The organism is Salibaculum griseiflavum, from assembly GCF_003129565.1.
Taxonomy (GTDB): Bacteria; Pseudomonadota; Alphaproteobacteria; order Rhodobacterales; family Rhodobacteraceae; genus Salibaculum; species Salibaculum griseiflavum.
This window is the reverse complement of the sequence record NZ_QETF01000019.1, coordinates 1-55385: the sequence shown is the minus strand read 5'-3', so window position 1 is coordinate 55385 and position 55385 is coordinate 1. Positions and strand designations below refer to the sequence as shown.

The window sequence follows — 55385 nt, the reverse complement described above, 5'->3', positions numbered from 1 at the left end:
AGCTCGTCGGCGTGGTCATAGGTGATCCGGCCGGCGGCATAGTCGATGTCCATGACGCTGTCGACGATGGCGCAGCTGTTCGAGGTGGGATCCTTCACGATGTAGGAGATCGTGTTGGTGGCGTCATCGAAGAACGCCTGGACTTCGGGTTTGATGTCCATGTTGACGGGATAGGTGGTCATGTCCTGTTCCTCCTTTTTCGGGTCAGGCTGTCGCGGAATTTGTGCGACGTGCGGTGAGAGTCTGGGCGAACTTGGCGGCGAAGATGCCGGCGATGAGCGCGGCGGTGAATGTCAGAACCGCCGGGTTGAGGGTGCCGATGGCGGGCAGGGCGCCGCCGGGGCAGAACCCCGCGATCCCCCAGCCCACGCCGAAGACGGCGGAACCGGCGATCAGTTTGGCGTCAAGCTTGCGGTTCTGCGGCACGTGGAACTTGGCATCCATCAGCGGCTTGCCCGCAGGGCGCGCAACGACCAGCCAGTAGCCGGGTGCGGCCACAAGGATGGCGCCGCCCATGACGAAGATCAGCGACGGGTCCCAGGTTCCGAAGAAGTCGAAGAAGTTCAGAACCTTGGCGGGGTTGGCCATGCCGGACATCATGATGCCGATGCCGAAGATCAGGCCGATGAGGTATGTCGAGACGATCCGTTTCATGTGCTTAGCCTCCGAAAACGTGACGGACCACGTAAACGGTGATCGCGGTGAAAATCATGAAGGTGATGGTCGCGGCGATCGAACGCGGCGAGAAGCGCGCCATGCCGCAGACGCCGTGGCCGCTGGTGCAGCCCGCGCCGTAGGTGACGCCGACGCCGACGATGAATCCGCCAACGATCATCATCAATGTGTTCACGGGAACCTGGATTTCTGGGGCCTGGCCGGTAACCAGGGTCATCAACGCAGGGGCCGTGACCATGCCGGCCAGCAGCGCCGCGCGCCAGGACCAGTCCGAGGCCGAGGAGGGTTGCATGAACCCGGCGAGAACGCCGGTCGCGCCCATGATGCGGCCCAAGGTGAGCATCAGCAGGACAGTGGAGCTGCCGATGAGCAGTCCACCGAAGAGTGACATGAAAGGTGTGAATTCCGTGATCATTGGTCTTTCGGTTCCCTTGGGTCGGGGCCAATTGCAGCGGTCCCCGTTCCCGGTAAGTGTTGTATTCAGCAAGCGGTTATCGCCGGCTCCGGGAATATATATTTATAAAACCTAATATATGCAAGTATTGTAATGTTAGGTGGTGCCCGAAAGAAAAGGGGCCGTTAAGGCCCCGTTTTTTAATGAGATTATTTCTGGACCGGGTTGCGGTACTGCATCCGTCGCACCGATCCGGTCTTGGACCGCATGAGAATCGTCTCGGTCGTAAGGCTGTCGGGTTCCCGCTTGATTCCCTGCAGAAGCGACCCGTCCGTGACACCCGTGGCCGCGAAAATGACGTCCCCGGTCACCATGTCATCGCGGGTGTAGACCCGGTCGAGATTGGTGATCCCGGCCGATTTCGCGCGGCCGCGCTCGTCCTCGTTGCGGAAGACCAGTTTGCCATACATCTGCCCGCCCATGCATTTGAGTGCGGCGGCGGCCAGAACACCCTCGGGTGCGCCGCCCTGGCCCATGTAGATGTCGATACCGGTCGAGGGTTCGGCGCAATGCATCACCCCGGCCACGTCACCGTCGGTGATCAGCCGCACGGCAGCGCCGGTGCCGCGCAGCTCGGCGATCATTTCCTCGTGGCGGGGGCGTTCCAGAACGCAGACGGTGATGTCCTTCGTCGAGCAGCCCTTGGCCGAGGCCAGGGCCGAGACCCGCTCGGCCGGCGACATGGCCAAAGTCACGACGCCGGGTTTGTAGCCTGGCCCGATGGCCAGCTTGTCCATGTAGGTATCTGGGGCATGCAGCAACGACCCGCGCGAGGCCATGGCGATCACGGTCAGGGCATTGGGCATGTCCTTGGCGGTCAGGGTCGTGCCTTCCAACGGGTCGAGCGCGATATCCACCTGCGGGCCGTTGCCGTTGCCGACCTCTTCACCGATGAACAGCATCGGCGCCTCGTCCCGTTCGCCTTCGCCGATGACCACCGTGCCCTGGATGTCCAGCTGGTTGAGCTGATCGCGCATGGCATTCACCGCGGCCTGGTCGGCGGCCTTCTCATCGCCTCGCCCGATCCAGTCGGCGCTGGCGATGGCCGCCTGTTCGGCAACTCGGGCCAGGCCCAGCGATAGCATGCGGTCGTTGAAATCGGAGGGTGTGGACATGGGGCCGGTCCTTGTTGGAAATTGAATTTGCGCTTTGCCCTAGCGCGCAGGGGACAGGGCGGCAAGCCTGTGCGCGCTAACACGGTGGCTAGAGCGCGTTCAGCGTGTCCTGTATCGCCTCGACCGCCTGTGCCAGATGCGCGCCGTCGGCAATGGCGTGGTGGACCTCGGCAGTGAAAGCACAGGTCGTGCGACCGTTCGCACCGGTGACGAACTTTCCCCAGCTGAGCCGGGGTATGCAGTCTTGCGCGTCGGGCAGGGCGTTGGTCAGCCCTGTGAAGTCCAGCCAAGGCAGGCAGGAAAGATAGAGCAGATCGTCGCGTTCGCCGTTGCTCGGCGCGCGTTCGGCCCCGCCGCGGACGGCGGCGATCTCGGCTTCTGCCGCCGCGTCGAACGCGGGCCAGTCGGGCTGATACGCGACATAGCCGAAGCCGAAGCTGCCGTCAGGCAGGGCGATGGTGGGCGACAGGGTCAGCCGGTCATGTTCGACGACGATGTCTTGGCCGCGAAATCGGGTGCGCAGCTCCGGCACTGCGTGGCACCCGGCTGCAAGGGCATAAAGGCAGGCCCGGAAGGGCGACACCCCGTCGGCCTTGCGCCGCATGAGATGGGTCACGTCCAGCCGCACCGTTACCGCGAAATGCGGCCTCTCGTAGGTCCGGAACAGGCGATAGGCCCCTGCGCGCGGCCATGTATCAAGGTCGATAACCCGTTCCGCCACGTCCTAGACTTCTTCGATGCGGATCGCCACGGGGTCGGCCAGCACCACGTCGGTCTCGCGCACGGCGGCCAAGGCCTCGGACAGGTCGGCACGCGTGGTCTTGTGGGTGACGATCAGAACCGGGGCCGAGGTATCCTGATGGCCATATTGGCGCATACGGTCGATGGACACGCCTGCATCCCCGAGGATCGCGGTGATCTTGGCCAGTGCCCCCGGTTTGTCGATCAATTGCAGTCGCAGGTAATAGGCGGCGGGGACGGTGGAATTGGCGGCCCTGGCGTCGGCTAGCGTTTCGGCCGGTTGGCCGAACACCGGCAAACGCAGGCCGCGCGCGATATCCATCACGTCGCCCATGACCGCACTTGCCGTGGGGCCTTCGCCGGCGCCGGGGCCGCGCAGAACGATCTGTTCAACGGCGTCGCCTTCCAGCACCACCATGTTGGTGCCGCCTTCAAGCTGGCCCAGCGGGCTGCTGGCCGGCACAAGGCAGGGCGACATGCGCTGTTCCAGCCCGCGGCCGGTCATCTGCGCCACCCCCAGCAACTTGATGCGATAGCCCATGTCGGCGGCCTGGGTGATGTCGTCGATGGTGATCGCGCCGATCCCTTCCAGTTCGACCGCGTCGAAATTCGTCCGGGTGCCGAAAGCCAGGGCAGACAGGATCGCCAGCTTGTGGCCCGCATCGATGCCGCCCACGTCAAGGTTCGGATCGGCTTCCAGGTAGCCCAGCCCGTCGGCCTCGGCAAAGGCCTCTTCATAGGTCAGGCCCGCATTCTGCATCCGGGTCAGGATGTAATTGCAGGTGCCGTTCATCACGCCCATGACCCGTGTCATTTCGTTGCCGGCGAGGCCCTCCATCAGCGCCTTGATGACAGGAATGCCGCCAGCGACGGCCGCCTCGTAGCGCAGGTTGCAGCCCTTGGATTCCGCCAGTTCGGCCAGGGCCTGGCCGTGATGGGCCAGCATCGCCTTGTTGGCGGTCACGACATCCTTGCCCGCTGCCAGCGCCGCTTCGGTGGCGGCCTTGGCCGGGCCATCCGACCCGCCCATGAGTTCCACGAAGACATCCACGTCATCCCGCTTGGCCAGGGCCACGGGATCGTCTTCCCAATCGTAATGCGACAGGTTCACGCCCCGATCCTTGTCGCGGGTGCGGGCCGAGACAGCCACGATCTCGATCGGGCGGCCCGCGCGGGTTGTCAGCATCTTTGCCTGCTGGCGCACGATCCGCACCACGCCGACACCCACGGTGCCGAGGCCTGCAATCCCGAGACGGAGGGGGCTGGTCATCTGTCTGGTCCTTCCTGGCTGGTTTGGCGCCTGTTAGCCCGGATATGCCGCTACTGCAACGTAGGCCGCGCGACCCCGCGCAACAGTCGCTGTCGCACCGACGGGTCGAGCACCGGGCCGCGCAGCCGCGCCGCCCGCGCCTCCAGCGCGGCAAGTCGCCCTGCGAGGCCCGAAAGGGTCGCCGGGCCGCTGCGCTCGGACGTGGCCAGCGCATCGGCACGGGCCAGGATGCCGGTCAGCGGCGCAAGGGTCGGATAGGCCCCGCCCGACCGTTCGGCGCCGGCCGGATCGCGCGGCAGGTCGAACTGGGGGAAAGGGCTGCATGCGGTCAAGCCGCCCAGCAGGACAAGGGTCATCAGGCGCATCGGCGAGACAATAGGGCCTGCGCGCGGCCAAGGGCAAGTCGCATAACGGGCTTTTCAAATGAACGGCTGTTCAGTTAAATGCCGCGGACGAGGCGAAGGAGTGCTCATGGCGCGAAAGACAGGTTCTCATTCGGAGATTACCGGCCCGCGCGTGCGTGACGCGGCACTCAAGTTGATTGCGCAGCATGGCTTCGCCGCCGTGTCGATGCGCCGGATCGCCGAGGAGGTGGGCGTTCAGGCCGGGGCGCTCTACAATTACACCCGCGACAAGCAGGCGTTGTTGTTCGACCTGATGCGAAACCACATGGAAGAGCTTCTTGCGGCCCGCCAGGAGGCGGCGGTTTCAGGTGATCCGGTGGCGCGGCTCGATGCCTTCACCCGGTTCCACATCCACTGGCACCTGCCGCGCGGGGACCAGGTATTCATTTCCTATATGGAACTGCGCAACCTGACCCCGGAGAATTTCGCCGAGATCGAACGGTTGCGGAAGGTCTACGAGGACGAGTTGGAGCACATCCTGCAGGACGGCGTCGATGCGGGCCTGTTCCATCTGGACGACACCAAGGTGACGACCCTCGCGATCATCGCCATGTTGACGGGGATGAGCACATGGTACCGGGCCGAGGGCCGGTTGAGCCTGGACAGGATCGAGGGGCTTTATGTGGGCATGGTGCGGCGGCTTGTCGGCATTTGAGACCTTTGCCCGCGCATCCCGCCTGTGCACCTTGCCGCAAGGTGCCTTGAACGACCGATGACCAGCCCATTGCCGAAATGCGTGTCGCCTCCGCTGGCCGGGCAATGACCTGCGGCATGTTGCTGGCGCTGGGCCGGGGTGTCGCCGGTGATGGCCGATCAGATCACGCCAAGGAGTTCCGGTGACCGGTTCAGGCCGTGTCAGAAACAGCCGACCTCGCCCGCGGGATTGCCGGTGGTGCTCCACTTGAGCTGCGGCGTGAAACGCGGGGCGGTGACGATCATGTCCTCGAAGACGATCGTCCAGTCCCGACCGATGGTGAAGATCGGCTCATGGGCGACCTGGGTTTCCACGACGATCAGAGCCTGGCCATCCGGCAGAACAGGGATCTTGTTTTCGGACACATACGTGTCGAGCGTGCCGTCGCTCATCGGGGTCAGTTCACCCTTGGCCTCGGACCAGCAGACGAAATAGTCGTTGTCATCCTCGTCAAAGCTGATGACCGACACGCGCAGGCTGGTGTCGTGGTTCGACGTGGTGATGAAGCGGTGCAGCCGCCACATGCTGTTGAGGTAATCCCCGGTGACATATCCTTCGGTATCGCCGCCGCGGCGGCTCAGCGCGTCGGAAATCGTATAGGCGGCCTTGAGGTTGTTCGATTGCGAGCGGAAAGCTTCGAAGAAGACATAGGTTGCAAGGCAGGCAACGAAGAGGGTCGGAAACATCAGGAATGTCTCGACCACGGCCGTGCCGCCCTCGTCCCGGCGAAACTTGCGATACTGGCTATGGATACGGCGCAACATGGATCAGCTCGGCTCCATCACGAAGGCCGACATGGAGACCAGGCGGTAGTGCCGGTCGCTATGGCTGCGCGACAGCACGTAGCCAAGGCCGAATTCCGGCAGCATCGGCCGGAACAGGCCGCAGGCGCGCAGGACCATGATCTCGTTGTCGGCGCCGTTGTTGAAATTTCGGGCGGGTTCGAAAGGCTCACTGACATTGATGCAGCTTGCCTGGCGCGGAATGTTGGACCAGTTATCCGGATCGATCGGGCGCATCTCCAGCCGCATCGTGGTCGTGCAGTCGGGGATGATCCCGGCGGCATTGCAGATCATCCGGCGCAGGTCCTGTTCATCCAGGTCCGACCCGGTGTTCAGGCGCACTTCGCGCACGGCCATGTCCAACCCGCGCTCCAGCATGACGTGACGGGTCATCATCAGGCCCAGCTCATAGGCGGACACAAGCAGCACCATGAAGGGCAAGAAGACCAGGACGAATTCGATCGTCGGGCCGCCATCGTCACGCCGCCGGAACCGGAAGGGGAAAGACAGGATACGTTTGAACATGAACCGTTTTGCCTACTTGGTCAGTTTCAGGGCTCGGATGTCCGAGGCGATGGCGCTGAATGCTTCCGAAATCTCGACCCCGTCCACGTTGAAGTAGTGGTTCGGGGAGCTGGCGCAGTCGCGCAGGGCGATCTGGCCGCCCGAGGGCGCCTCGAAGGCAACCGTGTAGATCACCACGCCGGCGTCGCGCGCGGTTGCGCAGATCTCTGACAACCTGTTGTCGGCCTGCCAGGAATTCACCAGGCCGGTATCAAGCGCATAATCGGGCGCGCGGTATTCATACCAGGACAGGGCCCCGTCATTATAGGCCCTTGAAAGGTAGATGTTGTTGATGCGGTTGTAGACGTGCTCGGCATACATGTCCTGCCAACTGGCATGATAGACGTTGTCTTCGTAGTGGACCCCTTGGCCGGCGATGCCGGTGGGCGATTCCGGGGTCGCGTTGATGTAGTCCGAGCGGCTGTCGAAGCCATTGGGATAGTCCCTCCAGCGCGATGACCAACTGAACCCGTTCCAGTAAAAGCGGTCGTCCCAGCGATAATCCGGTGTGTCCAGCCCGGCGTATTGGACCGAGAACTCGTTCGAGTCCACTTGACTCAGCGGCTGGCCGGCATAGTCCCGGTCGAACCAGAGCATCGACATACCCGATTTCATGGGCTCTTCGAGGTCGTATTGGCTGGTGTTCTGTCCGTCTGTCATCAGGACGACGATCTTGAGCACCTCGTCGTCGTCAAAGCTCTGTGGGCGGTCGGCGGCGGCGGCGGGCACGGAACTGCCGGTCTGGCCTGCAAGCCCTTGCATGATCGGCCGCGTGCTGGGGTCCAGCAAGCCGACGCCCCATTTCATACCCATGTCGATGGCGGTGTTCCCATAGGGTTGCAGCGCGTCGATCGCGTTATGCAGAAGCCCCTCGTTCGAGGTGGTCAGCACGATCCCGTTGTGGTCGCCCTCGTGGCACCAAGGATACTTGATCGGGTTGTTGTAGCGTGAATCCCAGTACCAATCCGGGTCGAAATGCGAAACGTGGTCGTAGGTCTCCGACAGGTCCAGCTCTGTCGTGTCGAAAACGTCGTCCTCGAAGAGGGGACAGGTTGAATGAGGATGGGTGCGCGAAATGTTCAAAAAAGGCGAGATCTGCGTGCCGGGGTTGACCACGGCGCTGTAGGGGATCATCGAAATGGTGATCAGCCCGTTCGGAGCGTTCGTGTTGTTTGCCAGGACGGTCGACACGAATTCCCGCGCGGCCGGGCGCAGGTTCTGGATCCGGTTGTTGCGATCCATGGACCCCGAGACATCGAGCACAAGCGAGACCTCGACATCCGAGACCCGTTCCTCGGCGGTCGAGGTGCTGCTGACCTTGAGGGTCGACAAGCCCGGCTGGAACGGCTCCATGAAGACACGGGGCAATTCGGTGAAGAACATCGGCATGTTCGCCTCGGCGGAAGCCGATACCACCCGGTAGTTCAGCCCCTCGTCGACCTGGGGGCTGTCGATCAGGTAATCGCGCAGGCCGGCGGTTTCGAAATAGTTCTCGACCACCTCGGCAGGGGGGAGTGTCTGATCCAGGTCCGCGGCGGCCAGAACGGCGCGATCCAGCGTGCCCTGCAACTTGGCACGGGTGGTCTCGAAGCGCATGTAGTCGACTGCCATGCCACCGAACCAGAGGATCAGGACGAACAGGAACAACGAGAAGAAGATGATCATGCCACCTTCTTCGTCTCGCCGGAAACGGTGCAGCCACGGCGCTGGATCGGGCCGCGTCTTTTCTGGTTTCCTCGTGTTGGGCATCGGTCAACCTTTCCCACGTTCACTCTGCGCACCTCGGCCGAGGCGCATTTCCCCGAGGGCAAGACATCAGGTCTAGGTGGCGAAAATGAGGCGAAGGCTGGACGCAAATCGACTAACTGGCGACGGGGGCGAAACGATGCACGGGATTTGTGATGATCTGTTGCCGCTTTCGGGCCAATGGCGCGATGCGGCGGGGCACTTATCCCAAGCTCGGGCGCTGATTGGCACGCCATCCCACTCCAAACCAACGAATTGTTCAAAAACCGGGCGAATCGGCGTTAAGGTCGGGCAAAAGGCGTCGCAAGAACGCCATTTGCCCGAACCGGGCCCCTACAAGGAAGGTCAAAGATCATGAACGTAATGCCCCAGAACGAGCCGACATTCCGCGAGAGCGTGGACATCATGTACAACCGCGCCGTGGCCCTGATGGACCTTCCGCCCGGCTTGGAAGAGAAAATCCGCGTCTGCAATGCCACCTACACGGTGCGGTTCGGCGTGCGGCTACGGGGCAAGGTCGAGACCTTCACGGGCTATCGCTCGGTGCATTCGGAGCACATGGAACCGGTCAAGGGCGGCATTCGCTATGCCCTGGCCGTTGACCAGGACGAGGTCGAGGCGCTGGCGGCGCTGATGACCTACAAGTGCGCCCTTGTCGAAACGCCGTTTGGCGGGTCCAAGGGCGGGCTCTGTGTCGATCCGACCAAGTGGGAAGAACACGAGCTCGAACAGATCACCCGCCGCTTCGCCTATGAACTGGCCAAGCGCGACCTGATCAACCCCTCCCAGAACGTGCCCGCCCCCGACATGGGCACCGGCGAGCGCGAAATGGCCTGGATCGCCGACCAGTATCGCCGCATGAACACCACCGATATCAACGCCGCCGCCTGTGTCACCGGCAAGCCGCCGCACGCGGGTGGCATCCAGGGCCGGGTCGAGGCCACGGGCCGCGGTGTGGAATACGCCCTGCGCGAGTTTTTCCGTGAACCCGAGGACGTCAAGAAGGCGGGCTTGTCGGGTTCGTTGGACGGCAAGCGCGTGATCGTTCAGGGCCTCGGCAATGTCGGGTATCATGCGGCCAAGTTCCTGTCCGAGGAGGACGGCTGCAAGGTCATCGGCATCATCGAACGCGACGGCGCGCTGCTGAACGAAGCGGGTATCGACGTGGAAACCGTGCGTCAGTGGATCATGAAACATGGCGGCGTCTCGAACTACCCCGACGCCACCCATCATGCCGATGGCAACAAGGTGCTAGAGGCGGATTGCGACATCCTGATCCCGGCCGCCCTGGAAGGGGTGATCAACCTGCAGAATGCCCCGCGCATCAAGGCGCCGCTGATCATCGAGGCCGCGAACGGCCCGGTGACCGCAGGGGCCGATGACGTGCTGCGCGAAAAGGGCACCGTGATCATTCCCGACCTCTATGCAAATGCCGGCGGTGTGACCGTGTCCTATTTCGAATGGGTCAAGAACCTGTCCCATATCCGGTTCGGCCGGATGCAGCGCCGCCAGGAAGAGGCGCGCCACGAACTCATTGTTCGTGAACTGGAACGGCTGGACGACAAGATGGGCGATGCCTGGTCCATGTCCCCCGATTTCAAGCGCAAATACATGCGCGGGGCGGACGAATTGGAACTGGTCCGCTCGGGCCTGGACGATACGATGCGCACGGCGTTCCAGGCCATGCGCGAAAAATGGCACGGGCGCAGTGACGTCAATGACCTGCGCACCGCCGGTTTCATCACGGCGATCGAACGCGTCGCCAAGAGCTACGCAGCCAAGGGACTCTAGCGCCCTCCAAAGGCCGGCGCGCGGCATCTGTCGCGGGCTGGCCGGTATTTGTCGAAAAGCACCGTTGCGCGGCCCGCGCCACTTGCTAGGGTCGCCCCAAGCAGGGGAGGCCACGCATCATGGGCTATTCAGGGTTCCGCGTTCTCAAGGAAGGGCTTTTGGGCCACAAGGGCTGGAAACCCGTCTGGCGCGATCCCGACCCCAGGCCGGAATATGACATCGTCATCATCGGTGGCGGCGGACATGGCCTGTCCACCGCCTATTACCTGGCCAAGGAACACGGGCTGACCAACGTGGCCGTCCTGGAGAAAGGCTATATCGGCGGCGGCAATGTGGGGCGGAACACCACGATCGTGCGGGCCAACTACTTCCTGCCCGGCAATTCGGAGTTCTACAGCCATTCGCTCAAGCTGTGGGAAAGCCTTGAGCAAGACCTCAACTACAACGTGATGCATTCGCAGCGCGGCCTGATCAACCTGTTCCATTCCGACGGCCAGCGCGACGCTTTTGCCCGGCGCGGTAACGCCATGGTCAACCAGGGCGACGATGCGATCCTGCTGGATCGCGACGGGGTGCGCGAGCATCTGCCCTACCTCGATTTCGACAATGTGCGCTTTCCCATCTATGGCGGGCTCTATCACCCGCGCGGGGGCACCGCCCGGCATGATGCCGTGGCCTGGGGCTATGCCCGTGGCGCCGACCAGCGCGGCGTCGACCTGATCCAGAATTGCGAGGTCACGGGGATCGACATCCAGAACGGCAAGGTCACCGGCGTTCAGACCACGCGCGGCGCGATCCGGGCCAAGAAGGTTGGGATCGTCGTCGCGGGTCGCTCGGGGCAGGTGGCGGAAATGGCCGGCATGCGCCTGCCCATCGAAAGCCATATCCTGCAGGCCTTCGTGACCGAGGGGCTCAAGCCGATCATCGACCATGTGGTCAGCTTCGGGATGGGCCATTTCTATATCAGCCAGTCCGACAAGGGCGGGCTGGTCTTTGGCGGCGATCTGGACTTCTACAGCTCTTACGCCAGCCGCGGCAACCTGCCCATGGCCGAGCACGTGATGGATGCGGCCATGACCCTGATGCCCGCCATCGGCAAGGCCAAGGTGCTGCGCAGCTGGGGCGGGATCATGGACATGACGCCCGATGGCAGCCCGATCATCGACAAGACCGGGACCGAAGGTCTCTTTATAGATTGCGGCTGGTGCTATGGCGGCTTCAAGGCGGTGCCGGGATCGGGCTTTTCCTTCGCCCATCTGATGGCCACCGGACGCCATCACGAGCCGGCGGCGAAATTCCGGCTGGACCGGTTCCGCACCGGGCGCGGCCTGATGGATGAAGAGGGCACCGGCTCTCAGCACAACCTGCATTAAGGACACGACATGCGCATCCCTTGCCCCATCTGCGGCACCCGTGACCGGCGCGAATTCTATTACCAGGGCGCGGCAGAGCTGTTGCACCGCCCGGCCCCCGATGCGGGCGACGCCGCCTGGGACGACTACCTGCACAATCGCGACAATCCCTGCGGCGAAACCCGCGACCTGTGGTTTCACGAGGCCGGTTGCGGGGCCTGGCTGGTGGTGACGCGCAACACCGCCACGCACGAGGTCATGGGCGCCGAACTGGCCGAGAAGGTGGCATCATGAGGATCGAGGGGCGCGGCCTTTACCAGACGAACACCTCGGTTCCGTTCACCTTTGACGGCGAACGGCTGACCGGGCGCGAGGGCGATACGCTCGCCGCGGCCCTGATCGCCAATGACAAGCGGGTCGTGGCGCGGTCTTTCAAGTATCACCGGCCGCGCGGCATCCTGACCGCCGGGTCCGAGGAACCCAACGCGCTGGTCACCATCGGCCATGGCCCGCAGCAGGATCCGAACGTGCGCGCCACGGTTCAGGAACTGTACGAGGGGCTGGAGGCGCGCAGCCAGAATGCGTTCCCCTCGGTCAATTTCGACCTGATGGCGGTCAATGACCTGATGTCGCCCTTCCTGGGGGCGGGGTTCTATTACAAGACGTTCATGTGGCCCAAGAGTTTTTGGGAAAAGCTTTACGAACCCATCATCCGCCGCGCCGCAGGTCTGGGTGCCCTGTCGGGCCTGACCAACGAAGACAGCTATGAGAAGGCCTATGCCTTCTGCGATGTGCTGGTGATCGGGGCGGGCCCGGCGGGGTTGATGGCGGCGCTGACCGCGGCCCGGGCCGGGGCGGATGTGATCCTTGCCGATGAAGACAGCCAGATGGGCGGCCGCCTTCTGGCCGAAACGCAAGAGGTTGACGGCAAGCCCGGCCCAGTCTGGGCGGCCGAGGTCGCGGCCGAACTCGCGGCCATGGAGAACGTGCGCCTGATGCCGCGGACCGCGGTGACCGGCGCCTATGACCAGGGCACTTACGGCGCGCTGGAACGGGTGGGTCAGCACCATCCGCACCAGCCCGGCAAGCCGCTGGAATGTTTCTGGCGCATCGCCGCCAGCCGCGCGATCCTGTGTGCCGGGGCGCTGGAACGGCCCGTGGCCTTTCCCAACAATGACCGCCCGGGCATCATGACCGCCGGGGCCGTGCGTGCCTATCTCAACCGCTGGGGTGTCGTGGCGGGCCGAAAGGTTGCCCTTTTCGCTAACAATGACGGGGCACACCGGACCGCACTGGACCTGATGGATGCGGGCATCGAGGTGGCGGCGGTGATCGACAGCCGCGCCGGGGCGCAGGCTTTGGGCGATTATCCCTTGCATGCCGGGGCGCAGGTCATCGGAACCAAGGGCCGGAAGGGGCTCGAAAGCCTGACCGTCGACACCGGATCCGGCCGGGTCCGGGTTGCCGCCGATTGCCTTGCCATGTCGGGGGGCTGGAACCCCTCGGTGCACCTGACCTGCCACATGAATGGCCGCCCGGAATGGGATGCCGAAACGCTCAGCTTCCTGCCGCGCGACGGGATGGTGCCGGGCCTCACCGTGGCCGGGGCCGCGCGCGGGCAATTCTCGACCGCGGCCTGCCTCGCCGATGGGGTGCGGGTGGCCGGGGATGTCCTCTCGGAACTGGGGCGGACGCCGGCGGACAATGCCGTGCCCGACGCCGAGGATCGCCCCTATCGCATCGAGGAATTGTGGGCGGTCGAAGGAAAGGGCCGCAAGTGGCTCGACTTCCAGAACGACGTGCATGTGAAGGATGTGCGGCTCGCGGCGCAGGAAAACTTCCGCTCGGTCGAGCATATGAAGCGCTACACGACGCAGGGCATGGCGACCGATCAGGGCAAGAATTCCAACGTGGCCGCCCTGGCCGTGCTGGCCGATGCCACGGGCCGTAGCATTCCCGAAACCGGAACAACCACGTTCCGCCCGCCCTATACGCCGGTTTCCATCGCCGCGATGGGCGCGGGATCGCAGGGCGAGGGATTCGCGCCCAAACGCCTGACGACCAGCCATCATGCCAGTGTCGACCGCGGGGCGCCGATGATCGAGGCGGGTCTGTGGTATCGCCCAAGCTATTTCCCGAAACCCGATGAAAAGACCTGGCTGGAGGCTTGCAACCGAGAGGTCAAGATGGTCCGCAATGCCGTGGGCATCTGCGACGTCTCCACCCTTGGAAAGATCGACATTCAGGGCTCCGATGCAGCGGCCTTCCTCGATTTCGTCTACACCAACACCTTCAGCACGCTGAAGGTGGGCCGGGTGCGCTATGGTCTGATGCTGCGCGAGGACGGCCATGTCATGGATGATGGCACCACCGCGCGAATGGGGGAAAACCACTTCGTGATGACCACGACCACGGCGGCGGCGGGGCTTGTCATGCGGCATCTGGAATGGGTGTCGCAGGCGCTGCGCCCCGATCTCGACGTGGTGTTCACAAGTGCCACCGAACAATGGGCGCAATTCGCCGTGGCCGGGCCGAAATCGCGGGAGCTGCTGGATGCAGTGGTCGATGGGGGCATCGACCCCGAGGCCTGGCCTTTCATGGCCTGTGGCGAGGTCGACGTGATGGGCGTGCATGGGCGGCTGTTCCGTATCTCCTTCTCGGGGGAACATGCCTACGAGATCGCGGTGCCGGCCCGCTATGGCGCGGCGCTCTACCGCGTCTTGCTGGCGCAGGCCGAAACCATGGGCGGCGGCGCCTACGGGATGGAAGCGCTGAACGTCATGCGGATCGAAAAGGGCCATATCACCCATGCCGAGATTCATGGCCGGACCACGGCCTTTGATATCGGGTTCGAGGGGATGGTCAGTAAGAAGAAGGACTGCGTCGGCCAATCCGCCTCGCGCCGTCCGGGCCTTCTGGAGGACAGCCGCGAACAACTTGTGGGGCTGAAACCCGTCGATCCGGCAGGCCAACTGACCGCTGGGGCGCATCTGTTCGAGGAACGTGCCCAGCCCGTACGAACCAACGATCATGGCTATGTCACAAGTGTCTGCCACTCGCCGACACTCGGGCATGACCTGGCGCTGGGCTTCCTGGCAAATGGCCGGGCGCGGTATGGCGAAACGATCAAGCTGGTCGATCACTTGCGCGGGGTCACGACGCTGTGCGAGGTCTGCGATCCGGTGTTCTTTGACAAGGAAGGGGGGCGCGTCCGTGGCTAATCTTGTTGCTCTTTCGCCCTGTGCCGGGCTTCTGCCGCAGACGATCGGTGCGGTCACCATTGCCGAGGTCGAACCCGGACGGATCACGGCAATCCTGCCTTTCAAGGGGCAGCAGAAGGCGGTTGCCGAGACCTTGAAAACGGCCTTGGGCGTGGGATTTCCGGCGCCCGGGCGTAGCGAGGCTAAGGCCGGCGCGCGCATGGTCTGGGTCGGAAAGGGTGAGGCCCTTCTGATGGGCGCCGATTGCCCCGACCTGCCGGGCGCGGCCTTCGTGGATCAATCCGATGCGTGGTGCGTGGTCGAGATCGCCGGTGAGGCCGCCGAGGATGTGCTGGCCCGCCTGGTTCCCGTGGATCTGCGGGCAGCGGTTTTCAAGCGGGGTCACACGGTCAAATCCCTGCTGGGCCACATGACGGCCAGTATAACCCGGACCGGGGCCAACGCGTTCCAGATCATGGTGTTCCGCTCGATGGCGGAAACCCTTGTCGAAGAGCTGACCCATGCCGCCAAGGGCGTGGCCGCGCGCGGCTGACGGGCAAGAATTCTCCAGAAAATTCTTCGCGCCGCCTAGCCGATCCGCGCCAGCACAGAGGCTTGCGTGACCTTGCCGATGGGTTGGCCATGTTCGGTCACGGTCAGGCTTGGCGTGTCTTGCAGACGGGTGATCAGGTCGGCAAGCGGCGCCTCGGCATCCACCTCGGGCCCATCGGTGCCGTCGATCATCACGTCGCGTGCGCGCAGCACGCCCAATGGGTTCATGTTGGCCACGAAATCGGCCACGTAATCATTCGCCGGGTTCGAGAAGATCTCTCGCGGAGTGCCGCATTGCACGATCCGCCCGCCTTCCATGATGGCGATCCGGTTGCCGATCTTGAACGCCTCGTCGAGGTCGTGGCTGACGAAGATGATGGTCTTGCCCAGTCGTTTCTGAAGGTCCAGCAACTCGTCCTGCAACCGGGTGCGGATCAACGGGTCGAGCGCCGAAAACGGTTCGTCCATCAACAGGATCGGCGCATCCGTGGCAAAGGCGCGGGCCAGTCCGACGCGTTGCTGCATGCCGCCGGAAAGCTCACCCACCAGTGCATCGGCCCGGTCGGACAGGCCGACCAGCGCCAGTTGCGCCTCGACTTTTTCCTGTCGCTCGGCCTTTTCCATGCCATCCAGTTCCAGCCCGAAGCCAACATTATCGCGCACGCTGCGCCAGGGCAGCAGGCCGAATTGCTGAAAGACCATGGCGATTTTCTTGCGGCGCAGGCGGCGCAGGGTGGCCGTGTCGGCATGGGTAACGCTCACCTTTTCGCCGTCCTCCTCGACCCGCACTTCTCCGCGCACCACCGGGTTCAGCCCGTTTACCGCGCGCAGCAGGGTGGACTTGCCGGACCCTGACAGGCCCATCAGGACAAGGATCTCGCCCTCTTCCACATCGAGCGAACAGTCGTGCACGCCCAGCACCTGACCAGTGGCTTTCTGGATGTTGTGGCGGTCCTGCCCGTCGTCCATCAGCGGCAGGGCCGCCTCGGGGGACTCTCCGAAAACGATCGAGACATTGTCGAATTCTACAGCGCTCATTTCCGGTCCACCCGTAGCATCCGGTCCAGCATGATCGCGACGATCACGATCACCAGCCCGCTTTCAAACCCCTTGGCCGTGTCGACCGTATTCAATGCCCGCACCACGGGCACGCCCAGCCCGTCGGCGCCCACCAGCGCGGCGATCACCACCATGGACAGCGACAGCATGATCGTCTGGTTCAGCCCGGTCATGATCTGCGGCAGGGCCGAGGGCAGTTCGACCTTCCACAACTTTTGTCGCGGCGTGGCGCCAAACGCGTCCGCCGCCTCCAGTAGTGCCAGCGGGGTCGAGGCGATGCCCAGCTGTGTCAGGCGGATCGGGGCCGGGATCACGAAGATCACCGTGGCGATCAGGCCGGGCACCATGCCGATGCCGAAAAAGACGATGGCCGGGATCAGGTAGACGAAGGTGGGCAAGGTCTGCATCAGGTCCAGCACGGGCCGCATCCAGGCATAAAGGCGCGGCCGGTGGGCAGCGGCGATGCCGATGGGCACGCCGATGGCCATGCAGACGACGCAGGCCGACAGCACCAGCGTCAGGCTTTCGGCTGTTTCTTCCCAATAATCCTGGTTGAGGATGAACAGGAACCCCGCAGCCACGAACAGGCAGGTCTTCCAGTTGCGCTGCAACACCCATGTCAGGGCGACGAAGGCAGCGATGATGAACAAGGGGTGCGGGGTTTGCAGCACCCACAGGATGCCATCGATCAGGCCTTCCATGGCCAGCGACAGGAAATCGAAAAAGACCTGACCCGTCCGTTCGAGCCAGTCAAAGCCGGCCTCGGCCCAGGCGCCGATCGGCAGCTTGTTTTCGGTTAACCAGTTCAGCATGGGCCTCCAATCCGCCCAGCGAGGTCAGGGCGTTGCATCATCGCGTCCCGTCCAAGGAAATCGGGCCGCCCCATCAGGACGGCCCGGTCGCTCTTACATATCCAGCGCGGCCGAAACGGCCTCGGCGGCGTCGCCGCCATCCTTGGTGGTCACGCCGTCAAGCCAGCCCATGACGACATCCGTGTTGCCGGCCATCCAGGCGGTCGCGGCCTCGGCGGGGTCTTCGCCATCGTTCAGGATCGCGCCCATGATCTCGTTTTCCATGGCCAGCGTGAATTCCAGGTTGTTCAGGAATACCCCAAGGTTCGGGCAGGCCTCGGTGTAGCCGGCGGTGGTATTGGTATAGACCGTCGCGCCGCCGAGGTTCGGGCCGAACCAGTCATCGCCACCTTCCAGGTAGGTCATGTCGTAACTTGCGTTCATCGGGTGGGGTTCCCAGCCCAGGAACACGATCGCCTCGTCCCGGTCCGACGCGCGGCCCACCTGGGCCAGCATCCCCGCCTCGGAGCTTTCGACCACCTCGAAATCGGCATCGCCGAGACCAAAGGCGTTGTCGGCGATCATGTCCATGATCAGGCGGTTGCCGTCATTGCCCGGCTCGATGCCGTAGATTTCCGCATCCAGTGCATCGGCATTGGGGGCGATATCGGCGAAAGTGGTGATTCCCAGCGCGGCACCCGCGGCATTGGTGGCCAGCGTGTATTTCGCGCCTTCCAGGTTGGCGCGCACGGTGTCGACGGTGCCGGCCTCGCGGTAGGGGGCGATGTCACCTTCCATGGTGGGCATCCAGTTGCCAAGGAAGACATCGACGTCACCTTCGGCCAGCGAGGTGTATGTCACCGGAACGGACAGAACCTTGATATCGGTGTCGTAGCCCAAGGCTTCGAGCACGACGGTGGTGGCAGCGGTGGTGGCAGTGATGTCGGTCCAGCCCACATCCGAGAAGGTCACGGTTTCGCAATCGGCATGGGCCGCGGTGGCCGCGCAGATGGCGAGGATCGAAAGCGAGGATTTCATAGGTATCTCCCTGTTGTCGGTTTCGGCTTTTTCTTGATTGACGAGTCAATAAAAAACAAACTAGCTTGCACATTGCAAGTCATTTCGGAGACCGCATGCCAAAGCTTGGGGCAGAGCCTATACGCCGCGAGGCACTGGTAAAAGCCACGATCGCCGAGATCGGGGCCACCGGAAGTCTTGACGTGACCGTGGCCCGCATCGCCAAGCGGGCGGGGATGTCCAGTGCGCTGGCGCATCATTATTTCGGCGGCAAGGAGGATATTTTCCTGGCCGCGATGCGCCACACCCTGACCGTCTATGGCGCCGAGGTGCGCGGTGCGCTGGCCATGGCAACCGGACCGCGTGACAGGTTGGAGGCGATCGTGCGGGCCAGCTTCTCGACATCGAATTTTCGCAAGGAGACCATCGCATCCTGGCTGAATTTCTATGTTCTTGCTCAGAAAAGTGACAGCGCGGCCCGGCTCCTGACGATCTATCGGCGGCGGTTGCGGTCCAACCTGCTGCATGAACTGCGGCCGCTTGCCGGCGATGCTGCCGAGGCTATAGCCGAGCGCCTCGCGGCGCTGATCGACGGGCTCTACCTGCGGGTCAGCCTGCGCGACGACCTTGAAAACGGGGACGAGGCGACGGCGCTGGCCCTCGGCCTGATCGAAAGGGAGCTGAGATGACCCGCAATATCCTGATCCTGATGGTGGACCAGTTGAACGGGACGTTGTTCCCCGACGGGCCTGCCGATTGGCTGCATACACCGAATCTGCGCAGATTGGCGGATCGGTCCACACGTTTTGCCAACAGCTATACCGCCAGCCCGCTTTGCGCGCCCGGGCGGGCCAGTTTCATGACCGGCCAATTGCCCAGTCGCACCGGCGTCTATGACAATGCCGCCGAGTTCAGCTCGGCCCTGCCGACCTATGCCCACCATCTGCGCCGGGCGGGCTACCAGACCTGCCTTTCGGGCAAGATGCATTTCGTCGGCCCCGACCAGATGCACGGGTTCGAGGAACGCCTGACCACCGATATCTACCCGGCCGATTTCGGCTGGACGCCGGATTATCGCAAGCCGGGTGAACGGATCGACTGGTGGTATCACAACATGGGATCGGTCACCGGGGCGGGCGTGGCCGAGATCTCCAATCAGATGGAATATGATGACGAGGTCGCCTATCACGCGACCCGCAAGCTTTACGACCTTGCGCGCGGTCAGGATGACCGGCCCTGGTGCCTGACGGTCAGCTTCACCCACCCCCATGACCCCTACGTGGCGCGCAAGAAATACTGGGATCTCTACGAGGATTGCGATCACCTGCTGCCGCAGATGGCAGCGCTGGACTACGACGATCACGATCCCCATTCGCAGCGCATTTTCGACGCCAATGACTGGCGCAGCTACGACATCACCGAGGACCATATCCGCCGCGCCCGCCGCGCCTATTTCGCCAATATCAGCTATCTTGACGACAAGATCGGAGAGATCCTTCAGGTGCTGGAAGACACCCGTCAGGAGGCCACGATCCTCTTCGTGTCGGATCATGGCGACATGCTGGGGGAGCGTGGTCTGTGGTTCAAGATGTCCTTCTTCGAGGGCTCGGCGCGCGTGCCCCTGATGGTCTGCGATCCGGACATGGCGGCAGGTCGCGTGGATACGCCCGTCAGCAATATCGACGTCTGCCCGACCGTCTGTGATCTGGCCGGGGTCAGCATGGACGAGGTCGCGCCCTGGACCGATGGCGAAAGCCTGAAACCCTTGGGGCAGGGCGGCGCACGGACCAGCCCCGTGGCGATGGAATATGCCGCCGAGGCCTCCTATGCGCCGCTCGTGTCGCTGCGGCAGGGCCGTTGGAAATACAATCGTTGCGCGCTCGACCCCGAGCAATTGTTCGACCTGGAGGCCGACCCGCAAGAGCGGATCAATCTTGCCGAGGTTGCAGAACATCAAGGCACCCTGGCGGATTTCCGGGCTCAGGCGGATGCCAGATGGGATCTCGACAAGTTCGATGCCGAGGTGCGCCAAAGCCAGGCGCGGCGCTGGGTGGTCTACGAGGCGCTGCGCAACGGGGCCTATTACCCGTGGGATTACCAGCCGCTTCAGAAGGCATCCGAACGCTATATGCGCAATCACATGGACCTCAATGTTCTTGAGGAAAACCAACGCTTTCCGAGAGGAGAATGAGATGATCGACCCACAGCCAAGGGGCAGCCATTTCGTTGACGGAGAATATGTCGAGGATTCCACCGGGGCCGAGATTCCGGTGATCTATCCGGCCACCGGCGAACAGATCGCGACCGTCTACGCCGCCACTGACGCGGTGGTCGAACAGGCCCTGGCCGCCGCCAAGCGGGCCCAGCCCGAATGGGCGGCCATGACGGGAACCGAGCGGGGCCGTATCCTCCGCCGCGCTGCCGATATCATGCGCGAACGCAACCACGATCTTTCGGTGCTGGAAACCCGCGACACCGGAAAGCCCTTGCAGGAAACGCTTGTCGCCGATGCCACAAGCGGCGCCGATGCGCTGGAATACTTTGGAGGGATCGCGGGCAGCCTGACGGGCGACTACATCCCGCTGGGCGAGGACTTCGTCTATACGCGCCGCGAACCTCTGGGCGTCTGCGTCGGCCTCGGGGCTTGGAACTATCCCACCCAGATTGCCTGCTGGAAGGGTGCCCCGGCGCTGGCCTGCGGTAATGCGATGGTTTTCAAACCCTCGGAAACCACGCCGCTTTCCGCCCTTCAGGTGGCCGAGATCCTGCACGAGGCGGGCCTGCCCAAGGGGCTTTACAACGTGGTGCAGGGCCGGGCGCGGGTCGGCTCGCTTCTGGTCAATGACAAACGGGTGGCCAAGGTGTCGCTGACCGGGTCCGTTCCCACGGGCCGCAAGGTCTATGCAATGGCCGCTGTCGGCATGAAGCACGTGACGATGGAACTGGGCGGCAAGTCGCCGCTCGTGATTTTCGACGATGCCGACCTGGAGAACGCGGTCAGCGGCGCGATCAACGGCAATTTCTATTCCTCGGGGCAGGTCTGTTCCAACGGCACCCGGGTTTTCGTCCAGAAGGGCATCAAGGAGGCCTTTCTGGCGCGGATGACCGAACGGCTGGCAGGCGTGAAGATGGGCGACCCGTTGGATGAAAACACCAATTTCGGTCCGCTGGTCAGCCAATCCCAACTCGAGATCGTTGAGGGCTATGTCGCCAAGGGCCTCGAAGAGGGCGCCCGTCTGGTTCACGGCGGCAATCGGGTTGACCGCGAGGGGTATTATATCGAACCCACCGTCTTCGCCGACGTGACAGACGACATGACCATCGCCCGCGAGGAGATCTTCGGCCCGGTCCTGTCGGTGCTGGATTTCGAGACCGAGGACGAGGTGCTGGCGCGGGCCAACGATACCGAGTTCGGCCTGTCCGCGGGCGTCTTCACGCGCGACCTGACCCGCGCCCACCGCATGGCCGCGGGGTTCGAGGCGGGCACCTGTTACATCAACACCTATAATGATGCGCCCGTCGAGGCCCCGTTCGGTGGCTCCAAGCAATCTGGCGTGGGCCGCGAAAACTCCAGCGCCGCCATCGAGCATTTCAGCGAGAAGAAGTCCGTCTATGTCCGCATGGGCGATGTCGAGGCGCCCTTCTGAGCAGGAGCAAACATGCAGGCTGATTACGTCATCGTCGGGGCCGGTTCGGCGGGCTGTGCCATGGCCTACCGGCTGGCCGAGGCCGGGAAATCCGTGCTGGTGATCGAATATGGCGGCTCCGATCTTGGGCCTTTCATAAACATGCCCGCAGCGCTGTCCTACCCGATGAACATGCGCCGCTATGACTGGGGCTATGAAACCGAACCCGAGCCGCATCTGGGCGGGCGGCGGCTGGCCTGTCCGCGGGGCAAGGTGATCGGGGGATCGTCCTCGATCAACGGCATGATCTACGTGCGGGGCCATGCCCACGACTTTGATTATTGGGCCGAAACCGGGGCCGAGGGCTGGGGCTATGCCGACGTGCTGCCCTATTACCGGCGCATGGAAGACTGGCACGATGGCGGACGTGGCGGCGATCCGGCCTGGCGCGGTCAGGGCGGCCCGCTGCATGTCACGCGCGGGGCGGGCAAGAACCCCCTTGTGCAGGCTTTCATAGAGGCGGGCGGACAGGCCGGGTATGAGCTGACCGACGATTACAACGGTGAAAAGCAAGAAGGCTTCGGCCCCTTTGAGGCGACGATCTGGAAAGGCAAACGCTGGTCGGCCGCGCGGGCCTATCTGCGCCCGGCCCAGGACACCGGCCGCTGTCGTATCGTGCATGGTCTCGCAGCAAGGCTGGTGATCGACGAAGGGCGCGCCAAGGGCGTGGAACTGGCCGATGGACGCGTGATCTCGGCGCGCGCTGAAGTGATCGTTGCCGCCTCGGCCATCAACTCGCCCAAGCTCTTGATGCTGTCGGGGATTGGCCCTGCGGCGCATCTGGCCGAACACGGGATCGAGGTCGTGGCCGATCGCCCCGGCGTCGGGCAGAACCTGCAGGATCACCTCGAACTCTACGTTCAGATGTCGGCGAAGGGCCGCGTGAGCCTCTACAAGTATTGGAGCCTTTTGGGAAAAGCCTGGGTCGGGGCGCAATGGCTGTTCCGCCGGCAGGGCCCCGGCACAAGCAATCAGTTCGAAAGCTGCGGCTTCATCCGCAGCCGGGCGGGTATTGCGTATCCGGACATCCAGTTCCACTTCCTGCCCCTTGCCGTGCGCTATGACGGGAAGGGCGCGCGCGAAGGGTTCCAGGCCCATGTCGGCCCGATGCGGTCGAAATCGCGCGGCGCGGTGACCTTGCGCTCGGCCAATCCCGAGGACGATCCGCGCATTTTCTTCAACTACATGTCCCATCCCGACGACTGGGACGAGTTCCGCACCTGCATCCGCCTGACCCGCGAAATCCTCGGGCAGGAGGCCTTTGCGCCTTGGCGGGGCGAGGAACTGGTGCCGGGGCCGATGGCCCAGAGCGATGCCGATCTGGACGCGGCGATACGCGAGCATGCCGAAAGCGCCTATCACCCCTGTGGCACCTGCCGCATGGGCCGTGCCGATGACCCGGACGCGGTGGTCGATCCGCAGGGTCGGGTGATCGGGGTCCAGGGGTTGCGCGTGGCCGACAGCTCGATCTTTCCGCGCATCACGAACGGGAACCTGAATGCACCCTCGATCATGGTGGGCGAGAAGATCGCCGATCATGTGCTTGGACGCCGTCTGCCCCCGGCCAATGATCGGCCATGGGTTCACCCCGATTGGCAGAATTCTCAAAGATAGGCCGAATCCTTTGATCCCTGTCAAAGTGCAGTGCGGTGCTGGCCTCTAGCGTCGTTTCGTGAAGACGCGAACAGAAAGGGAGAACCATGTCGCATACCCCTCACGAGCTGGCCGAGGAATTTCCGGATCACGTCGACGCGATCCACAAGCTGAAGGTGGAAGACGCCCATTTCGCCAAGCTTTTCGAGGAATACCACGAGATCAACCGCGCGGTGCATCGTGCCGAAACGGACGTGGAACCGACCGATGATCTGCATATGGCCGAGCTGCGCAAGCAACGTCTGGCCCTCAAGGACCAAATCTGGTCCGAGCTGCAAAAAGCCTGAGCCCGGCGGCCCGCCAACTGCGCTACCAGACGTGGATAGCGGGCCCCGTATGCCGCGAAGGATCAATAAGTGGATGGCTGGTCAGGCGTTGTCGCCCGCGCCCTCCACATGGGCTTTGAAATTCTCGAAAAACGCATCCGCCATCTTGCGGGCGAACCCGCCCACGACACGGCTGCCCAACTGAGCCAGCTTGCCGCCAACCTTGGCCTCCACCGCGTAGGTCAGTTCCGTGCCCTCGGAGACCGGCGCGAGCGATACATCGGCTGACCCCTTCGCGAAACCGGCCACGCCGCCCTTGCCTTCGCCAACCAGCGTGTAGCTTTCGGGCGCATTCACGTTTTCCAGCGTCACCTGGCCCTTGAAGGTCGCCTTGACCGGGCCGACCTTCTGTTTGACCACGGCCTCGAACCCCTCCTGCGCATTGCCGGTCAGCTCTTCGCAGCCTGGGATGCAGGCCTTCAGTGTTTCGGCATCGTTCAGATGGGTCCAGACGGTTTCCCTGTCGGCGGCGATCATCTGTGTCCCGCTCAGTTCCATGCTGCGCTCCTCCCGGCATTGGTGTCCGATACTTGTGTCCCGAATGGACCCTGCGCGTCAATCGACCTGGTAGGGCAGCATGCCACGACGATTGGGGTCCACGCGCAGCTGCCGTTCCAATGGCGGGACCGATCGCTGCGGGCAATTGCGCCGTTCGCAGATGCGGCAGGAAATGCCGATCGGTTCGAAGGCCTCGGCATGATCGGTGGGCATGCCGTCGGCATAGGTCAGGGCGCCCGCATGTTTCACCTCGCAGCCCAGCCCGATGGCGTAGCGGCGGGTCGGAATGCCCCAGGCGCCGCCGGGCTTGGACACATCCCGCGCGAGACAGAAATAGCGCACGCCGTCTGGGGTTTCGGCCAGTTGCCGCAACCAGCGGCCGGGGGTCTCGAAGGCCCGGTGGACATTCCACAGCGGGCACGCCCCGCCGAACCGCGCGAATTGCAGCGTTGTGGCCGAGTGGCGCTTGGTGATGGTGCCGGCCTGGTCCACCCTTACGAAAAAGAACGGAATCCCCTTGGCGCCGGGCCTTTGCAGGGTCGACAAGCGATGCGCCACCTGTTCCAGCGAGGCGCTGAAGCGGTCCGCCAGCCGTTCGAGGTCGTGCCGTGTTTCCTGCGCCGCCGCCAGGAAGACGCCGTAAGGCATCAGCGCGGCCCCGGCGAAATAATTGGCAAGGCCGATCTTGGCGATGGATCGGGCCTGATCGCTCTGGAAACGGGCGAAATCGAGCGTCGCCTCCAGCAGCTTGTCCTGTTCCAGTAACGCCAGTTGCAGCAGCATCTGGAAAACCTGCGTCGAGGGCGCAGCGGTGCGCGCGAGCGTCAGGGTCTTGGTTTCGGCGTCGTAGCGCCGGATCTCGGGGTCGCGGCTGCGGGCGATGGTGACGCCGTGCCGTGTCAGCGCGTTTGCCGTCGCGGCCTCGATATCCGGGCCGGCCTTGGCGGCGAAGCTTTCGGCCGCGCGGTCGACGGCGTCGATGTAATTGTCGCAGTAGTGGAAAAAGTCGCGCACCTCTTCCCACGGGCTGGGTTGCAGTCGGCTGTCCTCGCGCCCCAGTGCCTCGTCGAGGCTGGCCAGACGCTCATGGGTCTGGCGATAGGCGGTGTGCAGTTCGAGAAAGGCACGGGCCAGGGCCGGCGCGTTGGAGGCGGCCAGCCGCAGGTCCGATTGCGGCGGGGCGGAGCTGGTAAAGACCGGGTCGGCCAGGGCCTCGCGCATATCCGAGACAAGGCGCGCCTCGTCGCCCGATTGCAACTCGGTCACGTCGAAGCCGAATTCCTGCGCCAGCGCCAGAACCACCGTGGTCGAGACCGGGCGGTTGTTGTTTTCCATCTGGTTGAGATAGGGCAGGGACACGCCCAACTTCTCGGCGAAGGCCTTTTGGGTCAGGCCGATGCGCCCGCGCAATTCGCGCAGCTTGGCGCCGGCATAGAGTTTCTGGGTCGCCATGTCGGCAGGTCCTCGGGGCAGTGGGTGCTTTGCAGGTTAGCCTGGAAAGACGATAGTCTTTGCAAACCCGTCGCGCAATGATCAGCGGCTCAGTTTGGCCGTGCGGCGCATCACCAACAGGATCGAGCCGGTTGCCAGAACCGACGTTACGAACATGATGGCCTGCAGCGGCAAAGCGCCGGTTTGCTCGGTCAGAAGGCTGCCCGCGATAGCCGACAGGAAAGCACCGCCGCCGATCATGATCGCGCCGCCCAGCCCGCTGGCCGTGCCGGCCAGATGCGGGCGCACTGATAGCGACCCGGCGGTGGCATTGGGCAGCATGATTCCGTTGCCCAGCCCAAGCGAGGTGCAGAACCCGAAAAACAGCAGAGGGTGCGAATACCCCAACAGCGAAACGATCAGCGAGGCCCCCATGCCAGCCCCGGCGATCAGGGTGCCGATCAGGATCATCCGGTCGATGCCGATCCGGACAGAGAATCGCCCGGAAATCCCGTTTCCGATCGCATAGCCGATCGCGGGGGATCCAAGCGCGATCCCGGCCCAGAACGGGGATAGTCCGAACACCTCTCCCGCCACGAAGGATGCGCCGCCCAACAGGGCAAAGAAGGCGCCCGATCCGAAGGCGGCGCAGGCGACATAGCCCCAGAAACGCGGCGATGTCAGAAGTTCGGGATAGGTGCGCATCTGCGCCCGGAAATCCATCCCCGACCCGGCCACGGTCTCGCCCAGGTCGTAATAGGCCAGCGCCAGAACCGCCGCTCCGGCGACTGCAAGAAAGACGAAAGAGGCATGCCAATCGAACAGCTGGTCGAGCGCACCCCCGATGGCCGGGCCGATCATCGGCACCAGGGCCATGCCCATGGTGACGTAGCCGATCATCGAGGCCGCCTCGGCGTCAGGGACCATGTCGCGCACGATCGCCCGAGACAAGACCATGGCCGTGGCGACCGCCGCCTGAAGAAGCCGGAATGCCAGGAAGACTTCGACTGTCGGGGACAGGATCGTGCCGATCGTCGCGACCAGGAACAAGCTGAGCGCCCCGAGGATCATCGGCCGGCGCCCGTATCGGTCGGCCAGGGGGCCGATTCCGACCTGGAGGATCGCTGTCGCCGCCAGGTAGCCCGAAACCGCGAGCTGCATCACCGCGTAATCGGCCTGGAAATAGACCGCCATGCCGTTCAGCGACGGCAGGAAGATCGACATGTTGAGCGCGGGAATACCGGCCAACAGGATCAGGGTCAGAAGGTGTGGGGCGGTCCGGCGATCGAGAAACCGGACATCGGGCGAGGTTGTCATGAAACAGGGCTAGGCCCTTTCGACGAGTGTGTCCATGCACATGGTCGGGGCCGTCGACGCACAGGGTCGAGCGTTCGCAGATTTGCTAAATACGAGTGCCGCAAATCCATTTCTTTGCAAATTTGCCAATCGGGACTCGGGTTTTGGCGCATGGCGGTCTAGAACGGAGCCAATCTAGCCAAGGGATCACCGCATGACCGATATTTTGCAGCAACTGGAAGAGCGCCGCGAGGCCGCCCGCCTCGGCGGGGGGCAGAAGCGTATCGACGCCCAGCATTCCAAGGGCAAGCTGACCGCACGCGAACGGATCGAACTGCTGCTCGACGAGGGCAGTTTCGAGGAATACGACATGTTCGTCGCTCACCGCTGCATTGATTTCGGCATGCAGGACAACCGCCCCTATGGCGACGGGGTCGTCACCGGCTGGGGCACGATCAATGGCCGCCAAGTCTATGTCTTTTCACAGGATTTCACCGTTCTGGGCGGATCGGTCAGCGCGACCCATGCCCAGAAGATCTGCAAGATCATGGACATGGCCATGCAGAACGGTGCCCCGGTCATCGGCATCAACGACTCGGGCGGCGCCCGTATCCAGGAGGGCGTCGACAGCCTGGCCGGATATGGCGAGGTCTTCCAGCGCAATATCGAGGCCTCAGGCGTGGTGCCGCAGATTTCCGTTATCATGGGCCCCTGTGCGGGCGGCGCGGTCTATTCCCCGGCCATGACCGACTTCATCTTCATGGTGAAGGACAGCTCTTACATGTTCGTCACCGGCCCCGACGTGGTCAAGACGGTGACCAACGAACAGGTCACCGCAGAGGAATTGGGCGGGGCCAGCACCCATACCAAGAAGTCGAGCGTCGCCGACGCGGCCTTTGAAAACGACGTGGAGGCCCTGGCCGAAGTGCGCCGCCTGGTGGATTTCCTGCCGCTCAACAACCAGCAGAAGCCGCCCGTGCGCCCCTTCTTCGATGATGTGGACCGGGTCGAGGACAGCCTCGACACGCTGGTGCCCGAAAACCCGAATATGCCCTATGACATGAAAGAGCTGATCCACAAGATCGGCGACGAGGGCGACTTCTACGAGATCCAGGAGGATTTCGCCAAGAACATCATCACCGGGTTCATCAGGCTCGAAGGCCAGACCGTGGGTGTGGTCGCCAACCAGCCGATGGTGCTTGCCGGCTGCCTGGATATCGACAGCTCGCGCAAGGCGGCGCGTTTCGTCCGCTTCTGCGATGCTTTTGAAATTCCGCTGCTGACGTTGGTGGACGTGCCGGGCTTCCTGCCGGGCACGGGCCAGGAATATCGCGGCGTCATCAAGCACGGCGCCAAGCTGTTGTTCGCCTATGGCGAGGCAACGGTGCCGAAGGTCACCGTCATCACCCGCAAGGCCTATGGTGGCGCCTACGTGGTCATGAGCTCCAAACACCTGCGCGGGGATATCAACTATGCCTGGCCCACCTCGGAAGTGGCGGTGATGGGCGCAAAGGGCGCGACCGAGATCCTTTATCGCTCCGAACTTGGCGACGAAGAAAAGATCGCGGCCCGCACGGCGGAATACGAAGACCGCTTCGCCAATCCCTTCGTGGCCGCCGAGCGCGGGTTCATCGACGAAGTGATCCAGCCCCGTTCGACGCGCAAGCGGCTGTGCCGGGCCTTTGCCGGGTTGCGCGGCAAGCAGCGCAAGATGCCGTGGAAGAAGCACGACAACATCCCGCTCTAGTCCGGCACGGGGCGGGGGCTCTGCCCCCGTCGGCCCGATGGGCCGACTCCCCCGCGGTATTTTCGACCCAAAGAAGCCAGGTGGCACGCCCTTGTTGATCCGTTCGTTCCTTTCCGTCCTGATGTTGGCCGCCGCTCCCGCGGTGGCTGCTCAGGACGTGACGGTGCCCTCTGGCCAGCCGCTTAGTCTTTTGGAGGTGCGACTGGAGGAGGTGCCGGTGCTGGCACGGTTCCGGTTCCTCGCGCCGGACCTCGATGCACGTGGTTTCGAGGCGGTGGCCGATGACTTCGCCGTGCTGTGTGCGGATTTGGCATTGCCGGCCCTTGCTGCAAGCGATGTCACGGTGGACAAACTGGTGATCTCGATGTCGGCAAAAGATGTGCCCTTCGGAGAGGTCGCCCCCGATGTGACGCAGTTCTTCGAAGTTTTCAGCATCGAGAACGGTGACTGCATATGGGAGGCTTTTTGATGCAGACACAATATCTTGCAAAACGAAGCTCATGTATATGCTGCTTTGTGTCGGGTGCGCCACAGGCCCCGGCGCCGAAAACTGTCCCGTATCAATCGGCCCCTGTTTCGCGTAGTTTTCCACAGGGTTGTTCCCAAGCAGCCTTACCTCGGAAATCGGATCCGAACCGGCGCGAGACCGGCACGATCCGCGTGCAGACAAGAGACAGGAGACAGTCATGTCGAACAAAATCAAGAGCCTCGCGGCCGTGGCCGTGCTGGCCCTGGTTGCGGCTTGCGGCGGCAATGATGCCGGCGAGGTCGAGGAATTCGTGGTCGTTGACCCGGTTCCGGTTACCACCGAGCCCAGCTTTTCCGGCAAGTACAACTAGGCCGGTCTCGGGACAGGCGCGCCAGCCTGTCCCACCGACGCGCCTTCCGATCGGCGAGGGCGCGTGATGGAAAAGCACCGCGGATTCCCCAGTCGCCTGCCCGGCACCGACTACCAGTTCACGCTGCGGCGTCCTGCCAAGGGCACGCCCCCCGCATTGAAGCGCCGCGAGCGTTATGCCGATCGGCGGCCTGCAGATCGCAAGGCGGACGAGGGGTTCCTCTGGGCCTTGATCGACCATTTCGGAGACGAGCCATTCGCACGTGGCAATCTGGATGCCGGGCGGTTGAATTGGTTGTTCGAGCGAGAGGTCGTGCCCGCCGAGGATCCCTTTGATCCGGAAAGCTACGATGCCCTGCTGCGGGTCGATATGAAGGTCGCCCATGCCAGCTTTCCTGAAATCTTCATGCCGGGATGGTCGCCATGATCGGCAGGAATCGGCGCACCAGAATACACTTTTGGCGGGAAATGGCCGAGCTTCGCCCCTGTGCGCAGCTTGCGCGTGACCGGGCAGGCCGGGGGTGGCAACGTGATGGAGCGGGCGGTTCCCAGCCGCGCGCATATTGTCAAAACCGTTACCCTTCCCCTCGTCGGCCTGATCGCTCTGCGGTCGGGCCGGCACCCCTTTTCTCGGTGGGGCAATTCCGCGCAAAACCCTTGCAGCTCAAGTTTTCAGTTGTGTTCAAGCGTGAAAACGCCGATTCTCACTACCATAAGACCAACCAAAACAAGGGCAGTATCCAATGTTCAAAATCCGTCTCGTTCTCGCCTGTGTGGCAGTGGCCGGCCTGTCGGCCTGCCTCGACAACGATCTCGAGCGCGGCCTTGCCGGCGCCGCTGCCGGTGCCGTCGTCACCGATGCGCTTGGCGGCGACCCCGTCACGGGTGCCATCGTCGGTGGCGCGGCCGGTGCGCTGTGCGACGAAGTCACGACCGCTTGCCGCTGATCTGATTGCGCCCCGTCCGGGGCGGCCGAACCTACCCAACCGCCGTTCCGGGATTTCCCCGGCGCGGCGGTTTTTCTTTGAAGGACCCTAGCCCATGTTCAAGAAAATCCTGATCGCCAACCGGGGCGAGATCGCCTGCCGCGTCATCAAGACCGCCCGCAAGATGGGCATCGCGACCGTTGCCATCTACTCGGACGCGGACAAGCACGCTTTGCACGTGGAAATGGCGGACGAGGCGGTTCATATCGGACCGGCTCCGGCGAACCAGTCCTATATCGTGATCGAGAACGTGATGAAGGCGATCCGCGAAACCGGGGCCGAGGCGGTGCATCCGGGCTACGGGTTCCTTTCCGAGAATGCCAAGTTTGCCGAGGCGCTGGAGGCTGAAGGCGTCGCCTTCATCGGGCCGCCCAAGGGCGCGATCGAGGCGATGGGCGACAAGATCACTTCGAAAAAGATCGCGCAGGAAGCCGGTGTCAGCACCGTGCCCGGCGTGATGGGCCTGATCGAGGATGCCGATGAGGCGGTGAAGATCAGCCAGGAGATCGGCTACCCGGTGATGATCAAGGCCAGCGCCGGGGGCGGGGGCAAGGGCATGCGGATCGCCTGGAACGACGAGGAGGCGCGCGAGGGCTTTCAATCGTCGAAGAACGAGGCGGCCAGTTCCTTTGGCGACGACCGCATCTTCATCGAGAAATTCGTCACCCAGCCGCGCCATATCGAGATTCAGGTCCTGTGCGACAGCCACGGCAACGGCATCTATCTGGGCGAGCGGGAATGCTCGATCCAGCGCCGAAACCAGAAGGTGATCGAAGAGGCCCCGAGCCCCTTCCTCGACGAGGCGACGCGCAAGGCGATGGGCGAACAGGCCGTGGCGCTTGCGCAGGCTGTTGATTATGCCAGCGCCGGCACCGTCGAGTTTATCGTCGACGGCGAAAAGAACTTCTACTTCCTTGAAATGAACACCCGTTTGCAGGTGGAACACCCCGTCACCGAGCTGATTACCGGCGTCGACCTTGTCGAACAGATGATCCGCGTCGCGAATGGCGAGGTTCTGCAACTCAGCCAGGACGACATTCAGCTCAATGGCTGGGCGATGGAAAGCCGGCTTTACGCCGAGGACCCCTATCGCGGCTTCCTGCCCTCGATCGGGCGGCTGACCCGCTATCGCCCGCCCGCAGAGGTGGCCGAGGCCAAGCGCGCGGTGCGCAACGATACCGGCGTCTTCGAGGGCGGCGAGATTTCCATATATTATGACCCGATGATCGCCAAGCTGTGCACGTGGGCCCCTGACCGCGACACGGCGATCGAGGAGATGCGCATCGCGCTCGACAGTTTCGAGGTCGAGGGGATCGGGCACAACATCCCCTTCCTGGCCGCGGTCTATGATCACCCGAAATTCACCAGCGGCGAGATGACCACCGCCTTCATCGCCGAAGAATACCCCGACGGGTTCGAGGGCGTGACCCTGCCCAAGGCGGAGCTGGGCCGCGTTGCTGCCGCTGCCGTCGCCATGTACCGGGTCTGCGAAATTCGCCGGGCGCGTATCTCGGGGCGGATGGGCAACCATGAACGTCATGTCGGGCAGGATTGGGTCGTGACCCTGCAGGGCGAGACCTATGAAGCCCGTGTCGAGGCGGATCGCGAAGGTGCGACTGTCGACGTCGATGGCCAGACTTATCGCGTCGAGGGGGACTGGACGCCCGGCCAGTCTCTGGCGCGCATGTCCGTGGATGGGGCGCCGCTCGTGCTCAAGACCGACCTGATTTCCGCGGGCTTCCGGCTGCGGTATCGCGGAGCGGACCTGAAGGTGAACGTGCGCACCCCGCGCCAGGCCGAACTGGCCGCGCTTATGCCCGAGAAACTGCCGCCGGACACGTCCAAGATGCTTCTTTGCCCGATGCCCGGGATGATCGTGAAGGTCGATGTCGAGGTCGGCCAGGAGGTGCAGGAGGGCCAGGCGCTCTGCACCGTCGAGGCGATGAAGATGGAAAACATCCTGCGTGCGGAACGGACCGGGATCGTGTTGCAGATCAATGCCGGGGCCGGTGACAGCCTTGCGGTCGACGACGTGATCATGGAGTTCGAATAGCCCCATGCCGCGCCGCGCCCATATCGCGCTGGTCTACCTGTTGGCCTACCTTGCGGCGCTCGGAACCGCCTATGCGGTGATGCGGTTGCAGGCCGGGGCGGTCTTCGCGCCCGGTCAGACCGGCCCGTCCGGGCTGCGCCTTCTGGCCGCGCCGGTCGCCGGGGTGGCCGCCTTTGCACTGGTCTACGGTATCGGTCGGGGCCGTGCCCTGCGAGGCGGGTTCTGGGTATTGGCCGCCGTGGTTCTGCTGGCGATGTGGGGGGCGGCCTACCTGTTGATCGGGGCCGGGATGGGCCCGGTTGCTGCATTGGGCTTGGTTGTTCTGGTCACGTTGGCCGCAGGCCTGGCGCTTGCGCTTCGCGTCGAGGGCGACTGAGATGGCTCAGAAACCGCGTTCGGCGTCGATCTCCTGCTGCCTGAGCGGCATCTTGTCGATCGAGCGCGATATCTCTCGCGCGGGCCAAGGGGCGGGTTTGCGCAGTTCGACCTCGCCGTCCTTGCCAATGATCACCAGCATGAAGCCGCGGGGCCGCAACCGCTCGCGCAGGGGCGACATGGCGGCAGGGTCGGTATCGACCACGACGACCACGTCGCGTTCTATCAGAACCTCGGGGCGGTCGGCCAGAAGATCCAGCTGCTGGCGCAGGCGCGGATCGTTCGGGCTATCGGCGAAGATCACGATGGGTCGCGCGATCCATACAAATTCGCTCAAATCCAATTCATCGGCGGCAAAAACCGTGGCGGGCTCGGCTTGCCAGAGTTCGACCGCGGACAAGTCAGGACTGTCCTGCGCAATGGCCGATCCGGCCAGTAGACCCGCGAAAACTAGGGCGAAAAGTCGTGTCATTCGTCATCCCTTCGCGTCTGATATAGGGGTCTTGTCCGGGAAATCGAAGGCTTTGCGTCCCACTGGCCGGAACAATTTTATCATTAAGCCTATTGTCAGAAACTGTCTTGAAACAGGTCCATGGCGAGATGCGCCGTTTGGCGCGTCCTGTCCACCACGCTGGAAAGGATCAAGGCATATGGACATTCTGCTGCATCTGGGCGCGCATCGCACCGCCACAACCAGTTTCCAGGCCTTCCTTTGGAACAATCGGGCGGCATTGGCCGCCGCGGGCCTGACCCCCTGGACACCGCGCCGCACCCGCGACGGGCTGCTGGATGGGCTGGTGCGCCACCCCATGCGCGTCACGATGGAGGATGATCAGCGCGGCCTGCGGTCGATCGGACGCATTCAGCTTGAACTGGGGCGGCTGGAAATCGCCGGTCAATCGGCGCTGTTGCTGTCAGAGGAAAACCTGCTCGGCACGATGATGAACAATATCGAGGATCGCAGGCTCTACCCCTACCTCGTGGAACGGATGGCACGCTATGCCCCGGCATTCGACGGGCACACTCTGCGACTTGGGCTCGGGATTCGGTCCTACGAAGACTATTGGGCGTCTTGCCTGGGCTTTGCCATCCGGCGTGGCTATCCCGCCCCCGACCGGGCCTTGCTGGATTGCCTTGTCACACAGCCGCGACGCTGGCGGCGGCTGGTCCGCGATATCGCCACGGTTTTTCCGGGGGCCGAAATCACGGTCTGGACCTATGAACAATGGGCCGGGCGGCCCCGCGACGTGGTCGCGGCGCTGTGGCGCAGGGACCTGCCCGCCGGTCTTTCCGACCCGGCGGACTGGCACAATCGGGGCCCCGGTTTCGGCGGCCTGGTCGAGGAACTGGCGCTGCGTGGCGAATGCATGCCCGGCGGATCGTATCAGGACAAGGCCGGGCGCTGGATGCCCTTTGATGAGGACCAGCGCGCTGTTCTGCACGCCGAGTATCGCCATGACCTGGCTTGGCTGAAGGCCGGGGCCGAAGGGCTGGCCACCTATACCGACGGGCGAAAAACGTCCGCGACGACTGACAGGCCCGGGAAACCGGGCAGAAGGAATCTGCGCGTGGTGCCGGGAAGCGGCCCCACGCCAACCGGAGGACTGAAAGATGGGATCGAAAAAGGAGTGGGCTGAACGCGCCGAAAAGGAACTGCGCGGGCGGCCACTGGATGACCTGACATGGAAGACGCTGGAAGGGATCGACGTCCAGCCGCTCTATACCGACGAGGATGCGCGCGACCTGCCACATATGGGCACTCTGCCCGGCGAGGCGCCGTTCACCCGTGGGGTGCGCTCCACCATGTATGCCGGGCGGCCCTGGACCATCCGGCAATATGCGGGCTTCTCGACGGCCGAAGAGTCCAACGCCTTCTATCGCAAGAACCTGGCCGCCGGGCAGCAGGGCGTCTCGGTCGCCTTCGACCTGGCCACCCATCGCGGCTATGACAGCGACCACCCCCGCGTCGAGGGCGATGTGGGCAAGGCGGGCGTTGCCATCGACTCGGTCGAGGACATGAAAGTCCTGTTCGACGGCATCCCGCTCGACAAGGTCTCGGTCTCGATGACGATGAACGGTGCCGTGATCCCGATCCTTGCCAGTTTCATCGTCGCGGGTGAGGAGCAGGGACACGACAAATCGGTGCTGGCCGGCACCATTCAGAACGACATTCTGAAGGAATTCATGGTCCGGAACACCTATATCTATCCGCCCGAACCTTCGATGCGGATCATCTCGGACATCATCGAATACACCTCCAACGAGATGCCGAAATTCAACTCGATCTCGATCTCCGGCTACCACATGCAGGAGGCCGGCGCGAACCTGGTGCAAGAACTGGCCTATACGCTGGCCGACGGGCGCGAATACGTGAAAGCGGCGATCGAGGCGGGGATGGACGTGGACAAGTTCGCGGGCCGGCTGTCCTTCTTCTTTGCCATCGGCATGAATTTCTTCATGGAGGCGGCCAAGCTGCGCGCGGCGCGGATGCTCTGGCACCGCATCATGACCGAGTTCGGCGCGAAGAATGACCGGTCGAAGATGCTGCGCACCCATTGCCAGACCAGCGGCGTGTCCTTGCAGGAACAGGACCCCTACAACAACGTCATCCGCACTGCCTACGAGGCGATGAGCGCGGTTCTGGGCGGCACGCAAAGCTTGCACACCAACGCGCTGGACGAGGCCATCGCGCTGCCCACGGAATTCAGCGCGCGCATCGCCCGCAACACCCAGCTGATCCTGCAGGAAGAAACCGGCGTGACCAACGTGGTCGATCCGCTGGCGGGATCCTACTACGTCGAAAAGCTGACCCATGACCTGGCCGAAGAGGCCTGGAAGCTGATGGAAGAGGTCGAGGAGATGAGCGGCATGACCAAGGCCGTCGCCTCTGGCATGCCCAAGCTGAGGATCGAGGAAACCGCCGCGACCCGGCAGGCGATGATAGACCGCGGCGACGAGGTGATCGTCGGTGTCAACAAGTATCGCAAGGACAAGGAAGACCCGATCGACATCCTCGACGTGGACAACGTCAAGGTTCGCGACAGCCAGATCGCGGCCTTGAAACGCATCCGCGACAGCCGCGACCAGGCGGCCTGTGACGACGCGCTGGCGGAACTGACCCGTCGCGCAAAAGAGGGAGGCAACCTGCTGGAGGCCGCGGTGGAGGCCGCGCGCGCCCGCGCAACCGTCGGAGAAATCAGCATGGCGATGGAAAAGGAATTCGGACGGCACCGCGCCGAGGTCAAGACACTGGCCGGGGTCTATGGCGCCGCCTATGAGGGCGACGAGGATTTCGCCGCCATACAAGAGGCCGTGAACGCCTTCGCCAAGGACGAGGGGCGCCGCCCGCGCATGCTGGTGGTCAAGATGGGGCAGGACGGCCACGACCGCGGCGCAAAGGTCATCGCCACGGCCTTTGCCGATATCGGGTTTGACGTGGATGTTGGCCCCTTGTTCCAGACGCCCGAAGAGGCCGCGCAGGACGCGGTGGACAACGACGTGCACGTGATCGGTATCTCGTCGCAGGCGGCGGGTCACAAGACCCTTGCCCCCAAGCTGATCGAGGCGCTGAAAGCGGCCGACGCCGAGGATATCATCGTGATCTGCGGCGGTGTGATCCCGCAGCAGGATTACGATTTCCTGAAAAAGGCCGGGGTCAAGGCGATCTTCGGCCCGGGCACCAATATCCCCGAGGCGGCCAAGGATATCCTGCGCCTGATCCGCGAAGCGCGAGGGTAAACGCGCGGACGGGCGGCCCCGCCGGCTTGCGCCGAGCGTGCCCGCCCCGTCCGTTGCCCTTGGCACCTTGCCCCGGTGCCGGAATCCGGGTGATCTGTGCGAAGGAAGGGCAACGCGATGCAGCTTGATCATCTCGCCATATGTGCGGCCGACCTTGAGGAGGGTGTCGCCTCGGCCGAGGCGCGGCTGGGCGTGCCGATGGGGCCGGGCGGGAAACACGCCCATTTCGGCACCCATAATCGGCTGCTTGGGCTGGGGGCGGGCCTGTATCTTGAGGTCATTGCCCCGGACCCCTCCGCCGAAAGCCAGGGCCCAAGGTGGTTCGGCCTGGACAATCCGCCTGATAGCCCGCGCCTTGTCAACTGGATCTGCCGTGTGCCCGATCTGGATGCGGCGCTGGCCGATTTCCCGGAATGCGGCGTTGCTGTCGACCTGGCCCGCGATGCCCTGCGCTGGCGCATTTCCGTGCCCGGGGATGGCCGCCTGCCGCTGGATGCCGCCCTGCCGACCCTTCTGCAATGGCAGGTGGACAGCCCGCCGGGCGACAGCCTGCCGGAAAGCGGTGTCCGCTTTGCCGGTCTGACGATCACCCACCCGCAGGCCGCGGCCCTGTCGCGGCGGATCTCGGTGCCCGGTGTCGTCTATCAGCAGGGCGATCAGCCCGGTCTTTCGGCGCGGTTCCACACGCCCCGCGGCGAGGTCACGCTGTGACGCCGCGCCCGGCCCGCGCCGCGGATGCCGGGGCCATTGCCGCGATCTGGAACCATTACATCCGCGAGACCTCCGCCACCTTCAATTCGGCGGAAAAAACCGCGTCCGAGGTCGAGGCCGCCATCGCTGCAAATCCCTGTTTCCTCGTGATCGAGGCCGACGGGGCCGTCGCCGGATTTGCGACCTATTTTCAGTTCCGGGGAGGCGTCGGCTATCGCCACACGATGGAACATACGGTGCAATTGGCGCCCGGTTCATCGGGTCGCGGATTGGGTCGCGCCCTGATGACCGCGCTTGAGGACCATGCCCGCGCGGGGGCGGTGCATTCGCTCTTTGCCGGGGTCAGCGGGGAAAACCCCGAAGGCGTCCGGTTCCATCGCGCATTGGGCTACAGGCAGGTCGCCCGCCTGCCTGAAGTGGGTCACAAATTTGGCCGCTGGATGGACCTGATCCTGATGCAAAAACGGCTCTGACATTCCCGGCCGTGGCCGCTATGGTGCGCCCATGTCGATCTGGGATCGCATATCCGATGCGCTTGCCGCGCTGCGCCAGGGCGAAAGCCTGTCCGAGGTGTTCGGACGGCTCCGCACGCCACCCGAACGCACCGTGGCCTTCGCAATCGCGGTGATTGCGCTGGGCGCCAAGATGGCCAAGGCCGACGGCCAGGTGACCCGCAACGAGGTCGCGGCCTTTCGCGAGGTTTTTCATATTCCGCCGCGAGAGGAGAAAAACGCCGCGCGCCTGTTCAACCTCGCACGTCAGGACGTGGCCGGGTTCGAGGATTATGCCCGCAAAATCCGCAACATGTATGGCGACGATGAAAAGGCGCCGCTGTGTGAGTTGATGGAGGGCCTGTTCCATATCGCCTTGGCCGATGGTGAATACCACCCCAAGGAAGATGAATTCCTGTCGCGCGTGGCCGAGATCTTCGAGCTGGGCGAGCGGCGCTTCAAGACCGTGCGGGCGCAATTCGTCCCCGATGCCGAACGCGACCCTTACGACGTGCTGGGCGTCGACCCGACAATGTCATTGGACGAGATCCGCAAGGTTTGGCGGCGTCTGGTGCGCGATACCCATCCCGATGCCATGCTGGCGCGCGGCGTGCCCGAAGAGGCGGTGAAACTGGCCGAGAAACGCATGATTGCCATCAATCATGCCTGGGACGAGATATCGGAGCGTGCCTGATGCGGCTGGCGACGTATAATGTCGAATGGTTTGCCAACCTGTTCGATGAAAACGAAGAGCTTTACGATGACGGCGGCTGGTCCGGGCGGCAGGACGTGACGCGGGCCCAGCAGACCGCGGCCCTGGGCATCGTTTTCCGGGCGCTGGACGCCGATGCGGTGATGGTGATCGAAGGCCCGGACAGCCATTCGAGGCGCGACGGGGTCAAGGCGCTGGAGGGTTTCGCGGCGCGGTTCGGGTTGCGCGCGCGCAAGGCGCTGATCGGCTTCGTCAATGATACGCAGCAGGAAATCATCCTGATGTATGATCCCGACCGGATGACCGCGCGCCATGACCCTCGCGAAAGCGATGGCGTTCCTCGCTTCGATCTGACCTTTCGGCTGGACCTCGACGTGGACCGCGCGCCCGAGGTCATCCGCTGGTCCAAGCCGCCGTTGGAGGTGGCGCTTGAAACCGCCTCGGGGCGCAGGCTTCGGCTGATCGGGGTGCATGCCAAATCCAAGGCGCCACACGGGGCCAAGGGGCGCGAACAGATCATGCGCCTGTCGATCGAGAACCGCCGCAAGCAATTGGCACAATGCATCTGGCTGCGTCGCCGAGTCGAGGAAGACCTGGCCGCAGGCGATGACCTGATCGTTCTGGGTGATTTCAACGATGGTCCCGGACTGGACGAATACGAGAAACTCTTTGGCCGATCAGGCGTCGAGATCGTGCTGGGTGAGGGCAATGGGGAACAATTGTTCGACCCCCATGCCCGACAGGCCCTGTCGAAACGCATCGCCGCCGCGCCGGTTTCGGCCCGGTTCCAGGTGCCCCCCGACGGGCGGTTCCTGTCCGTTCTGCTGGATTATATCATGGTGTCCGATGGCCTGCGCGAGACCGACCCCCGCTGGTGCATCTGGCACCCGTTCGACGACCCCGATTGCTATGCGGATGAAACCTTGCGCCGGGCATTACTGACCGCGTCGGACCATTTCCCGGTGACGCTGGATTTCAAGGATTGATTTGGGAATCGCTGCAAAGCGCCTATATTGATCCCATGAAACATGTTCTTTTTGCTGGCCTGATTGCCCTTTCGCCGCTTCAGCTTGCCGCTCAGTCCGAAGCGGAGGAAGGCGAGATCGGTGAGGGCTTTTCCCTGATGGAAGAGGGGGCGCGGCTGATGTTTCGCGGCATCATGCGGGAAATGGAGCCGGCGATCGAGGACTTCGAGGGTATGGCGAAAGAGATCCAGCCCGCCCTCGAGATGCTGGCAAGCGAGATGGGTCCGGCGTTGATGGAATTGATGCGAAAGCTGGACAATGTGCGCTACTACGAGGCGCCTGAGGTGCTGCCCAACGGAGACATCATCATCCGCCGCCGCGACGATGCCCCGCCCTATGACCCCGACAGCCCGATGATCGAGCCGGGCGAAGAGATCGAGCTTTAGCGTCTGGCGCCCTTGACCCGGGCCGAGGCCGAGGCGCCCAGCGACCCCGCCAGAGACTTCAGCCGGGCTTCGGCCACTTCGCCGAACAGCGGGCCGGCCTGCGGGTGCAGCACCAGTTCCAATTCGTTCTTCTTGGCCGACAGTTTCAGCGTGCCCGGCGGATCATTTGCATCCTTCAGCCATAGCATCGCGCCCAGCCGCATGGCCTTGCCCAGGACCTCGGCGTCGCGCTGCTCGCGCTCGTCCAGAAGGTCGTAAAGGTTCTCGAACCGCGTGCCTTCTCGCTTGTTGGAATAGCGGTGCAACAGGGCGATCCCCAGAAAGACCCTCTCGGAATGCTTCAGCCCGCCCAGGTTGGCGCGGGTGGCGTTGTCGAAGACGACCTCGTGCCGGTAGTCGGGATGAGCGCGCCAGCTGACATCGTGCAACAGGGTTGCGGCCTTGATCAGGCGCTTCTTCTGCCAGCCGCAGCGCGGGAACAGGGGCATGACGAAATCGTAAAGCGTCTTGCCGTAGCCGGGTAGACGGGCATCCTTGGCCTCGGCGAAGCGGCAGGCCTCGATCAGGGGGTCACGTTCCCGCAGGTCCTGAGGCATCTGTTCATAAAGCAGCCCTTCACGAATCCCGTAGGACGAAATCGCGATATCCTTGGGTTTGAACCGGGCGACGACCTGTCGAAGGACATGGATGGCCAAAGGCACCAGTTCCATGCGCCGGCTGGATACACCGCAGCGGCTGCGCAGCTCTTCGAGATTGTTTTCCTCTATGTATTTCAGTGTCTTGGAAACCCGGCGCGGTGTCATGCGATATTCATGCAGAACGGAAAGCGGGTAGCCGCGCCGCTCCATGTCGATCCGCGCGATGGCCCGCCACGACCCGCCCACCAGGAACAGCCGCTTGCCGGTTTCCTCGCCCATTTCTTCGAACAGGGACTCGACCGTGTCCCTGATGAAGGCCTTTCGGCCTTTCTTGCCGCCCTTGACCTCCTGCAGCTTCAACGGGCCGAGCGGAGACGTCACGCGGTGGCTGACCTGCCCGTCATGCAGGTCCGCCAGCTCCATGGACGACCCGCCGATATCGCAGACCAGCCCGTAGGACCCCGGCCACCCCAGCAAGACGCCTTGCGCCGACAGCCGGGCCTCTTCCTGGCCGTCTATCACCCAGATTTTCAGGCCGGTTTCCCGTTCGATCTCGTCGCGGAAAGCGGGGCCGTCGCTGGCCTCACGCACCGCCGCCGTGGCCACGGCGGTCAGCGGCGAGATGCCCAACCCGTCGGCCAGTGCCACGAAGCGACGGATGGCGGCCTTGGCGCGCGCACGGCCCTCGGGGTTCAGCTTGCCGGTTTCGGACATGCCCGCGCCGAGGCCCGCCATGATCTTTTCATTGTAGAAATAGGCGGGGCTGCGGGCCGCCCCGTCAAAGATCACCAGCCGGACAGAGTTGGAGCCGACATCGATCACACCGACACGGGACAACGCCCGCGCCTTGGGGTCATCGAAGATCGGCTTGCCAAAGGGGCCGTAATCCTGAGCGGTGCTTTCGGATTGGCCGTCCATCGTGTTCTCCGCTTGCCTTGCGAACCCCGTTATGGCCCCGGCTGGTCGCCGGGGTCAATCTCCGGTTCGCCGCTGTGTGCGGATCAGCCCCGGCCGGTCAACAGCCCGTTCAGGAAGCCGGCGCTGATGACAGCGGCCGTGGTCTCGGGCGTTGGGTGGTCAGGCTTTTCGGATTCGGTGGCCGGGGGCTGCGACTGGTGGGCGTGCGATGACTGGGCCGCGCGGGTGGCGGCGAATATCAACAGGGCAACAAGGAGCAGACCCGCCGTTGCGACCCCGAAGGCGGCCACGATCGGATCATGGCGCAGCTCAAGCATCAGGAACAGGCCCAACCCGGCGAACCCCATCGTGATGGCGAAGGTCACCAATGCCGCGCCGAGCAAGGCCGCCGACAGGGCGGCCTTGCGGGCGGATTGGCGCACCATGCGGGCGCCGTCCCGTGCGATATGGGTCAGGGCGGTCACCGGCGGGCCATCAACCCTGCAACGACGACACCGGTGGCAAAGGCCAGGCCCGTCGCGGCGAACGGATGGTCCTGCACCTGGTGCTCGGTCTGCTGGCGCAGGCGGGCGCCCTCTGACCGGGCAGAGTCGTAGAGTGCCCGGGTTTCACTCGACAGCCCGTCAACCGAGGCCCGCGCGTGGTCAACGCCGTTGCGGGCCTGCTCGCGGGCCGTTTCGCCGGCCATCGCCGTCAGGGTAGCGATGTCATTTCGCGCGGTCTGCAATTGCTCTTCTAGTTCTTCCTTGGTCGCCATGGGGCGGCCTCCTTTCAGATTTGAGGGTTTGGTGCTGTCACGTGCTGGCGCCGCAAGCGGGCTAGAGCGGCGGACGGCCCCGAACAGCGCGGGCGATCATCGCCACCGCGAAAAGCACGATGAAAACGAAAAAGATCATCTGAGCGATCTCAGCGGAGACGACGGCAACGCCGCCGAAGCCAAGGACGCCGGCAATGATCGCGATAACAAGGAATGTAAGGGCCCAGCCTAACATGATCGGACCTCCTTTCCGTTTAACCGGCGCAAATAATGCGCCTCAGTCATGAAAAAGGTGACCATAGAAGGCAAAGCAATCAAGGGGGGAGGGGAGGGCGGTTATGACTAAGAAATTGAAATAGCTTAATAAAAAGTAGACACGTTATACCGAAAGCATCAGAAATGCTTCACTTTACCAAAGTAAATCGCCCACTCAATCTTCGGTATGGGTCAGTTTCGGCACATCCGATGCCCCCGCCGATCCGCGCCCGGACAGCGACGGGTTTTCCATGAAGAAGCGGTGGCAGTTGAACGCGAATTCGCCTTCGGTCATCTCGGCGCGGACGAAGTGCCCATCGGGTTTCATGACCCAGCTTTGGGCGATATCTGCCAGGTTTGCGGCCATGATCTGGCTCACGATCTGGGCCTTCACGGTGCCATTGGTGATCTCGACCAGCGTTTCCACCCGCCGGTTCAGGTTCCGCCCCATCCAGTCCGCCGAGGAGATGAAGACCCGCGCCTTCTTGTGCGGCAGGCCCGCGCCATTGGCGAAACAGACGATGCGCGAATGTTCGAGGAACCGCCCGACGATGGATTTCACGCGGATATTCTCGGACAGGCCCGCGATACCGGGACGCAGCCCGCAGATCCCGCGCACGACAAGGCTTATTTTCACGCCGGCTTGGCTGGCCTCGTAGAGCGCGTCGATCACATCCTCCTCGATCAGGGAATTCATCTTGGCCCATATCGCCGCCGGCTTGCCGTTGCGGGCATTCTCGGCCTCGGCGCGGATCATCTCGATCAGGCGGGGTTTCAGCGTGGTGGGGGAAATGGCAAGGTTTTCGAGGTTCTCGGGCTGCACGTAACCCGACAGGTAATTGAACACCTTGGTCGCATCGCGCCCCAGCGCGGCGTCGCAGGTAAAGAGGCTCAGGTCCGTGTATATCTTCGCGGTGATCGGGTGATAGTTGCCGGTCCCGTAATGGGTGTAGGTGACCAGCTGATCCCCCTCGCGGCGGACCACGGTGGAAATCTTGGCATGGGTCTTGAGGTCGAGAAACCCGTAAACCACATGCGCACCGGCCCGTTCCAGCCGCCGCGACTGGCGGATATTCGCGGCTTCGTCGAACCGCGCCTTGAGTTCGACCAACGCGGTGACCGATTTGCCGTCCTCGGCGGCTTCGCACAATGCCTCGACAATCGGGGATTTGCGCGAGGTCCGGTAAAGCGTCTGCTTGATGGCCACAACGTCCGGGTCGCGGGCGGCCTGGGTCAGGAAGCGCACCACCATGTCGAAGGTTTCATAAGGGTGGTGCAGCAGCATGTCCTTTTGCCGGATCGCCGCGAACATATCACCGTCGAAATCCGTGACCCGTTCCGGAACCCGGGGTGAAAAGGGCCGCCACAGCAGGTCGGGGCGGTCATCCAGCACAAGTTCGCTCAGGTCGCCGATGCCGATCACGCCGTCGACCTCGACCACCTCGGCCTCGGTCACGTGCAATTCGCGCATGATCAGGGCCTTGAGGGTCGCGGGCGCCCCGGCCGAGATCTTCATGCGCACCACTTCGCCACGGCGCCGCCGTTTCAGGGCGACCTCGAATTCGCGCACGAGGTCTTCGGCCTCGTCCTCGACCTCCAGGTCGCTGTCACGGAGCACGCGGAAGGCGCAGGAGCCCTTGAAGCTGTATCCGGGAAACAGGCTGTTCAGGTTTTCCAGAAGCACCTCTTCCAACGGCAGGAACCTGTGGCCGTCCTCGGTCGGCAGGGCGACGAAACGGTCGATCTGGTGCGGCACGGGCAAAAGTGCCCTGAGCGGGCGCTTGTCGCTGTCGCGTTCCAGTTCCAGTGCCAGGGCAAACCCCTCGTTGGGCAGGAAGGGGAAGGGGTGCGCCGGGTCGATGGCCAGTGGCGACAGGACCGGGAAGACCTTGTTCAGGAATACGTCCTTCAGGAATGTCCGGTCGGCTTTGGTCAGGTCCTTGCGCGACAGGATGGAGATGTTCTCGTCTTCCATCTCGGCGCGCAGCCCTTCCAGCACGGCCTGTTGACGGGCCAGCAATTTGCGGGCGTCGAGGTCGATCAACGCCAGCTGTTCAGCCGGCGTCAGCCCGTCCACCGATGGCGTCTGATGTCCTTCGCGCACCAATTCGCGCAGGCCCGCGACGCGGACAGTGTAGAACTCATCCAGGTTGGTGGCCGAAATCGACAGGAAGCGCAGCCGTTCCAGCAGCGGCACGCGCATGTTCTCGGCTTCTTCCAACACCCGCCAGTTGAACCCCAGCCAGCTGAGTTCGCGGTTATAAAACCGGTCCGGTCCGGTCACTTCGCTTTCTGGCGTGACCGGGGCAGGGAAATCGGAACGGAGAAAATCGGCAAGTGTCATGCGGGCCTTGTGGCGGGTGGGGGTTACAGAAAGATGACACTATCACCCTGTCCGGTGGGTGATGTCCAGAACCTCGCGGACCAGCGCGCGGTTCACCGCGCGGCCCTGGGCCATGGCGGCGCGATCCAGGGCCGCGACGGTGTCGATCGCGGCCTGGAAGGACCGGTCTATATGCTTGCGCAGCAGGGCAAACGCATTCGGCGTGGGCGCGATCTGATGATCCTGAAACTGCTTCATCAACACTGCGTCAAGAAGCTGGTCATCGGGGTCCGAGATGGCAACACAGGTCGTCGCGGACAGGCGCGACGCAAGATCGGGCAGGGTGATCGCCCAGCGGTTGGGCGGTGTTTGTCCGGTCAGCAGCAGGGGCAGCGCCTGGCTGCGCAGGTGATTATGGGCATGGAACAGCCATTCCTGTGCCGCCTCGGGCAACGTGTCGCCATCCTCGACCACCAGCGGGCCGTCAGGCAGCGCGGCGTCGGGGTCGATGTCGCCCGCATTCAAAACCGCTGCCCCACTCTGATCCGCGAATAACCGCGCCAGGTGGGTCTTGCCCGCACCGGGTGGTCCGGCAACAGCCAGCTTGGCATCCGGCCAGCTGGACGGGGCGGTGACCAGCGCATAGGCCTCGGCATTTGCCTCGGACACGAAGAAGGTCTCGGCCCCCATCGCGACACGCCGGGGCCAGTCGAAGGTCAGTTGTTCGGCCATCATTCGCCCGGACCCGACAGCCCCCGATAGAGCCGCCCGTTCTTGTATTCCGAGATCAGAAACCGGGCCACGACCCCGATCATGGCGGCGACGGGAACGGCCACCAGCATGCCCACGAACCCGAAGAGCGAGCCGAAGATCGCCAGCGCCAGGATCAGCCAGACCGGGTGCAGCCCGACGGATTGCCCGACAAGGTTCGGGGTCAGGATATTGCCCTCGAAGAACTGGCCGAACATGAAGATCGCGGCAACGATGCCGATGCGCAGCCAGTTGATGCCGACTTCGACGGTCTGCCCGTCCACCATTTCCGTCCCCGACCACCACTGGATCAGCGCCACGCCGATCGCCAGGATCCCGCCGACAAGCGCGCCGACATAGGGGATGAAGGAAATCAGCCCGGCCACGAAACCGATGATCAGCCCGTAGTTCAGCCCCGCCAGCATCAGCGCTACGGCATAGTAGGTGCCCAGAACCAGACAGACGGTGCCCTGTCCCCGGATGAACGAGGCCAGGGTGTTGTCGATCTGGCTGGCCAGCTTGCGCACGGTCGGCGCGTGGTCGCGGGGCAGCAGGTCGTCGATCTTCGCCACCATGCGATCCCAGTCCATCAGCAGGTAGAACGACACCACGGGCACGATCACCAGCAGAACCACTACGTTGATCAGGTTGAGCGCCGAGCTGAGGATCGAGTTCAGCACCGATCCACCCGACGACTGGATGGCAGACCCGATATTGGCCAGTTGCTGGCGGATCGCGTCGGATTCCAGGTCGATGGACGGGAATTGCGTCGTCAGCCAACCCTCGAACCGGTCGAAGAGCTGGGGCGCATTCTGGACCAGTGCGCCGATCTGCTGGATCAACTGGCCGGCCTGATTGATCAGCGACGGCAGGATCAGCAGCAGCGCCACCACGAAGATCAGGACGCCCATCAGGGTGATCACGATGGTGGCCGCGATCCGGCTCAGGCCTGCGCGTTCCAGCCGGTCGGCCACGGGGTCGAGGCAATAGGCCACGGCGCCGCCAAGGACGAAGGGCGTCAGGACATCGCCCAGAAACCAGAGGATCGCCACGAAGATCGCTGCGGCAATGCTCCAGTATTTCACCTGTTCGCGCGGGGCGAGGGCCATGGCGGCGTCCTTTCGATCATTGCCATCTAATTGGCGGATCGCGCGGCCCGTTGCAAGAAAAAGGCCCCGGCGTGTCGCCACGCCGGAGCCGGTCCACCAGGGAGGGTGTCGCTTAGTGGCAGGCCGGACGGGTGCCGGGCAGCAGCACCTTGTCGATCACATGGATCACGCCGTTGTCGGCCTGGATGTCCGCGATAATCACGTTGGCCACGTCGCCGGTGCCGTCGGCAATGGTGACGCCGTCGCTGCCGGCGGTGATGCACAGGCGTTCGCTTTCCAGGACGGGCTTGAAATAGTTCGACCCGGCCGGGAAGTCGGCGGCGTTCAGCTGGCGATCATCCACGTGATAGAGCAGCACATTGGTCAGCTGATCCTTGTTCTCCGGCTCGAGCAGGGTCTCGACCGTGCCTTCGGGAAGCGCGGCAAAGGCATCGTTGACCGGAGCATAGACCGTGAAGGGGCCGGGGCCGGAGAGCGTTTCGGCCAGGTCGGCGGCGGTCACAGCGGCCACGAGGGTCGAGAAACGATCGTCACCGGCGGCGATCTCGACGATGTTCTGGGCGGCGGCGGCAGAGGACAGGCACAGCGCGGCCAGTCCGCCGAAAGCGGTTTTCTTCAAGAAAGTCATGGAATTGGTCCCTTTGGTTGCAGTATGCCTTGCTGGCATGTGATCGGGTTACGCCGGGTCACGGGGTTCCGTTCACCATTGTAACGACCCTGTGATGTCGCGTGAACAGATCCCCGCCCCTTGCCCCGCTTTGCCGCGTGGCGTATTGGCGAAACGAATGTGCAAGGAGCCGACCAAGATGCGCCTGTCCCGTTATTTTCTGCCTGTCCTGAAGGAAACCCCGTCAGAGGCCCAGATCGTCAGCCATCGCCTGATGTTGCGCGCGGGCATGATCAAGCAGCAGGCAGCGGGCATCTATTCGTGGTTGCCGCTGGGCTTCAAGGTTCTGCGCAAGATCGAGAACATCGTCCACGAGGAACAGGCGCGGGCTGGCCATATCGCCATCCAGATGCCGATCCTGCAACCGGCGGACCTGTGGCGCGAAAGCGGGCGCTATGATGACTACGGGCAGGAAATGCTGCGCATGCAGGACCGCCACGAGCGCGATCTGCTTTACACCCCCACCGCCGAGGAAATGGTGACGGACATCTTCCGCTCCCATGTCAGCAGCTACAAGGACCTGCCGCTGACGCTTTACCAGATCCAGTGGAAATTCCGGGACGAGATCCGTCCCCGCTTCGGCGTGATGCGCGGGCGCGAGTTCTACATGAAGGACGGCTACAATTTCGACCTCACCAAAGAGGACGCGTTGCACGCCTATAACCGCCATTTGGTCAGCTACCTGCGCACCTATGAACGGATGGGGCTTCAGGCGATCCCGATGCGCGCGGATTCCGGCCCGATCGGTGGCGATGACACCCATGAATTCCTGGTGCTTGCCGAAACCGGCGAGTCCGAGGTGTTCTATGACAGCGAGATCACCGAGCTGAAATTCGGTGACCGCGACATCGACTATGACGACAAGGCCCAGTGCCAGGCCGTGCTGGAAGAATTCACCAGCCGCTATGCGCGCACCGATGAGACCCATGACGAAGCCAGGTTCGCCGAGGTGCCCGAAGAGCGCCGCCGTGTCGCGCGCGGCATCGAGGTCGGCCAGATCTTCTATTTCGGCACCAAATATTCCGAACCGATGGGCGCCACGGTGCAGGGCCCGGACGGCAAGCCCGTCCCGGTGCATATGGGCAGCCACGGGATCGGCGTGTCGCGCCTTCTGGGCGCGATCATCGAGGCCAGCCATGACGACAACGGCATCATCTGGCCCGAGGGGGTCACGCCCTTCCATTGCGGGATCGTCAATCTCAAGCAGGGCGACGCCGAGGCCGATGCCGCCTGCGACGGCCTGCATGACGCGATCGCCGCGCTGGGGCTGGAGCCGCTTTACGATGATCGCAACGAGCGGGCCGGCGGCAAGTTCGCCACGATGGACCTGATCGGCCTGCCGTGGCGTATCACCGTGGGGCCGCGCGGCCTCAAGAACGGTGTGGTGGAACTCACCAGCCGCCGCACCGGCGAAAGCGAGGAACTGCCCCCCGAAGAGGCGGTGGCGAAGCTGGCGCGGATCTATGCGCCACACTGCCCAAATCTGGCCGTGCCGGGCTGATCCCTTCCCGGTTGGGCCGGCCTCTGCTATTCTGTGACCAGAAGCCCCGTCGAACTGGGCCAAGGAGCATAGAGGCATGATTGTCAGAGCAGCGGCCCTCGCGGGTGGTCTGGCCGGGGCGGCCGGCCTGTCGCAATATCCGGAATTCACCCAGCAATACACGCAGCATCTGGCGGGCCAGATCGAGGCGTTGTCGGTCGTCGCTGCCGATTTCGACGCCAGTGCGGCGCGGTCGGACCTGACGCGGGACGAGGCGCTGGCACAGATGACCGGAACCGATTTCCTGCAAGATCGCCGCGCCGACATGACCCGCGCTTTTGCCCGGCTCTATCAATTGACGTCGCACCATGACGCTTTGCAGGCAGCTGGCCCGCTGGAACGCCTGACCATGCCGCACCGGATGGGCGACGCGGCCACCTTGCGGGGCACCTGGGCCGGGTTCAAGCCGGCGGTGCCGCTGACGCTCGCGGGGGCGCTCTCTGCGCTTGTGGGTTTTCTGGTCGGGGTCCTTGCCTTGCGTGGTGTGTTCGCCCTTGTCTCATGGCCGGTGCGGCGCCTGTTCGCCGGCCGCGCGGCGAAACCCTCGGCTGCGCGTGTCGAGCCGCCCGTCGCGTTGCGCTGACCACGGCATGATCGCCGCCCGCTTGACCCCCACCCGCTTTCAACGCAGGTTGACCGAAACCCAGTGAAAAGGCCCCGGCGCATGGCAGGCAGGACCGCCCCGTTTTCCCGTTTCGAATGGATGATCGCCTGGCGCTATATCCGCGCCAAACGCGCCGAGGGCGGCGTGTCGACCATGACCTGGATCAGCCTTGTGGGGATCACGCTGGCGGTTTTCGCACTGATCGCCACGCTGGCCGTGCGGGCCGGGTTCCGGACCGAATTTGTCGATACGATCGTGGGCGCCAATGCCCATGTCACGGTCTATGAACAGGGGGTCGTGACGCCCAATGGCGGCATCGACCGCCGGATCGAGGACTATGACGCCCTGGCCCGGGCGATCCGGACCGCCCCCGGCGTCACCCGCGCCGCACCGCTGGTGCGTGGCCAGGTCATGGCCAATAACCAGCAGAACAATACCGGGGTCGAGGTCTATGGCATCGCTCCAGAGGACCTGGCCACCATTCCCCGCATCGCCAACCCGGTCGAGGCAGCGGGCGATATCGGTCACTTTGCCGACGGGATCGCCATCGGTTCGGGCGTCGCGCGGGAACTGGGGGTGATGGTGGGCGACCGTATCCGCATCATCAGCCCGAACGGACAACGGACCGCCTTCGGCACCAGCCCCCGCGTCAGCGCCTTTGAAGTCACGTATATCTTTACCGCCGGGCGCTGGGACATCGACCGCACCCGGGTCTACCTGCCACTGGCCGAGGCGCAGCTGTTCTTCAACAAGGATGGCGTGGCCGACGAGATCGAGGTCATGGTCACGGACCCCGACCAGGTTGACCGCTATCTTGCCGGTATTCGCACCGCGGCGGGCGACGGCTACCTGATCTGGACCTGGCGAGACAGCGCGGGCAGTTTCCTGCGGGCGCTGACGGTCGAAGACAACGTGATGTTCGTGATCCTTTCGATTCTGGTGCTGATCGCGTCGATGAACATCATTTCCGGCCTGATCATGCTGGTGAAGAACAAGGGGCGCGACATCGGCATCCTGCGCACCATGGGCCTGACCGAAGGATCCGTGCTTCGGGTCTTCTTCATCTGCGGGGCCGGGATCGGGACCATCGGCACGGCGCTGGGGATCGTGCTGGGCTGTCTTTTCGCCATCTATATCGACCCGATCTTTTCCTTCGTGAATTATGTCGCCGGCGGGGGCGTCTGGGACCCGTCGATCCGGGGAATTTATGACCTGCCCGCCGAATTGCGCCTTGTGGATGTGGTCAAGGCCAGCGCCCTGTCGCTGGCCCTGTCCTGGATCGTGACGATCTTTCCGGCCCGGCGGGCGGCCCGGATGAACCCTGTGGAGGCGCTGCGCTATGAGTAACGCACTGGATCTCGCGGGTATCGAAAAGGGCTACAACCACGGACGCCCCAACGAGATCAACGTGTTGCGCGGCGTTGAATTGTCGGTGAAGCCGGGCGAGGTTGTGGCCCTTGTGGCACCCTCGGGCGCGGGCAAATCGACCTTGCTGCATATCGCCGGATTGCTGGACACACCGGATGCCGGCCAGGTGCGGATCGGCGGTGAGGACGTGACCGGCCTAGGCGATCGCCGCCGCACGGCCATCCGGCGCAATGACGTGGGGTTCATCTACCAGTTTCACCACCTGTTGCCGGAATTCTCGGCGCTGGAAAACATCGTCCTGCCGCAGCTCGCCAATGGCGCCGGTCAGCGCGCGGCCGAAACCCGGGCCCGCGACCTGTTGGGCCGGGTCGGTATTGCCGACCGGGCCGATCATCGCCCCGCCGCCCTGTCGGGGGGTGAGCAACAGCGCGTCGCCTTCTGCCGCGCCCTGGCCAACCAACCCCGCTTGTTGCTGGCCGATGAGCCCACCGGCAACCTTGATCCCGAAACTTCCGATCGCGTTTTCGCCGCCCTGATGGACCTTGTCCGCGACACCGGGCTGGCTGCGCTGATCGCAACCCATAACCTTGAACTCGCCGCGCGGATGGACCGCACGGTGCGGCTTGATACCGGAAAGGTCGTGACATGAAGATTGCCGTCACCGAAATCGAACAGGTCGCCAAGGATGCGATGATCGCCCATGGCGCGGGTGACTGGCAGGCGGGCGAGGTCGCCCGCGCCACGGCCCGGTCTGAGGCGCTGGGCAATGTCATCTGCGGCCTCTACTACCTTGAAAGCTATTGCACACAGTTGCGTTCGGGGCGCGTGGATGGGCAGGTCGAACCGACGGTCAGCCGCCCGAAGCCCGGCACCGTCGACGTGGATGCGCAGTTCGGATTTGCCCAGCCCGCCTTTGCCCGCGGGCTTCCGCAAGCGATTGCCGCTACCCGTGAAAACGGCGTGGCCACGCTGGCGGTGGGCCATGCCCACACCTGCACGTCGCTGGGGTATTTCACCGAACAGATTTCCGGTGCCGGACTGATCGGGATCGGCATGACCAATGCCTCTCCGGTCGTGGCCCCACCGGGCGGCAACGCCAAGACGATTGGGACAAATCCAATCTCGATGTCCGTCCCGGGCCAGGATGGCCCGGTGATGCATTTCGATTTTTCAACCTCGGCCGTGGCGCTGGGCAAGATCACCATGGCCAAGGCGGCGGGTGAAAAGATCCCGTTAGGATGGGCCGTGGATGCCGAAGGCAACCCGACGGACGACCCGGAAAAGGCGCTGCAGGGCGCCCTGCTCAGCGCCGGGGGCTACAAGGGCTGGGGCTTTGGCCTGATGGTCGAATTGCTGGCCGCGGGCATGACCGGGTCAGTCAATTCGCTGGACGTTGCCGGGCTGAAAGTGGCTGAAGGCAAGCCCCATGATCTTGGGCAGTTCTACATCCTGATGGAACCCCGCGCCGACTTCGCGGACCGTTTCACCCGCGTCGCCGAAGCTGTGCTGGCGCAAGAGGGTGCCCGCATCCCCGGTGCCGCGCGACAGGCCATGACGGAAGTCGATGTTCCCGACGCGTTGTGGACCCAATGCAAGGCGCTCACACAGGGCTGACAATGGCGTGAGAGCGCGCAACTTCCATTGAGGGCGCGGCGTGTCTGCATAGGATCGCCGCAATCCAATGAAAGGTCTCCCATGCGTTCCATGTTTCTTGCCCTGCCCATCGCTCTTGCCGCCAGCACCTTGGCCGCCGGTCCGGTCTCGCTCGCTGCCGGATGGAACCACCAGCGCCTGTCGCTGTTCAGCTCGAACGATTACGACTTCGGGGCGACGCTTGGCATCGCCTCGGATGCGGCCGTATCGCTGGCCTGGAAGCCGCTGGGCCGGTCCAATTGGGACAAGCGCGGGGCCAGCTGGTCCTGGTCCGTCGACCAGTCCGTGCCCGCCACGAACCTGGCCCGCAAGGGCGGAGATGACCGAAATATCTCGATCTATTTCGTCTTCCTGCCGCAAGCGGATGCCCAGCGGCTTGAGGGCGCGGGTCTGCTGCGGCTGCAACGCAACGCGAATGTCCGGATCCTGCAATATGCATGGGGCGGCAATCACGGGCGCGGAGAGATCCTGCCGTCGCCCTATGCGCCGGGGCAGGGGGTGACCGTGGCCTTGCGGCAAGCCGGAACGGGCGCGCATTCCGAAACCGTCGATCTGGCGCGGGACTTCAGCGCTGCCTTCGGCGGCCAGCCCGGCGCATTGGTCGGGGTGGCCGTGTCGGCGGACAGCGACGATACCGGCACCGCCATCCGGGCCTCGGTCTCGGACCTGGTGCTGCGCTAACTGCAAATCCCGTCGATGTCAGTCTCCTCATGCAGGCCCGAAACCGCGATGGGCCGGGGCGCGGTGCCGGGCGGCGCGACGGGCATGACGGCGCTGAGCCTTTCCCAGATGCGCTGGGTCCGGGCGCCGGCCGGGTCCAGCGTGCGGCAGCAGACATATTCCTCGACCAGCGAGGCCTGCTGTTCATAGCCCAGATCGAGGAACGGGGTCCGGTCCTCGGGGTCGAAGAGATAGGGATCGGCCCCGCCGCGATGCTCGGCCGCGCCGCGCAGGGGGTGATAGCCGGTGATCTCGCGGTTCTGCCATTGCCAGATATGGGCCATCTCGTGGGTGAAATACATCGCCGCGACAAGGTTGATCCGGTCGGGATAGCCCGGCAGGTAATCGGGCAGCGTCCAGTCCGGGGCGCTGAGCACATGATCGAACAGCACCGCGCCCGCCGTGCGGACCTGGACCGTTGGGCCACGGGGCGGCGGCGCGATCTTTTCACGGCAGGTCACGCGGGGGCGCGTCGGATAGGTCTGCGTGGTCAGGCCGATGAACCCCGCTTCCAGCATCCGCACCTCGCCGGTGTCCAGCGTCGGACCCATCAACTCGGCCACCAGCGCCTCTTCGCCGCCTGTCAGCGCTCGGCCGCAACCGGCCAGTGTCAGAAGGCAGAGGGTGACAAACCGCATGGCGCCAGCCTAGACTCTTCCTGATCTGGATCAAGGCGGCGCCGACGCCCCGGCGCGAGGCTGGCTTTGCGAACAGGAGGACCTGCAATGAAAAAACCGCTTCTTCTCATACCGTTCCTTCTGGGGGCCTGCGTGGCGCAGCAGCCCGATACCAGCGTCGAGGCGGGCAAGGCCGCCTATCAGACGGAATGCGCCGCCTGCCACGGGGCCGACGGGCGCGGCGCGGGCGATTTCGGGGTGGAGCTGTTCACGATCCCGCCCGACCTGACCACGCTGAGCGCCCAGAACGGCGGCGACTTCCCGCGCGATTACGTCATGTCGGTGATCGACGGCTATGACCGCAGCCACGCCTTTTCCGCCGCGATGCCCGAATTCGGCGTGCTGGACCTTGGCCCCACGGTCATCGTCGAGGAAGACGGCGTCGGCACCCCGGTGCCCGCCACCTTGCTGGCGCTGGCCAACTACCTTGAAACCATCCAGGAATAGGAGGGGGCGATGACCCGTGCATTGAAACTGTCACTGGTTTTGGGTTGCCTGGCCGCGCCACTGGCCGCGCAGGACGCCGAGGAAGGCGCGCGGCTCTACCAGCAGCATTGCGCCACCTGCCACGGCATTGATGGCGCGGGCGACGGGCCGATGGCCCCGGCGCTGATCCTGCAACCGCCCGACCTGACCGCGCTGGCGGCGGGCAATGACGGGGTTTTCCCCACCACTCGCGTGGCCATGCGCGTGGACGGGCGCGACCCGCTGGTCAGCCACGGCAGCCCCATGCCGGTCTACGGGCCGTTCTTCGAGGGCGACGACACGGCGATCAAGGTCGAGACCGGCCAGCCCATGATGACCAGCCGCCCGGTGGCGGACCTGGTGGCCTATCTGGAAGGGATACAGGAGTAGGGCGAGAAAGCCGCGCGATGGCCAGACCGTGGGATGGCGATGTGAGGTTTGAGCGGCGCCCGGGTGCGGACTCAAGGGCGTAGCCCGCCGCGTCAAAGCCGTCGCGCTCCCATGCGGCGGCTTTTTGGCCACTACAGGGCATCGCTTGAGGTTTTTCGGATGTGGTCGGGATAAAGCGCTTCAGCCCCAGCGGATCAATCGCCCCCGCGCGCGTCGGCTTTGGCGCGGTTCACGTTATTCGCTGAAAAGTCATGGCCTAAGTCTGCTAGGGTCAGGACTCATAGCCAGTAGATGACGAGTGCTGCGAGGGCGATGGCTGACAGGAAGACCTTCGGGCACCTGTCGTAGCGGGTTGCCACACGCCGCCAATCCTTCAACCTACCAAACATGAT

Annotated in this window: 59 protein-coding genes and 1 pseudogene (1 of these 60 running past the window's edge); 33 read left to right on the top strand and 27 right to left on the bottom strand. The window is 64.0% G+C overall.

Annotation, left to right across the window (positions count from 1 at the left end):
• The 7 genes from DFK10_RS14055 to DFK10_RS14025 form a co-directional block, all read right to left on the bottom strand.
• Window positions 1–182: the 5' portion of an MBL fold metallo-hydrolase gene (locus DFK10_RS14055; RefSeq protein WP_109389662.1), read on the bottom strand. 703 nt of this gene lie to the left of the window's left edge; the window shows 182 of its 885 coding nt (coding positions 1–182); its start codon is at window positions 180–182; its stop codon lies off the left edge, out of view.
• A gap of 22 nt (window positions 183–204) precedes the next feature.
• Window positions 205–654 carry a YeeE/YedE family protein gene (locus DFK10_RS14050; RefSeq protein WP_109389661.1) on the bottom strand — a complete coding sequence of 150 codons (450 nt, stop codon included), beginning with the start codon at window positions 652–654 and terminating at the stop codon, window positions 205–207.
• 4 nt (window positions 655–658) lie between these two features.
• On the bottom strand, window positions 659–1090 hold the full coding sequence (locus DFK10_RS14045; RefSeq protein ID WP_109389660.1) for a YeeE/YedE family protein: 432 nt from the start codon (window positions 1088–1090) through the stop codon (window positions 659–661).
• A gap of 188 nt (window positions 1091–1278) precedes the next feature.
• Window positions 1279–2244 carry a class II fructose-bisphosphatase gene (gene glpX / locus DFK10_RS14040; protein WP_109389659.1) on the bottom strand — a complete coding sequence of 322 codons (966 nt, stop codon included), beginning with the start codon at window positions 2242–2244 and terminating at the stop codon, window positions 1279–1281.
• Between the two features lie 88 nt (window positions 2245–2332).
• Window positions 2333–2965, bottom strand: a complete 633-nt coding sequence (locus tag DFK10_RS14035; protein ID WP_109389658.1) for a CatA-like O-acetyltransferase — start codon at window positions 2963–2965, stop codon at window positions 2333–2335.
• Window positions 2966–2968: 3 nt separating this feature from the next.
• Entirely contained in the window at window positions 2969–4255 is a 1287-nt protein-coding gene (locus DFK10_RS14030) for a homoserine dehydrogenase (RefSeq protein WP_109389657.1), read from the bottom strand.
• A 50-nt stretch (window positions 4256–4305) separates the two neighbouring features.
• Window positions 4306–4620 (bottom strand): hypothetical protein, encoded by a 315-nt coding sequence (locus DFK10_RS14025; protein ID WP_109389656.1) that lies wholly within the window; start codon window positions 4618–4620, stop codon window positions 4306–4308.
• Between the two features lie 106 nt (window positions 4621–4726).
• Between DFK10_RS14025 and DFK10_RS14020 the strand changes: the two genes are divergently transcribed.
• Window positions 4727–5314 carry a TetR/AcrR family transcriptional regulator gene (locus DFK10_RS14020; RefSeq protein ID WP_109389655.1) on the top strand — a complete coding sequence of 196 codons (588 nt, stop codon included), beginning with the start codon at window positions 4727–4729 and terminating at the stop codon, window positions 5312–5314.
• Between the two features lie 200 nt (window positions 5315–5514).
• On the opposite strand, the gene DFK10_RS14015 is transcribed toward DFK10_RS14020, so the two are convergent.
• The 3 genes from DFK10_RS14015 to DFK10_RS14005 are packed head-to-tail and all read right to left on the bottom strand — an operon-like array spanning window position 5515 to window position 8364.
• Window positions 5515–6117 (bottom strand): TadE/TadG family type IV pilus assembly protein, encoded by a 603-nt coding sequence (locus tag DFK10_RS14015; protein WP_109389654.1) that lies wholly within the window; start codon window positions 6115–6117, stop codon window positions 5515–5517.
• 3 nt (window positions 6118–6120) lie between these two features.
• Window positions 6121–6660 carry a TadE/TadG family type IV pilus assembly protein gene (locus DFK10_RS14010; protein ID WP_109389653.1) on the bottom strand — a complete coding sequence of 180 codons (540 nt, stop codon included), beginning with the start codon at window positions 6658–6660 and terminating at the stop codon, window positions 6121–6123.
• Between the two features lie 12 nt (window positions 6661–6672).
• The gene (locus tag DFK10_RS14005; RefSeq protein ID WP_217810164.1) at window positions 6673–8364 is read right to left on the bottom strand and encodes a TadE/TadG family type IV pilus assembly protein; all 1692 of its coding nucleotides are present in this window, start codon (window positions 8362–8364) and stop codon (window positions 6673–6675) included.
• Between the two features lie 435 nt (window positions 8365–8799).
• On the opposite strand from DFK10_RS14005, the gene DFK10_RS14000 reads away from it, so the two are divergent.
• The 5 genes from DFK10_RS14000 (at window position 8800) to DFK10_RS13980 (ending at window position 15341) form a co-directional block, all read left to right on the top strand.
• On the top strand, window positions 8800–10236 hold the full coding sequence (locus DFK10_RS14000; RefSeq protein ID WP_109389651.1) for a Glu/Leu/Phe/Val family dehydrogenase: 1437 nt from the start codon (window positions 8800–8802) through the stop codon (window positions 10234–10236).
• Between the two features lie 119 nt (window positions 10237–10355).
• Window positions 10356–11609: a sarcosine oxidase subunit beta family protein gene (locus tag DFK10_RS13995; protein WP_109389650.1), complete on the top strand. Its 1254-nt coding sequence runs from the start codon at window positions 10356–10358 to the stop codon at window positions 11607–11609.
• 9 nt (window positions 11610–11618) lie between these two features.
• Entirely contained in the window at window positions 11619–11882 is a 264-nt protein-coding gene (locus tag DFK10_RS13990; RefSeq protein ID WP_109389649.1) for a sarcosine oxidase subunit delta, read from the top strand.
• A complete protein-coding gene (locus DFK10_RS13985) occupies window positions 11879–14809 on the top strand; it encodes a sarcosine oxidase subunit alpha family protein (RefSeq protein ID WP_109389648.1) in 2931 nt (976 codons plus the stop codon). The genes DFK10_RS13990 and DFK10_RS13985 overlap by 4 nt, the downstream gene beginning before the upstream one ends.
• The gene (locus tag DFK10_RS13980) at window positions 14802–15341 is read left to right on the top strand and encodes a sarcosine oxidase subunit gamma (RefSeq protein WP_109389647.1); all 540 of its coding nucleotides are present in this window, start codon (window positions 14802–14804) and stop codon (window positions 15339–15341) included. Before DFK10_RS13985 ends, DFK10_RS13980 begins: the two co-directional genes overlap by 8 nt.
• A gap of 35 nt (window positions 15342–15376) precedes the next feature.
• On the opposite strand, the gene choV is transcribed toward DFK10_RS13980, so the two are convergent.
• The 3 genes from choV to choX all read right to left on the bottom strand — a co-directional run bounded on the left by choV (window position 15377) and on the right by choX (window position 18228).
• Entirely contained in the window at window positions 15377–16378 is a 1002-nt protein-coding gene (gene choV, locus DFK10_RS13975) for a choline ABC transporter ATP-binding protein (RefSeq protein WP_109389646.1), read from the bottom strand.
• Complete coding sequence (gene choW / locus DFK10_RS13970; RefSeq protein WP_109389675.1) at window positions 16375–17208, bottom strand: choline ABC transporter permease subunit; 834 nt, start codon at window positions 17206–17208, stop codon at window positions 16375–16377. Before choW ends, choV begins: the two co-directional genes overlap by 4 nt.
• A 96-nt stretch (window positions 17209–17304) precedes the next feature.
• Window positions 17305–18228 carry a choline ABC transporter substrate-binding protein gene (gene choX / locus DFK10_RS13965; protein WP_109389645.1) on the bottom strand — a complete coding sequence of 308 codons (924 nt, stop codon included), beginning with the start codon at window positions 18226–18228 and terminating at the stop codon, window positions 17305–17307.
• Window positions 18229–18323: 95 nt separating this feature from the next.
• On the opposite strand from choX, the gene betI reads away from it, so the two are divergent.
• From betI to DFK10_RS13940, 5 genes are all read left to right on the top strand, one after another.
• A complete protein-coding gene (gene betI / locus DFK10_RS13960; protein WP_109389644.1) occupies window positions 18324–18896 on the top strand; it encodes a choline-binding transcriptional repressor BetI in 573 nt (190 codons plus the stop codon).
• On the top strand, window positions 18893–20398 hold the full coding sequence (betC, locus tag DFK10_RS13955; protein ID WP_109389643.1) for a choline-sulfatase: 1506 nt from the start codon (window positions 18893–18895) through the stop codon (window positions 20396–20398). Before betI ends, betC begins: the two co-directional genes overlap by 4 nt.
• A gap of 1 nt (window position 20399) precedes the next feature.
• Window positions 20400–21854, top strand: a complete 1455-nt coding sequence (gene betB, locus DFK10_RS13950; protein WP_109389642.1) for a betaine-aldehyde dehydrogenase — start codon at window positions 20400–20402, stop codon at window positions 21852–21854.
• A 12-nt stretch (window positions 21855–21866) separates the two neighbouring features.
• Window positions 21867–23507, top strand: a complete 1641-nt coding sequence (gene betA, locus DFK10_RS13945; protein ID WP_109389641.1) for a choline dehydrogenase — start codon at window positions 21867–21869, stop codon at window positions 23505–23507.
• Between the two features lie 86 nt (window positions 23508–23593).
• Window positions 23594–23833 (top strand): YdcH family protein, encoded by a 240-nt coding sequence (locus DFK10_RS13940; protein ID WP_109389640.1) that lies wholly within the window; start codon window positions 23594–23596, stop codon window positions 23831–23833.
• A gap of 81 nt (window positions 23834–23914) precedes the next feature.
• Here the strand turns inward: DFK10_RS13940 and DFK10_RS13935 are convergent, their stop codons facing one another.
• From DFK10_RS13935 to DFK10_RS13925, 3 genes are all read right to left on the bottom strand, one after another.
• Entirely contained in the window at window positions 23915–24370 is a 456-nt protein-coding gene (locus DFK10_RS13935) for a CoxG family protein (RefSeq protein WP_109389639.1), read from the bottom strand.
• Between the two features lie 57 nt (window positions 24371–24427).
• Window positions 24428–25822, bottom strand: a complete 1395-nt coding sequence (locus DFK10_RS13930) for a helix-turn-helix domain-containing protein (protein ID WP_109389638.1) — start codon at window positions 25820–25822, stop codon at window positions 24428–24430.
• Window positions 25823–25903: 81 nt separating this feature from the next.
• Window positions 25904–27118 carry a multidrug effflux MFS transporter gene (locus DFK10_RS13925; protein ID WP_109389637.1) on the bottom strand — a complete coding sequence of 405 codons (1215 nt, stop codon included), beginning with the start codon at window positions 27116–27118 and terminating at the stop codon, window positions 25904–25906.
• A gap of 193 nt (window positions 27119–27311) precedes the next feature.
• Here DFK10_RS13925 and DFK10_RS13920 point away from each other — a divergent pair, with 193 nt between their 5' ends.
• The 7 genes from DFK10_RS13920 (at window position 27312) to DFK10_RS13895 (ending at window position 33097) form a co-directional block, all read left to right on the top strand.
• Window positions 27312–28844, top strand: coding sequence for an acyl-CoA carboxylase subunit beta (locus DFK10_RS13920; protein WP_109389636.1), 1533 nt, complete (start codon window positions 27312–27314; stop codon window positions 28842–28844).
• 94 nt (window positions 28845–28938) lie between these two features.
• Window positions 28939–29313: a DUF6497 family protein gene (locus DFK10_RS13915; protein WP_217810162.1), complete on the top strand. Its 375-nt coding sequence runs from the start codon at window positions 28939–28941 to the stop codon at window positions 29311–29313.
• 217 nt (window positions 29314–29530) lie between these two features.
• Window positions 29531–29683, top strand: a complete 153-nt coding sequence (locus DFK10_RS16535) for a hypothetical protein (RefSeq protein WP_217810161.1) — start codon at window positions 29531–29533, stop codon at window positions 29681–29683.
• A 66-nt stretch (window positions 29684–29749) separates the two neighbouring features.
• Entirely contained in the window at window positions 29750–30109 is a 360-nt protein-coding gene (locus DFK10_RS13910; RefSeq protein ID WP_109389635.1) for a hypothetical protein, read from the top strand.
• 316 nt (window positions 30110–30425) lie between these two features.
• Window positions 30426–30629, top strand: a complete 204-nt coding sequence (locus DFK10_RS13905; protein ID WP_109389634.1) for a hypothetical protein — start codon at window positions 30426–30428, stop codon at window positions 30627–30629.
• 94 nt (window positions 30630–30723) lie between these two features.
• Window positions 30724–32721: an acetyl-CoA carboxylase biotin carboxylase subunit gene (locus DFK10_RS13900; RefSeq protein WP_109389633.1), complete on the top strand. Its 1998-nt coding sequence runs from the start codon at window positions 30724–30726 to the stop codon at window positions 32719–32721.
• 4 nt (window positions 32722–32725) lie between these two features.
• Window positions 32726–33097, top strand: a complete 372-nt coding sequence (locus DFK10_RS13895) for a hypothetical protein (protein WP_109389632.1) — start codon at window positions 32726–32728, stop codon at window positions 33095–33097.
• Window positions 33098–33103: 6 nt separating this feature from the next.
• On the opposite strand, the gene DFK10_RS13890 is transcribed toward DFK10_RS13895, so the two are convergent.
• Complete coding sequence (locus DFK10_RS13890) at window positions 33104–33568, bottom strand: DUF4174 domain-containing protein (RefSeq protein ID WP_109389631.1); 465 nt, start codon at window positions 33566–33568, stop codon at window positions 33104–33106.
• Window positions 33569–33746: 178 nt separating this feature from the next.
• Here DFK10_RS13890 and DFK10_RS13885 point away from each other — a divergent pair, with 178 nt between their 5' ends.
• The 7 genes from DFK10_RS13885 to DFK10_RS13855 all read left to right on the top strand — a co-directional run bounded on the left by DFK10_RS13885 (window position 33747) and on the right by DFK10_RS13855 (window position 40159).
• Window positions 33747–34733: a hypothetical protein gene (locus tag DFK10_RS13885; protein WP_109389630.1), complete on the top strand. Its 987-nt coding sequence runs from the start codon at window positions 33747–33749 to the stop codon at window positions 34731–34733.
• Complete coding sequence (gene scpA, locus DFK10_RS13880; RefSeq protein WP_109389629.1) at window positions 34708–36834, top strand: methylmalonyl-CoA mutase; 2127 nt, start codon at window positions 34708–34710, stop codon at window positions 36832–36834. Before DFK10_RS13885 ends, scpA begins: the two co-directional genes overlap by 26 nt.
• Before the next feature lie 117 nt (window positions 36835–36951).
• Window positions 36952–37545, top strand: a complete 594-nt coding sequence (locus tag DFK10_RS13875; protein ID WP_109389628.1) for a VOC family protein — start codon at window positions 36952–36954, stop codon at window positions 37543–37545.
• Window positions 37542–38018: a GNAT family N-acetyltransferase gene (locus DFK10_RS13870; RefSeq protein ID WP_109389627.1), complete on the top strand. Its 477-nt coding sequence runs from the start codon at window positions 37542–37544 to the stop codon at window positions 38016–38018. The genes DFK10_RS13875 and DFK10_RS13870 overlap by 4 nt, the downstream gene beginning before the upstream one ends.
• 31 nt (window positions 38019–38049) lie before the next feature.
• Entirely contained in the window at window positions 38050–38730 is a 681-nt protein-coding gene (locus DFK10_RS13865; RefSeq protein ID WP_109389626.1) for a molecular chaperone DjiA, read from the top strand.
• Entirely contained in the window at window positions 38730–39734 is a 1005-nt protein-coding gene (locus DFK10_RS13860) for an endonuclease/exonuclease/phosphatase family protein (protein ID WP_109389625.1), read from the top strand. Before DFK10_RS13865 ends, DFK10_RS13860 begins: the two co-directional genes overlap by 1 nt.
• A 35-nt stretch (window positions 39735–39769) precedes the next feature.
• The gene (locus DFK10_RS13855; RefSeq protein ID WP_109389673.1) at window positions 39770–40159 is read left to right on the top strand and encodes a hypothetical protein; all 390 of its coding nucleotides are present in this window, start codon (window positions 39770–39772) and stop codon (window positions 40157–40159) included.
• Here DFK10_RS13855 and DFK10_RS13850 read toward each other — a convergent pair.
• The 8 genes from DFK10_RS13850 to DFK10_RS13815 all read right to left on the bottom strand — a co-directional run bounded on the left by DFK10_RS13850 (window position 40156) and on the right by DFK10_RS13815 (window position 47537).
• Window positions 40156–41715 carry a Ppx/GppA family phosphatase gene (locus DFK10_RS13850; protein WP_109389624.1) on the bottom strand — a complete coding sequence of 520 codons (1560 nt, stop codon included), beginning with the start codon at window positions 41713–41715 and terminating at the stop codon, window positions 40156–40158. The genes DFK10_RS13855 and DFK10_RS13850 overlap by 4 nt on opposite strands.
• Before the next feature lie 83 nt (window positions 41716–41798).
• Complete coding sequence (locus DFK10_RS13845) at window positions 41799–42179, bottom strand: hypothetical protein (protein WP_109389623.1); 381 nt, start codon at window positions 42177–42179, stop codon at window positions 41799–41801.
• Window positions 42176–42472, bottom strand: a complete 297-nt coding sequence (locus tag DFK10_RS13840) for a DUF883 family protein (RefSeq protein ID WP_109389622.1) — start codon at window positions 42470–42472, stop codon at window positions 42176–42178. The genes DFK10_RS13845 and DFK10_RS13840 overlap by 4 nt, the downstream gene beginning before the upstream one ends.
• 61 nt (window positions 42473–42533) lie before the next feature.
• Window positions 42534–42707, bottom strand: a complete 174-nt coding sequence (locus tag DFK10_RS13835; RefSeq protein ID WP_109389621.1) for a DUF1328 domain-containing protein — start codon at window positions 42705–42707, stop codon at window positions 42534–42536.
• Between the two features lie 195 nt (window positions 42708–42902).
• Window positions 42903–45071 carry an RNA degradosome polyphosphate kinase gene (locus DFK10_RS13830; protein ID WP_109389620.1) on the bottom strand — a complete coding sequence of 723 codons (2169 nt, stop codon included), beginning with the start codon at window positions 45069–45071 and terminating at the stop codon, window positions 42903–42905.
• A 42-nt stretch (window positions 45072–45113) separates the two neighbouring features.
• Complete coding sequence (locus tag DFK10_RS13825; RefSeq protein WP_109389672.1) at window positions 45114–45782, bottom strand: P-loop NTPase family protein; 669 nt, start codon at window positions 45780–45782, stop codon at window positions 45114–45116.
• The gene (locus tag DFK10_RS13820) at window positions 45782–46909 is read right to left on the bottom strand and encodes an AI-2E family transporter (RefSeq protein WP_109389619.1); all 1128 of its coding nucleotides are present in this window, start codon (window positions 46907–46909) and stop codon (window positions 45782–45784) included. Before DFK10_RS13820 ends, DFK10_RS13825 begins: the two co-directional genes overlap by 1 nt.
• A 112-nt stretch (window positions 46910–47021) precedes the next feature.
• Window positions 47022–47537, bottom strand: coding sequence for a fasciclin domain-containing protein (locus DFK10_RS13815; protein WP_109389618.1), 516 nt, complete (start codon window positions 47535–47537; stop codon window positions 47022–47024).
• A gap of 178 nt (window positions 47538–47715) precedes the next feature.
• Between DFK10_RS13815 and proS the strand changes: the two genes are divergently transcribed.
• From proS to DFK10_RS13785, 6 genes are all read left to right on the top strand, one after another.
• Window positions 47716–49077 (top strand): proline--tRNA ligase, encoded by a 1362-nt coding sequence (proS, locus tag DFK10_RS13810; protein ID WP_109389617.1) that lies wholly within the window; start codon window positions 47716–47718, stop codon window positions 49075–49077.
• 76 nt (window positions 49078–49153) lie between these two features.
• Complete coding sequence (locus DFK10_RS13805; RefSeq protein ID WP_109389616.1) at window positions 49154–49699, top strand: DUF2937 family protein; 546 nt, start codon at window positions 49154–49156, stop codon at window positions 49697–49699.
• Between the two features lie 81 nt (window positions 49700–49780).
• On the top strand, window positions 49781–51067 hold the full coding sequence (locus DFK10_RS13800; protein ID WP_109389615.1) for a lipoprotein-releasing ABC transporter permease subunit: 1287 nt from the start codon (window positions 49781–49783) through the stop codon (window positions 51065–51067).
• A complete protein-coding gene (locus DFK10_RS13795) occupies window positions 51060–51737 on the top strand; it encodes an ABC transporter ATP-binding protein (RefSeq protein ID WP_109389614.1) in 678 nt (225 codons plus the stop codon). Before DFK10_RS13800 ends, DFK10_RS13795 begins: the two co-directional genes overlap by 8 nt.
• Window positions 51734–52702 (top strand): Ldh family oxidoreductase, encoded by a 969-nt coding sequence (locus tag DFK10_RS13790; protein ID WP_109389613.1) that lies wholly within the window; start codon window positions 51734–51736, stop codon window positions 52700–52702. Before DFK10_RS13795 ends, DFK10_RS13790 begins: the two co-directional genes overlap by 4 nt.
• A gap of 81 nt (window positions 52703–52783) precedes the next feature.
• Window positions 52784–53422: a DUF3047 domain-containing protein gene (locus tag DFK10_RS13785; protein WP_109389612.1), complete on the top strand. Its 639-nt coding sequence runs from the start codon at window positions 52784–52786 to the stop codon at window positions 53420–53422.
• Here DFK10_RS13785 and DFK10_RS13780 read toward each other — a convergent pair.
• Complete coding sequence (locus DFK10_RS13780) at window positions 53419–54099, bottom strand: hypothetical protein (RefSeq protein ID WP_109389611.1); 681 nt, start codon at window positions 54097–54099, stop codon at window positions 53419–53421. The genes DFK10_RS13785 and DFK10_RS13780 overlap by 4 nt on opposite strands.
• An 87-nt stretch (window positions 54100–54186) precedes the next feature.
• Between DFK10_RS13780 and DFK10_RS13775 the strand changes: the two genes are divergently transcribed.
• Both DFK10_RS13775 and DFK10_RS13770 read left to right on the top strand, forming a co-directional pair.
• Window positions 54187–54585 carry a c-type cytochrome gene (locus DFK10_RS13775; RefSeq protein WP_109389610.1) on the top strand — a complete coding sequence of 133 codons (399 nt, stop codon included), beginning with the start codon at window positions 54187–54189 and terminating at the stop codon, window positions 54583–54585.
• Between the two features lie 9 nt (window positions 54586–54594).
• Window positions 54595–54993, top strand: coding sequence for a c-type cytochrome (locus tag DFK10_RS13770; protein ID WP_109389609.1), 399 nt, complete (start codon window positions 54595–54597; stop codon window positions 54991–54993).
• 278 nt (window positions 54994–55271) lie between these two features.
• Here the strand turns inward: DFK10_RS13770 and DFK10_RS13765 are convergent.
• Window positions 55272–55385, bottom strand: a pseudogene (locus tag DFK10_RS13765) (IS5/IS1182 family transposase); the annotation flags it as partial.

Bases quoted from the DNA above. Each gene is read 5' to 3' on its own strand.
- betA (WP_109389641.1), top strand. From the start codon at position 21,867: ATGCAGGCTGATTACGTCATCGTCGGGGCCGGTTCGGCGGGCTGTGCC.
- DFK10_RS13775 (WP_109389610.1), top strand. From the start codon at position 54,187: ATGAAAAAACCGCTTCTTCTCATACCGTTCCTTCTGGGGGCCTGCGTG.
- glpX (WP_109389659.1), bottom strand. From the start codon at position 2,244: ATGTCCACACCCTCCGATTTCAACGACCGCATGCTATCGCTGGGCCTG.
- betI (WP_109389644.1), top strand. From the start codon at position 18,324: ATGCCAAAGCTTGGGGCAGAGCCTATACGCCGCGAGGCACTGGTAAAA.
- DFK10_RS13820 (WP_109389619.1), bottom strand. From the start codon at position 46,909: ATGGCCCTCGCCCCGCGCGAACAGGTGAAATACTGGAGCATTGCCGCA.
- scpA (WP_109389629.1), top strand. From the start codon at position 34,708: ATGGGATCGAAAAAGGAGTGGGCTGAACGCGCCGAAAAGGAACTGCGC.
- choV (WP_109389646.1), bottom strand. From the start codon at position 16,378: ATGAGCGCTGTAGAATTCGACAATGTCTCGATCGTTTTCGGAGAGTCC.
- DFK10_RS13805 (WP_109389616.1), top strand. From the start codon at position 49,154: ATGATTGTCAGAGCAGCGGCCCTCGCGGGTGGTCTGGCCGGGGCGGCC.
- DFK10_RS13795 (WP_109389614.1), top strand. From the start codon at position 51,060: ATGAGTAACGCACTGGATCTCGCGGGTATCGAAAAGGGCTACAACCAC.
- DFK10_RS14030 (WP_109389657.1), bottom strand. From the start codon at position 4,255: ATGACCAGCCCCCTCCGTCTCGGGATTGCAGGCCTCGGCACCGTGGGT.
- betB (WP_109389642.1), top strand. From the start codon at position 20,400: ATGATCGACCCACAGCCAAGGGGCAGCCATTTCGTTGACGGAGAATAT.
- DFK10_RS13895 (WP_109389632.1), top strand. From the start codon at position 32,726: ATGCCGCGCCGCGCCCATATCGCGCTGGTCTACCTGTTGGCCTACCTT.
- DFK10_RS13785 (WP_109389612.1), top strand. From the start codon at position 52,784: ATGCGTTCCATGTTTCTTGCCCTGCCCATCGCTCTTGCCGCCAGCACC.
- DFK10_RS13875 (WP_109389628.1), top strand. From the start codon at position 36,952: ATGCAGCTTGATCATCTCGCCATATGTGCGGCCGACCTTGAGGAGGGT.
- DFK10_RS13905 (WP_109389634.1), top strand. From the start codon at position 30,426: ATGTTCAAAATCCGTCTCGTTCTCGCCTGTGTGGCAGTGGCCGGCCTG.
- DFK10_RS14050 (WP_109389661.1), bottom strand. From the start codon at position 654: ATGAAACGGATCGTCTCGACATACCTCATCGGCCTGATCTTCGGCATC.
- choX (WP_109389645.1), bottom strand. From the start codon at position 18,228: ATGAAATCCTCGCTTTCGATCCTCGCCATCTGCGCGGCCACCGCGGCC.
- DFK10_RS13935 (WP_109389639.1), bottom strand. From the start codon at position 24,370: ATGGAACTGAGCGGGACACAGATGATCGCCGCCGACAGGGAAACCGTC.
- DFK10_RS13890 (WP_109389631.1), bottom strand. From the start codon at position 33,568: ATGACACGACTTTTCGCCCTAGTTTTCGCGGGTCTACTGGCCGGATCG.
- DFK10_RS14010 (WP_109389653.1), bottom strand. From the start codon at position 6,660: ATGTTCAAACGTATCCTGTCTTTCCCCTTCCGGTTCCGGCGGCGTGAC.
- DFK10_RS13780 (WP_109389611.1), bottom strand. From the start codon at position 54,099: ATGCGGTTTGTCACCCTCTGCCTTCTGACACTGGCCGGTTGCGGCCGA.
- DFK10_RS13925 (WP_109389637.1), bottom strand. From the start codon at position 27,118: ATGACAACCTCGCCCGATGTCCGGTTTCTCGATCGCCGGACCGCCCCA.
- DFK10_RS13770 (WP_109389609.1), top strand. From the start codon at position 54,595: ATGACCCGTGCATTGAAACTGTCACTGGTTTTGGGTTGCCTGGCCGCG.
- DFK10_RS13830 (WP_109389620.1), bottom strand. From the start codon at position 45,071: ATGACACTTGCCGATTTTCTCCGTTCCGATTTCCCTGCCCCGGTCACG.
- betC (WP_109389643.1), top strand. From the start codon at position 18,893: ATGACCCGCAATATCCTGATCCTGATGGTGGACCAGTTGAACGGGACG.
- DFK10_RS13840 (WP_109389622.1), bottom strand. From the start codon at position 42,472: ATGGCGACCAAGGAAGAACTAGAAGAGCAATTGCAGACCGCGCGAAAT.
- DFK10_RS14045 (WP_109389660.1), bottom strand. From the start codon at position 1,090: ATGATCACGGAATTCACACCTTTCATGTCACTCTTCGGTGGACTGCTC.
- DFK10_RS13940 (WP_109389640.1), top strand. From the start codon at position 23,594: ATGTCGCATACCCCTCACGAGCTGGCCGAGGAATTTCCGGATCACGTC.
- DFK10_RS13990 (WP_109389649.1), top strand. From the start codon at position 11,619: ATGCGCATCCCTTGCCCCATCTGCGGCACCCGTGACCGGCGCGAATTC.
- DFK10_RS13835 (WP_109389621.1), bottom strand. From the start codon at position 42,707: ATGTTAGGCTGGGCCCTTACATTCCTTGTTATCGCGATCATTGCCGGC.
- DFK10_RS13995 (WP_109389650.1), top strand. From the start codon at position 10,356: ATGGGCTATTCAGGGTTCCGCGTTCTCAAGGAAGGGCTTTTGGGCCAC.
- DFK10_RS14005 (WP_217810164.1), bottom strand. From the start codon at position 8,364: ATGATCATCTTCTTCTCGTTGTTCCTGTTCGTCCTGATCCTCTGGTTC.
- DFK10_RS14020 (WP_109389655.1), top strand. From the start codon at position 4,727: ATGGCGCGAAAGACAGGTTCTCATTCGGAGATTACCGGCCCGCGCGTG.
- DFK10_RS13825 (WP_109389672.1), bottom strand. From the start codon at position 45,782: ATGGCCGAACAACTGACCTTCGACTGGCCCCGGCGTGTCGCGATGGGG.
- DFK10_RS13790 (WP_109389613.1), top strand. From the start codon at position 51,734: ATGAAGATTGCCGTCACCGAAATCGAACAGGTCGCCAAGGATGCGATG.
- DFK10_RS13815 (WP_109389618.1), bottom strand. From the start codon at position 47,537: ATGACTTTCTTGAAGAAAACCGCTTTCGGCGGACTGGCCGCGCTGTGC.
- DFK10_RS13920 (WP_109389636.1), top strand. From the start codon at position 27,312: ATGACCGATATTTTGCAGCAACTGGAAGAGCGCCGCGAGGCCGCCCGC.
- DFK10_RS14025 (WP_109389656.1), bottom strand. From the start codon at position 4,620: ATGCGCCTGATGACCCTTGTCCTGCTGGGCGGCTTGACCGCATGCAGC.
- DFK10_RS13800 (WP_109389615.1), top strand. From the start codon at position 49,781: ATGGCAGGCAGGACCGCCCCGTTTTCCCGTTTCGAATGGATGATCGCC.
- DFK10_RS13885 (WP_109389630.1), top strand. From the start codon at position 33,747: ATGGACATTCTGCTGCATCTGGGCGCGCATCGCACCGCCACAACCAGT.
- DFK10_RS13985 (WP_109389648.1), top strand. From the start codon at position 11,879: ATGAGGATCGAGGGGCGCGGCCTTTACCAGACGAACACCTCGGTTCCG.
- DFK10_RS13860 (WP_109389625.1), top strand. From the start codon at position 38,730: ATGCGGCTGGCGACGTATAATGTCGAATGGTTTGCCAACCTGTTCGAT.
- DFK10_RS14000 (WP_109389651.1), top strand. From the start codon at position 8,800: ATGAACGTAATGCCCCAGAACGAGCCGACATTCCGCGAGAGCGTGGAC.
- DFK10_RS13900 (WP_109389633.1), top strand. From the start codon at position 30,724: ATGTTCAAGAAAATCCTGATCGCCAACCGGGGCGAGATCGCCTGCCGC.
- DFK10_RS13850 (WP_109389624.1), bottom strand. From the start codon at position 41,715: ATGGACGGCCAATCCGAAAGCACCGCTCAGGATTACGGCCCCTTTGGC.
- proS (WP_109389617.1), top strand. From the start codon at position 47,716: ATGCGCCTGTCCCGTTATTTTCTGCCTGTCCTGAAGGAAACCCCGTCA.
- DFK10_RS13930 (WP_109389638.1), bottom strand. From the start codon at position 25,822: ATGGCGACCCAGAAACTCTATGCCGGCGCCAAGCTGCGCGAATTGCGC.
- DFK10_RS16535 (WP_217810161.1), top strand. From the start codon at position 29,531: ATGTCGAACAAAATCAAGAGCCTCGCGGCCGTGGCCGTGCTGGCCCTG.
- DFK10_RS13910 (WP_109389635.1), top strand. From the start codon at position 29,750: ATGGAAAAGCACCGCGGATTCCCCAGTCGCCTGCCCGGCACCGACTAC.
- DFK10_RS13865 (WP_109389626.1), top strand. From the start codon at position 38,050: ATGTCGATCTGGGATCGCATATCCGATGCGCTTGCCGCGCTGCGCCAG.
- DFK10_RS14015 (WP_109389654.1), bottom strand. From the start codon at position 6,117: ATGTTGCGCCGTATCCATAGCCAGTATCGCAAGTTTCGCCGGGACGAG.
- DFK10_RS13855 (WP_109389673.1), top strand. From the start codon at position 39,770: ATGAAACATGTTCTTTTTGCTGGCCTGATTGCCCTTTCGCCGCTTCAG.